This window comes from Undibacterium sp. Ji42W, assembly GCF_049340405.1.
GTDB lineage: Bacteria > Pseudomonadota > Gammaproteobacteria > Burkholderiales > Burkholderiaceae_D > Undibacterium.
Genome location: NZ_JBMPOV010000019.1, coordinates 1 through 57,671, shown reverse-complemented (window position 1 = coordinate 57,671; position 57,671 = coordinate 1). Strand labels below are relative to the sequence as shown.

Sequence of the window (57,671 nt, the reverse complement as noted above, 5' to 3'; positions counted from 1 at the left end):
TTCGGACAAGTTCTTCGGTGCCAGTCCAGTTGGAATGATCGCAAAGTGATCACTGATCTTGGTATTGTCAAAAATGCGCTTGTTCGGCTTGAGCCAGTTATTTTTCAGTATCTGCGAAGCGAACTGGTGATAATTATTGGTTTCTGAGATGTTGCCCAGGGTCTCTTTTACCGTTGGCAGATAATCTTCCGGCAAATGACGCGAGTCAGTACGCGGGTAAGTCAGTACTTTGTGTTTTTCATACAAGGCCTGGGCCAGGCCCAGGGTATTCTTGGCAGAAAAACCAAAGCGCGCATTCGCTTCGCGTTGCAAACTCGTCAAGTCAAACAAAGGTGGCGCGATTTGCGTAGCTGGTTTGGACTCTTCCGTCACATTGCCCTGGCGATTACGGCAGGCAGCGACGACTGATTCTGCAGCGGCCTTGCTCCACAGGCGTTCTGCCCTCTTCTCTGGATCGTGCTCATCTTTCTTGAACTGGTGATCTTGCCAGCGGCCTTCATAAATACCGGCGGCACAGACAAACTCTGCCTTCACTTCCCAATAATCGCGGGAAACGAATTTCTTGATCTTTTCTTCGCGCTCAACCACGATGGACAAGGTTGGCGTCTGCACGCGGCCTACCGTGGTCAGGTAAAAGCCGCCTTCCTTGGAATTGAAGGCAGTCATGGCGCGGGTACCATTGATACCAATGAGCCAGTCTGCCTCCGAGCGGCAACGCGCTGCATCAGCCAGGGGAAGCATTTCGGCATCGCTGCGCAATTTCTGGAAACCATCGCGTATCGCACCCGTGGTCATGGATTGCAGCCACAGACGGCTGACTGGCTGCTTGGCCTTGGCATGCTGGGCAATCAGGCGGAAAATCAATTCTCCTTCGCGGCCCGCGTCACATGCGTTAATCAGGCCGGTGACATCCTTGCGCTTGATCAGCTTGTTTAGTACTTTGAGACGTGACTCGGTCTTGGCAATCGGGTTCAGGGCGAAATGTGGCGGTATCATCGGCAGATGGGTGAAACTCCATTTGCCGCGTTTGACATCATATTCTTCAGGAACCGTGATTTCCAGCAAATGACCTACTGCAGAAGACAGTACATAATTGTCGGACTCAAAATAATCATCATGCTTGGTGAAGCCCCCCAGCGCTTTCGCTATGTCATTAGCGACTGAGGGTTTTTCGGCAATGATGAGCGTTTTTGTCATTTCGGGATTCTCGAATAGGGTAAAGCGTGGTTGCCAATGTCTAATAGGCAACATTTCGCAAAATAAGCGTAAGACTACCCTAAATTTGCGGGGAATGTTAAACGTGATAGACGAAAAACCGCAATCTATGCGCGATTTTTGTCATAAAAATTCCATTTAGGAAATGATTAATGCAAAAGCCTGCTTGTATTGTCGTCATCTGACAACAATAATTCATCAAACATCAGCATGTCAGGCTCGGCGCCCTGGCTCCACAGCATCATCAAGACAATAATGCGCAACTTATCCAGTGGCAGTGGTGACTCATTGACAACCAATGCCCTTTCAATCACGATTTCGCGTTGATTGGCATTAAGAAGGCCGGCAGATTCAAGAAATTGTATAAACCCCAGTGCTGGTGTACCCAAGGCAACAATTTCTTGCTCTGCATATATCCTGAAACCCTTGGAAACGGGTATGACCGTGGCAGGTTGTGCCATATTGACAGCCAGACCCGTCAGCCAATCCAGTGCTTCGGAAATTTCATCCTCAGGGAAACCAACTGCCGACAATTTTTTAGTCAACGCCGCCGTGTCAGGACAGGCATCCGGACGGTAATAGGTTTCGTAGAGGTAAACAAGAATATCAAACATGCTGCTACTGTAGCCTTTGAAGCGATTTCAAACAAGCCCCTGTCAATTTGTTATCGGTTGATTTTACAGTTACTTATCAGGCAAGCCGGCGATAATAGCCACCTGGCAAGGCTTCCAGTTGCCCGTTCAGTTCCAGGCTTAACAGTTCTGTCGCCAGACTTGCAATGTCTATACCTGTGCGGCTTGCCAGCATATCCATATGTACGGGATCAAAGCTGATTTCTTTTAAAAGGCCAACGTCAGAAGTTTCCTTAGTGACACCGCGGGACTTTGTCTGGGCAGATAAAGTGATGGACTGTAATTGCAATTCTTCTAATATATCCTGCGCAGATTCCACCAGTTTGGCACCTTGACGGATTAATTGGTGGCAACCTTTGGACAAAGGCGAATGAATAGAGCCAGGGATGGCAAATACTTCCCGCCCTTGTTCCGCCGCCATGCGGGCGGTGATCAGGGAACCAGATTGCGCTGCAGCCTCAACCACCAATACCCCCTTTGCCAAGCCCGAGATAATGCGGTTGCGACGGGGGAAATTCGGTGCCAGTGCCGGTGTACCAAGTGAGTATTCACTGACGATACAACCCCCTCCGGCAATCAGATGTGCCAGATTGCGGTTGCGTGCCGGATAGACAATATCAGCCCCGGTACCGATAACGGCAATGGTAGAACCAGGGCCAGTCAGGCCCCCCTGATGGGCAGCGGCATCAATACCGGCAGCCAGACCTGAACTGATGCACAAACCAGCGCTGCTTAAAGAAGCGGAAAATTGCTCGGCATTGCGTATGCCTTGTACGGTCGCATTGCGGCTGCCAACCACGGCGATAGTCGCTGCTCCCAGCAAGGCGGCGCGGCCTTTGACATACAACATCAAGGGAGGGTCGGGGATTTCCAGCAAAGCCCGCGGATAATCTGCATCAGCCAGCGTCAATATCCGATTATCTGGCTGCTCTTGCCAGGCAAGGGTTTTGTCGAGTTGCTGCTGAAAATCAGATGGACTGGCCAGTAAAGCCTTGGCCAGTCTTGGTGTGACGACTTCACTGAGGGCAGCATGACCGGCAGCGAAAATCTGCGCAGGCAAGCCAAAACGGGCAAGCAAACGGCGGGCAGACTCATTGCCTACGCCTGGCGTCTGCTCCAGCCTTAACCAGGCCATCAAGTCGTGGTGTGTATCTGGCGATTGCTCCATCAACAAACAGTATTATCGTGGTGATTTGGCCGCGTCGCCCACTTTGACGATATCTTTTACCTGCATGATCAGACCGTAAGATATATTGCTGAACACGCGGAAGATGAACAGATCACCGATAGGCTCATCCGGCAATTTGATCGACTTATTTGCATCTGTCTTGTCCTGTATCACTCTGCCGTAGTTATACAGCGTCAATACCGTACCCAGATTCAGACCATCATTTTTGCCACGGTTGATAGAGACAATCTGGTTTTGTCCGGCAGAACCCACGCCACCATAGACAGACACGATACGGGCATCGACCTCTTCTCTTGGAGGGTGAGGTACATAGTTCAAAATTGGGGAAGGAGGAATCGGCATCAGACGGTCACCGACTGCCATTTCCTGTTTTGAACGGACCACAGAGAAAGTATGCACATCACTTTCGTCATTGCCTTCACGCTCCAGTTTGACGGTGCCCAGATATTCCGCCTCATAGGCGATAATGGCCTTGGTGACAGGATCGTGCAATGGCTTGCCTGGACGGAAAACCTGGAAGGAAGTACCGCCATCGAGTTCGCCACGGACATAAGCCTGTTCATACAGGCCCAGGTTAACCCGGCCTTCCTTGGTAGCAATAATGCGTGGCGCGACAGCCAAATCATCATCTTCCAAGATCAAAGGCTGAGACAGGAAAGGCTCTATCACGGATGCTGGAATGGCCGGTATCGCGTTCTCCCCCAGACCCTGCACACGAGATTTTGGATTCCACTTGACTGTTGGTACACCGCCAGGATTGCCAAGTCGCAAACGGCCATTGACACGGTCAAAATAGACGATCTGGTCAGGATAAATCCAGTGCGGGTTCTTGATATCCTCCTGGTTCATGCCCCAGACCACAGGCCAGCACCAGGGGTTTTTCAGGAATATACTAGAGATTCCCCACAGTGTGTCACCCTTGACAACGACATGCTTGTCCGGCGCTTCTGGCAAGAATTCGCACTTGGTTTTGCTGGCTACGGCTTGTGCCTGTGCGGTGGTTGCCTGTCCACCAGCAGCAAGCGCCCCGGTAGAAATCAGGGGAAGACTGACAGCGAAGATGGAGGCGATTGTGCTAAACTTTTTCATGAATAATATCCGATGCAAAATACTGCAATACCGCAAGTGAAGGCGCGCAGGCAGGCGCAATCTTGCAAAACTTGCCAAATTGAATCAAATTCTGCCCATAAATCCTTGAACTAGCAAGAAAAACTGCGCAATAAGCATCAAAGCTTGTTGTGAAAAGTCTTATGACGATACTAAATATACTGCGCTACCCCGACGCGCGCCTCCATAAAGTGGCAAAACCGGTAACACAATTTGATGAACGCCTGAAAACTCTGGTGGCCGATATGGCAGCAACCATGTACGACGCTCCTGGCGTTGGACTGGCCGCTTCCCAGGTCGATGTACACGAGCAACTGGTGGTCATCGACGTGTCAGAAACCAATGACCAGCTCCAGGTCTTCATTAATCCTGAGATACTCTGGGAAAGTGAAGAACGCAAGGTGTATGACGAAGGCTGCCTGTCTGTGCCAGGCATTTATGATGGTGTAGAACGCCCGGCCGAAGTTAAAGTGCGTGCTCTGGACGTCGATGGCAAGCCTTTCGAGTTGCATGCAACCGACTTGCTGGCAGTCTGCATACAACATGAAATGGACCACCTCAAGGGCAAGGTATTTGTTGAATACCTGTCGCCCATGAAGCGTAACCGTATCAAAACCAAGATGCTCAAAGAAGAACGCGAAGAGCAACGCAGACGGGCTGAACGTTAATGCGCGTCATCTTCGCCGGTACGCCGGAATTCGCTGCCAGCGCCCTGCAAGCCATTCATGCGGCCGGTGTTGAAGTACCGCTGGTACTGACACAGCCAGACCGCCCGGCTGGCCGGGGCATGCAATTGCATGCTTCTGCCGTCAAGCAATTTGCCTTGCAACACGGCATCCCTGTGGCACAGCCACAATCGTTGCGCCTGGATGGCAAGTATCCGGATGTTGCCAAAGAAGTGCATGATTTGCTTAAGCGCACGCCACACGATGTCATGGTAGTGGCGGCCTATGGCCTGATTCTGCCGCTCTCTGTGTTAAATATACCTCGCCTGGGCTGTCTGAACATCCATGGCTCATTATTGCCGCGCTGGCGTGGCGCTGCCCCTATCCACAGGGCGATAGAAGCGGGGGATACCGAAACCGGCATTACCATCATGCAGATGGAAGAAGGCCTGGATACCGGCCCCATGTTGCTGAAGCAAAGTATTGCCATTAAAGATACAGATACCACAGGCATCCTGCATGACAAACTGGCTGCCATGGGTGGCGAAATGATTGTTGCTACATTGCAACAGTTGTGCAACGGCAAGCTCTCCCCTGTCGTTCAACCCGGGGCTGGCATCAATTACGCATCCAAAATCCGTAAAGAAGAAGCAGCGCTGGATTTCAGCTTACCTGCGGAGATACTTGCGAGAAAGATACGCGCATTCAACCCTTTTCCCGGCACCCATGCTCAATATGCTGAAACCACCATTAAAATCTGGGGTGCAAAGCTGTTTGAAACAACTGGTAACCATAAACCTGGGCAAATACTATCGGCGAATACAGAGCAAGGTGTTATTGTTGCCTGTGGTCAAGGCTCGCTCAGCTTGACCGAATTGCAAAAACCCGGCGGTAAACGACTTTCGGTAGCAGATTTCCTGCAAGGCCATGCTTTAAATGAAGGAAATTTTTTCAGTTAACTGAAAAAATGAAGCAAAAAAGCTACAACTTTCCTTAATAAACAGTGGTCTGTGCATGATATCTGCGGGAATAGTTCAATTAATTCCTTGATGCAAGCAAAATCTTTGTTGCCTGCGGCTACTTGTTGTATTCTCTTACACTGAATTATTGCCATTTTCGTTTTCGATAACAAAAACTCTGACTAAGACCTAAAAAAAGGTGAGCTCATGAAGAAATTTCTTCCCATTGCCCTGGCAGCCGCGCTGTTGGCAGGTTGTGCAACTCCATACAGTGAAACGCCATTAGCAGGCAATTTCCCGACGACCACGCAAAATAAATTGCAAGCGGCGTCGCACTGGCTCGTCATCGCAAAAGATGTAGCAGAGCAGATCAAACTCGGAACCGATAAGATAGGCGCACCGGTTTACGTCGCACCGCCAGAAAGAGACAGCCAGTTCACCCAGGCTTTCTACACCCAGATCATTACTTCCCTGGTCAATCAGGGTGTTGTCGTCAGGAAAATCAACGACGGTACAGCCCAGGTTGTCAACATCGAAACCCAGCTGGTACGTTTTTCTCCTGACCGCCATCAAAATAAGCGCTTTACCAGCGTTACTGCGATCGGTGTTGGCATTGCTGCCGTACATGGTCTGGGCATACCTGTCAGGACCGATGCAGTTCTGGGTGGCCTGGCTCTGGCGGGTGCTTACGACTGGACCAACTGGGTCAATCAGGAATATGCCAAAGGCCGTACGCCTATGCACGAACTGATAGTAACGACTTCTTTAGTGAAAAATTCACAATATATCGCCCGTCGTACTGATGCTTACTATGTCGCGGATTGGGATTGGACACTTTACAATAAAGACACTGATTTCAACTTCCGTGTTGTTGGGGGCCAATAATGATGAAAAGTGCAGCTCTCGTCATCGCTTCAGCTATTGCACTCAGTGCTTGCGCCAACCTGGGCCTGGGCAATACACCGCCGCCAGCAGCAGCGTCACCAGTGCCAACCTGGAAAGATGCTGAATCCAATGAATTCATCCCGGCTAACCAGCGTGCAGCAGATGCGCTGATCAACAATGCTGGTTTGAAGCTTGATCCTTCGCGCCCATTGATTATTGCTACTCTTGCCAATATCAACTTCCTCGAAGAGTCTTCTACATTTGGCCGCATCATTGCTGAACAGCTTTCGGGTCAGTTCACCCGTCGTGAATACAAAATGGTGGAAATGAAATTCCGCGACAAAGTGTTCATGAAACAAAATGTCGGTGAATTGCTGTTGACCCGTGAAATCAAGGATGTCGCGCAAAACCATAGCGCCCAGGCAGTGATCGTCGGTACATACGCCGAAGGTGACAAGCTGGTCTTTGTGAACCTGAAACTGGTCAGGCCTAGTGATAATACCGTGATCAGCTCTGTTGATTACGCTATTCCTATGGATAAAAACGTCAAGACACTGTTGGGTCGCCGTTAATCCGGGAAGCTTTTTCACCGCATAAAAAACGACAGCATTGCTGTCGTTTTTTTTATCTCCCCCGTATTGTCGCCAGCATGGCTATCTCATTCCTCCCCCATGGCAAACAGATCGATACGCGCCGCGCGGCTAATTGCCAGCACGGCAGGGTGGGTCAGCTTGCGCTGTACTGAAATGGCATAAAACTGTTCCCTGATTTCATCCGTCTGCCCCAGCAATTGCAGGTCATACTGGCGCATGATCATGTCCGCAACCACAGTCGGTGCGGCAAAGATCCCCGCTCCAGCCTGGCCAAAGGCACTCATGAGCGCACTATCATCAAACTCACCGGCGATGCGTGGATGTAAGCCCTGTTGATCAAACCATTGCAGCAAACGGGCACGCAAGGCCGCATCCTCACCCGGTAATAAAAATGGGGCTGCATCCAGGTTTGCAGGAAAAATCTGAGGATATTGCTGCAACAAAGCCCCGGTGGCAAAAAAACTGATTCCGCATTCGCCGAGCTGGTGGCTGTAACCGCGCACATTAGCACTGGCGGGCATGGGGCTGTCCGACATGACTACATCGAGCTTATGGGTGGCCAGGTCAGCCAGCAAGACTTCCAGCTTGCCCTCGCGGCAATTGATGCGCAGGGTTTGCTCCAGCTTCAGGGCAGGTTCGAGCAAGCGGTAAGCCAGGGTCTTGGGCAAAGCATCTGAGACCCCCACCCTTAACTGCACTGTTCGCGCGGTGGGCCTGTGATGCAAAACTTCTTCCAGTTCCTGTCCCAGTGCAAAAATATCATCGGCGTAGCTCAAGACCAGTTGTCCAGCCTCGGTCAATTCCAGATTTCGACCGCTCTTGCGGAACATGGCTTCTCCCTGGATTTCCTCAAACAGGCTCAACTGCCCGCTGATGGTTTGCGGTGTCAGGTGTAATTGCTCGCTCGCACGGGAAATACTGCCAGTCTTGGCAACCATCCAGAAATAATGCAAATGCTTGTAATTAAGTTTGGACATATCAATTCGTTCTTTATGGCAATACATCGGTTTTTACGAATATATCTTCAATTATATTCGACTTTTCTTGTTTATCAGCAAGGCCTACACTATCTCTACCTTCTGTTGAGAAGGTGCGGCCATTTTGCACATATGCATGGCTTCAACATTTCAGGAGAAAAGCATGAAAATCTTGAGTCGCTCTGCTACAGACGCACAAACCATCGCCTATAGAGACAGTAATGTCAGCTCTGGCCATAAAGTCTTGCGCAACACCTATATGTTGTTGTCCATGACGCTATTGTTTTCCGCAGTGACTGCGGGAGCAACCGTTGCCTTCAATATCCCTGGCCCTGGTTTTTTGCTGACACTGGCCGGTTATTTTGGCCTGCTGTTTGCCACGACTAAACTGCAAAACAGTAGCTGGGGTATTGCCTCTGTATTTGCCCTGACCGGTTTCATGGGTTACACCCTGGGCCCAATGCTGACACGTTACCTGGGTATGCCTGGCGGTACTGGCATCGTCATGACAGCGATGGCCATGACAGGTTTGATCTTCATGGGCTTGTCTGCTTACGTACTGATCAGCAAACGTGATTTCAGCTTCATGGCAGGCTTTTTAATGGTGGGCATGCTGGTGGCTTTTGTTGCCAGCCTGGGTGCGTTTTTCTTTCAGATCCCAGCCCTGTCGCTGACGATTTCTGCCGTCATGGTCTTGTTGATGTCGGGCATGATTTTGTTCGAGACTAGCAACATCATTCATGGTGGCGAAACCAATTACATCATGGCGACTGTCAGCCTGTACGTCACCATCTTCAACCTGTTCACCAGCCTCCTGCAATTGCTGGGCTTTATAGAGAAAGAATAAGAAATGATCCATTCCGTCGCTCAGCCCTGGATGTGGGCAGTATTTATCGCTTTTGTTCTACTAATGCTGGCAATCGACGTGTTAGCCCTGGGTGGCTCACGCGCACATAAAGTCAGCGTCAGGGAAGCGGCGGCGTGGTCATTGGTCTGGGTTAGTCTGGCACTGATATTCGATTTTGGTCTGTGGATTTATTTGTCTGACACGGTAGGACGTGAAGTGGCTACCGCCAAGGCAATGGAGTTTCTGACTGGGTATGTCATAGAAAAATCCCTGTCGGTAGATAATGTGTTTGTCTTTCTGCTAATCTTTGGCCACTTTGCCGTACCGCCGCAGTATCAGCGCAAAGTCCTGCTGTACGGCGTACTGGGTGCCATCGTCATGCGCATCATCATGATATTGGCGGGTAGCTGGGTGGTTACGCAATTCTCATGGGTGCTGTATCTGTTCGGTATTTTCTTGCTGGTTACTGGTTTTCGCATGCTGGTAGCAGCAGACAAGGAACCAGACCTGGAAGCCAACCCTGTCTTGCGCCTGGCAAAAAAACTGCTGCCATTTACCAATGAATTTCACAAAGAAAAATTCACGATCACGGAAAATGGCAAGCGCTTGTTCACGCCACTGTTCCTGGTATTGATATTGATAGAAATATCAGACGTGGTGTTTGCGGTAGATTCGATACCCGCTATTTTTGCCGTAACGACTGACCCGTTCATCGTATTTACGTCAAACATCTTTGCGATCATGGGCTTACGGGCACTTTATTTCTTGCTGGCAGACATGGCTGACCGCTTCCATCTGCTGAAGTTTGGCCTGGCTTTTGTACTGATGTTTGTCGGCATCAAGATGCTCATCGTGAAATGGATGCATGTACCGACCAGTGTTTCACTGATTGTTATCGGCCTCTTGCTCGGCAGCTCGATTGTTGCCAGCCTGCTCACCAGCCGCAAAAAAACTGACTGAACACCAAGCCATTTAACTTACTTACGATTCCCCTTGGCACATCACAGCAAGACCGTGATGTGCTTTTTTTCATGGCAATACCAGGGACGAAGTATCAAACTTGGTATGACTTCCAATAATGGAGATTTCTTGAGACAAATTCTCGTGATCCGCTGTGAAGGATGTCGATGAATAATTTGTCACAACGATGATACTTTCAATACTGCTGACGACGTGACCAGCACGATCAAAAAGCTTCACGACTGCCTTGCCACCAGACGGCACATTTGTCTGTAGAAACTTGGGGTCGTAGGCAATCAAAGGAGCAGATGTAATATCAAATGTGACCTTGGTATCTTTCATGGTGATGAAGGTATCAGTCATGACGATCTTGTTCCCTATCCATAGCTCGGCATGTCCATCTACAGCTTGTCCGGCAGTGATGGTCGCTTCAGCATAGAAGGCGACATTCGTTCCGTTAAAAACAACCTGACCCGGCCCACTTGAGGTGATGCGTCCGCCTAAAGGCGTGATCGTTAAATTACTGGGTGGATTGATCGCACCTTCAATTTTTTCCCCTTCGGTATAGAAAGCGAATAATGCGTTATCCCCCTGAGAAGTGGCATATGTTCCCTTGTCATTGGATAAAGAGATTTTGGGAATACCACCTGCGGCCAGCCATGTTTTAAGTACAAAGGGATTGCCAGCATTAATTTCAAAAACAACTTTATTATCAGTTGCCGCAATTTTCCTGCTTTCGAAAGACATGCCGGCCAGAGCCAGGGATGCCGTAGTGCCACTCGCTTCACCGGGAACTATATCTGCAGTTACGATCAAGCCTGTATTGGTGGCATTAACGGTATTCGCCATGACATTTCCACCTACCGCCATGAAAGTGATATTTTTTGCCGGAGTCAGTACTGCGTTGACACCATAACTGATCGTATTGGGAACATCTGATAACTGGAACCTGGTCACATTGCCCGCAGCATCATATTCGGATACAGAGTATCCATAAGTGCCAAACAGAGAGCTGAAATTTTGTGCGCTCACATCAAAAACCAGCTTGCTGTCTGTTGCAGAAATTGCATCGTCGATAGCGTATGGTTTTGCTTCAGGGCCCAAGACGATATATCCACCATTCATCTGACCTGCATATATGCTGATTTCTATATGGCGCATCCCATTCTGTTCCGCGCTCACAACGATGGCGAGGGGCTTCGCTGGTGGCAGCGTATCGAGCAATAAACTGACCTGTGCCCCTATTTCACCAGTATTACCAAAAATATCATTCACTTTCACGCCAAATTTTTTGATGCCATCAAAGCCCCAGAATGCATTCCCTGGCAATTCTATACGGGCGCTCATCAGGGACATATCCGTTGCCGTAACAACGTGCCTGACTGGAGAGGAAAATGATTTTCCATCCAACATCAGTTCCAGCGAATAGCCAACATTCACTGCCAGATTCTTTAAATCCAGCGTAAAACTCGTTCCTTTGGACATCTCGTCCGCATTCACGATCTTCATGGATGTGGGGAAGTCGAGTAAAGTTTTAGGCTGCAACGAGGGGAGCTCTGAAGCTGAAGTCACTTTTTTCAGAATTTCACGCATCGTGGTAAAACCATACTGCTCACTATAGCTGACAGCCTTTGCCAAGGTATCCAGGCTGGCAGTGAATTGCATGGAGAAGTTCACCTTGTTTGCAATGGTGAGACCATCTTTTGATTGTGCAGGAGCACCATTGAGGATAGCGAGTGCCGCCGTACCGATATTAACCACCTTGGTATCAATCTGTGTCGCCCAGTATTGCAAGCCATCTGCATCAGGTGCGCGGTCGAATAAATTTTGATATAAGGCGGTAATAACCTCCACCGTAGTTTTACCGCCATAGGTATTTCTATATTCAATCTGCTCGCTGAAAGATTGTGCAAGTCCTGAGATAGAAATTGCATTCGCATCAAGTTGTCCTTCCCAATAACGCAAACCGGCGACATCGGCTGGCCGACTGAAGTAAGCGATATACAGTTTTTGTATGGTGCTAGCATTGATGCCCATGAGACAGCCTTTTCGATAGAAGATAAAAATACGGACACATGCTTGTGTCATTTCCGGGGCGAGTGTTCTCTGCCTTTGCAAGGCGCGCAAAATCCCTGCCGCTTGGTGAATAGGCCAGGATGAAGGCAAAGGAAAGCCGGGCCAGGGACATCAGCCCGGATAGATAATGGTTTTGCCAAACAGGTGTGAGCAAATCCGCACTGCCTACATTTCGTTACTTACATATTGTAACAACTTTTGAAACAGTTGTAAGTAAGTACTCAGTTTTGATCTGGTGTGTATAAGCCAAGGCTGCGGGCGGCTAGCACGGCCTGGGTGCGGTTGACGACATTCAACACTCTGAATATCGAGGTCACATGCATCTTTACGGTAATTTCTGCCAGCTCCAGACGCAGGCCTATCTCTTTATTCGACAAGCCCTGGCAAAGCAGGGTCAGGGTTTCTTGCTGCCTCGGCGTTAATGCCAGCAAGGGTTCTTCCTTGTTGGCCTGCTTGCCGCGCAAAGTGATCCAGGGAGTCTCCAGTGCTTCATTGGCCAGTATCTTGCGAACCACTTCTATCATCAGGTCGGTGGACACGGCTTTGGAAATAAAGGCCTTGGCACCGGCGCGCAGGGTGGCATCAACCTCGCGCCTGTCTTCAGAAGCAGAAACCACGACGATTGCAGCTTCTGCATAATGTTTGCGTAGTGAACAAATGGCCTCTACTCCATTCATCCCTGGCAAACGCAGATCAAGCAAAATCAGGCGCAACCCCGTATGCGTGGTCGCTTGAGCCAAGGCCTCTTCTGTTGAAGTGACCGCTGCCACTTGTGCTTCCCCCAGCAGATGACGCATGAATAGCAACAAGGCATCACGATAAATCGGGTGGTCTTCAATAATCAGGGCAGAAATTTTCATCTGATTTATTGGCAGGAAGACAAAAAGTGAGCGTCGTACACAGGTATTACCTTTAATTAATAGTGCAGACAGAATATTGATGCTGTCACTGCAATTCGGCAAGTAAAAACTGTTAGTTCAGATACTGTGTGGCTTGCAGACACGCTTCAATTAGCTGTCAGCCTTGGTCTTTTTAGGATCTGGATTGTTTTTTGCCAAGTCATTTATCATGGTAAAAAATCGACAGCACAATGGCCTGCCATACCCAAGCCCTTGATTTGACGTATAATTTATGCTTTCTTGCGCCGATTTGAGATTCAGATTGCGGGCGCGTAATAAGTGCTGCTAAAAGGACGTCGCCCGATCCGCCTGCACACACAAGCTGATCGGGTTTTGTTTTATTGCGAGTAAACATCATGACTACGACCCTGCCTGTATCTGCCCTCGAAACCCGTTTGCGCGAGATTTTGCAAAAGCGCATCCTCATACTCGATGGTGCCATGGGTACCATGATACAGCGCTATAAACTGACAGAAGAAGATTATCGCGGTGAACGTTTCAAGGACTTTAGTGGCCCGGCAACCGTGCGCGAACTTTTCGTCAAGGGCAATAATGAATTGCTGTCGCTGACCCAGCCGCATGTGATTGCCGAAATTCATGAGCAATACCTGGCTGCCGGTGCCGACCTCATAGAAACCAATACCTTTGGTGCGACGACTGTCGCACAAGATGATTACCATATGGCACATCTGGCCTATGAGATGAACGTGGCCTCGGCAAAAATTGCACGGGCAGCCTGCGACAAATATTCGACGCCAGACAAACCACGCTATGTGGCAGGCGCCTTGGGGCCTACGCCAAAGACAGCATCGATTTCACCAGATGTGAATGACCCGGCAGCGCGTAACGTCACTTTCGACCAACTGGTGGCAGCCTATCTCGAACAAACCCGTGGCCTGGTCGAAGGTGGCGCTGATGTTCTGCTGGTGGAAACCATTTTCGATACACTGAACTGCAAGGCAGCGCTGTTCGCCATTGATCAGTTTTTTGAAGAAACCGGCACCCGCCTGCCCATCATGATTTCTGGCACGGTAACCGATGCGTCTGGCCGTATCCTGTCAGGCCAGACCGTGCCTGCTTTCTGGAATTCGGTACGCCATGCCAAGCCCCTGACAGTCGGCCTGAACTGCGCCCTCGGTGCCGCCCTGATGCGCCCGTATGCAGAAGAATTGTCCAAGATTGCCGACACCTTTGTCTGCATTTACCCAAATGCTGGCTTGCCCAATCCCATGAGCGATACCGGTTTTGATGAATTGCCAGCCGATACCTCAGCCCTGCTGAAAGAATTTGCCGAAGCCGGGTTCATCAATATCGCTGGTGGCTGTTGCGGTACCACGCCTGACCATATCAAGGCGATTGCCGACATCCTGCAGACCCGCACACCTCGTGAGATACCGACCGTACCAGCCGCAATGCGCCTGTCTGGCCTGGAGCCGTTCACGATTGATGAAAGCTCATTGTTCGTCAACGTCGGTGAGCGTACCAACGTCACTGGCTCAAAAGCTTTCGCCCGCCTGATCCTCAATGAGCAATACGATGAAGCGCTGGCAGTGGCCCGCCAGCAGGTAGAAAACGGCGCGCAAGTCATCGATATCAATATGGATGAAGCCATGCTGGATTCGCTGGCAGCGATGACGCGCTTCCTGAACCTGATTGCATCCGAACCTGACATAGCCCGCGTGCCTATCATGATCGACTCGTCGAAGTGGACGGTCATCGAAGCGGGTCTGAAATGCGTACAGGGCAAGGCCATTGTCAATTCGATTTCCATGAAAGAAGGCGAAGCAGAATTCCTGCGTCAGGCCACGCTGTGCAAGCGCTATGGTGCCGCTGTCATCGTCATGGCCTTTGACGAAAAAGGCCAGGCCGATACCTATGCACGCAAAATAGAAATCTGTGAGCGCGCTTACCGGCTGCTGGTGGATAGCCTGGATTTTGATCCGCAAGACATTATCTTTGACCCGAATATTTTTGCAGTCGCCACCGGCATTGAAGAACACAATAATTACGCCGTCGATTTTATCGAAGCAACGGCCTGGATACATAAAAACCTGCCTGGCGCCAAAATCAGTGGCGGTGTCTCGAACGTGAGTTTCTCGTTCCGCGGCAATGATCCTGCGCGTGAAGCGATACACACGGTATTCCTGTACCACGCCATCAAGGCGGGCATGACCATGGGTATCGTGAATGCAGGTATGGTCGGCGTATATAGCGAACTGGATGCAGAATTACGCGAGCGTGTCGAAGACGTGGTGTTGAACCGCCGTGAAGACGCGACCGAGCGCATGATAGAAATCGCCGCCACGCTAAAAGCCGGGGGCAAGAAAGAAGAAGCCACGCTGGAATGGCGTAACGAACCAGTAGAAAAACGTTTGTCGCATGCGATGGTGCATGGCATTACCAACTGGATCGTCGAAGATACCGAAGAAGCCCGCGCCGCCATCATGAACGCCGGTGGCCGCCCTATCCAGGTCATTGAGGGCCCGTTGATGGCGGGTATGAATATCGTTGGTGATTTGTTTGGCCAGGGCAAGATGTTCTTGCCGCAGGTGGTGAAATCTGCACGCGTCATGAAGCAGGCCGTGGCCCACCTGATCCCCTACATCGAAGAAGAAAAGAAGCGCAGCGGCGACCACAAGCCCAAGGGTAAGATCGTCATCGCCACCGTCAAGGGCGATGTGCATGACATCGGCAAGAACATCGTCACCGTAGTCTTGCAGTGTAATAATTTTGAAGTGGTGAACATGGGCGTGATGGTGCCCTGTTCAGAAATCCTGGCCAAGGCCAAGGCAGAAAATGCCGACATCATCGGACTGTCCGGCCTGATCACCCCTTCGCTGGAAGAAATGGCTTACGTGGCCAAAGAGATGCAGCGTGACCCGCATTTCCGCATGCTCAAAATCCCGCTGCTGATCGGCGGCGCGACCACCAGCCGTGCACATACTGCGGTGAAGATTGCGCCCAACTATGAAGGCCCGGTGGTGTATGTGGCCGATGCCTCGCGCTCGGTGTCGGTTGCACAATCACTGTTGACGCCGGAAAGCCGTGACCAGTACATCGCCGACCTCGGTAGCGATTACGACCGTATCCGTACCCAGCATGCGAATAAAAAAGCCACACCCATGGTTACCCTGGCGCAAGCGCGTGCCAACAAAATGAAAGTGGATTTCACTGGCAGCAATGCGCCGGTCAAACCCAAATTCATCGGTCGCCGACTATTCAAGAATATTGATCTGGCGACGATCGCCAATTACATAGACTGGGGCCCGTTCTTCCAGACCTGGGATCTGGCTGGTCCTTTCCCGGCGATATTGACGGATGAAGTAGTCGGCGAAGCCGCTACCAAGGTATTTGCCGAAGGCCAGGCCATGCTGAAGAAAATCATCGAAGGCCGCTGGCTGACGGCGAACGGCGTGGTCTCTTTATTGCCTGCCAATACCGTCAATGACGACGATATAGAAATCTATACAGACGACACCCGCAGCCAGGTAGCCCTGACGTATTACGGCACGCGCCAGCAAACCGAGAAGCCCATCATTGATGGCGTGCAAAGACCCAACCAGTGTCTGTCAGACTTCATCGCGCCAAAAGACAGCGGCATCAAGGACTATATAGGCATGTTCGCCGTGACCGCTGGCCTGGGCATAGAAAAGTATGAAAAGCGCTTTGAAGATGCGCATGACGACTACAGCAGCATCATGCTGAAGTCACTGGCCGACCGTCTGGCCGAAGCCTTTGCCGAATACCTGCATGAACGCGTACGTAAAGACCTGTGGGGTTATGTCGCAGATGAGGCTTTGAGCAATGCAGACCTGATCAAGGAAAACTACAAAGGCATACGTCCTGCGCCCGGCTACCCAGCCTGCCCCGAGCACACAGTCAAGACCGAGATGTTCAAGCAGATGCAGTGTGAAGAAATCGAAATGTACATCACTGAATCATGGGCCATGATACCGGGTGCGGCCGTCTCAGGCTTTTACTTTGCCCACCCTGAATCGAAGTATTTCAGTGTAGGCAAAATTGCTGATGACCAGGTCACGGATATGGCAGAACGCCGTGGTGTACCCAAGGATGAAGTGGAACGCTGGCTGGCACCGAATTTGTAATTGGCAAGGAACCCTGTAGAGAGTTCCCGCCAAGAGCCCATCCTGTTTTGCCAGCAGGATGGCTTGACTATATTGTCTTTTAGCCAGGCCTGACTTAACCCATTTCCCTGACTACTATCGTCGTCATTTCACTGGCAACGTCGGCATCAAAACCTTCTTCCAGCAAGCGCCACTTAAAGCTATTTCCCAGCTGCGCCTTTTTATAAACATTCAGACGGTGGTCGCGTTTAAATTCCAACACCTTGACCGCAACCTGCTGCATGACTTTCTGGCGCTTGATGACGGTTTTTTCCTGCTTTTTTTTGGCAATCTCTAGCGGAATTTCCTTGATGACGAATTCAGCAAGTTGCAAGCCGAACGCTTTTTCTTCTTTTGAATTAAACCAACTAAACATAGCGTGCTTTCTACTTGTATCAAAAATTCCAGTGCACCATCAGGGTGACATATCCGTGCGGATAAACTGGTTTGCCAAAGGCGGGGGTCTTCACTTGCCATGATTATACTGAATCTTCTCTGTAGCTCAAAAAAAACAGGGGCCGGAGCCCCTGTTCTTGTACCAAGTCTTACATTGCATGCAGATTATTTGAATACATAACCCACGTTCAGACGGAATGCACGGCCATAAGCATTATGCAAGCTGTCGTTGTAACCACTGGTTGTGTAGCTGGAGCTTGGATCATAAGGTGCTTTGGAATCCAGGGCATTCAATACACGCAGACCGATAGTCAGGTCTTTAAAGCCTTTGTAGGTGTAGCCCAGGTCAACTGTAGTCCAGCTGGAAACTGCGCAATCGGGCACATACGTCAGGTATTTGGCTACGCCGCCCAATGATGTTGCCGTCGCTGGCTGGCCGGAACCGTAGTTGCAATAAGACACTGGGTAAGTTTCAGCAGCATTGGTATAACGCATCAGGGATACGCCGCCAGTGAAGTTGATTGCACCATTGACTGTGTGCGCTGCCTTGGTCCAAGAAGAAGACAGGCTTGCACGCAAACGCGGGATGTCGCCAACACTGGTAGAGAAGTTGGAAACACCGCCACGCGTGCCGACCAGATTGGTTTCTGGATCACCCGGTTTTTCTGCGCGACGGAATTCTATCGTGTAGGAAGTACGGAAACGTGTGTCCAGTTTGCCATTGTCGCCGAGGTTATTGCGCAAAGCCATTTCAATATCAACACCGCTGACTACTGTACTGCCCTGATTGATGTAGTTACGCAACAGGGAGATCAGCGGGCCAGAATTAGGAACAACATTGCCGTTCTTGTCTTTGACGAAATTGATAGGATTGGTATCACGAATGACTGTGCCTGGATAAGCATCCTGGTTATTCAGGATCAGTGTGGATGACAGGGCTGCAACTTCATCTTCCTTACGGATGTTGTAGTAATCAACCAGGATGTCGAAATCACGGGTAGGCGACAGGACCATGCCCAGAGAGAAGCTACGTGAAGTTTCTGGCTTCAGGTTAGGATTCTGACGGATCAGTGTAGAAATGCTTCTGGAGCAATCGGTATTGTCGGCGCCTGTCAAAGGTGTTTTGCCATCTGGGCAACGGATAGGATCAGCCAAGCCGTTCAGGAAAGTCTGTGTACCACCTGCAGTAACTTGTACCAGCGCCGGTGCACGGAAACCTTGTGCATAAGTGGAACGGAAAGCCAGGGAATCATTGACTGTCCATTTTGCGCCAACTTTTGGTACGAAATTGGTTTTGAAGCTAGGGTATTTATCAATACGGCCAGCAAAATCCATTTCAAAGTTTTTCAGGAACGGGGTACGTACTTCAACGAAAGCGGAAGTGACGTTGCGTTGTCCCTGAATAAACTGGTTAGCCAGACCCAGAATCTGACCAGAGCTAGTCAGGTTGTCTGGAGTCAGTGTCATTTTTTCCTGACGGAATTCAACACCGGAGGCAAAACCAATTGCACCACCTGGCAAACTACCAAATTCTGTACTTGCCTTAAAATCAGCCTGGGCGATTTCAGCAACACCAACGCTCTTCAGTGGGCGGCTCAGGTTAGGTTGTTTGGCAACATCAGCCAAAGCCATGTTCTGGTCGATCAGCTTTTGCACTTCTGGCAGCAACAGGAAGCCATTGGCAATATCTGTACGCTCGGAACGGTTCCACAGAACGCCAGTTTCCCAATCCCAGCTCTTGTAACTGCCTTTCAGGCCAGAAGCGAAGCGCAGGGATTCATTGGTGGTATTGCTGCCACCCGCGATGTTTTCAAAACGGTAAACCACTGCTGCACGGCTGGTCGGGAAAGGATTGTCAGGATGACCAACCGGCAAGATAGCCTGGAATGGTGTACCTGCGCCAGACAAGGCAAATGCGGTGGATGGTGTGCGGCCATCAATAGTGCGTGAACCACCTGTGTAGTCACGGTCAGTTTTGTTGTACGCGACTTCAGCGAAAGCGGACAAAGTATCGTTGATTTGATAGATACCGCGTGACATCGCGCTGATGTCCTGGCCTGCGCCTTGTACTTCAGCGAAGTCGTCGAGGTTGTAGTTACAGAACTGACGGCCGTATAAAACACTGGTAGTAGCGATATTGTATTGCGCGCCGCCAGTAATCAGACGGGAAGGATCGCAATTGGTGCGGTTGACCACGTTGGCGTCATTAGCAGAGAAGAAAGTCTTGCTGCCTGGTGTACGTTCACGGTAGAAGAAAGGCTGGTTACTGATGCTGCTGGAGTAAGGTGACAGGCGGCTGTTGAGCACGCTGTACAGGTCTTTTTCTACATCGTTGGCATTCTTGATGGCAACGCGGTCACGCTTGGATACTTCAGCACTGAAAGTGACGTTGTAACCGTCTTGCGCATAGTTACCAAAACCGGCAAAACCACTGATGCTTTTTTTCTTGAACTGATTGTCATCATTGGCGCCGATGCTGGCGTTCATTTGCAGACCTTGATAATCGCTCTTGGTGATGAAGTTGATGACGCCGGCGATAGCATCAGAACCGTACACTGCAGATGCGCCATCCTTGAATATCTCTACGCGTTCCAGCATGGACAAAGGAATGCTGTTGATATCGTACAGTGTCGATTGACCCTGGTTAGGATTGGCATAAGCCGATGGCGTCATACGACGGCCATTCAGCAAAATCAGCGTGGAGCTGGAACCCAGGCCACGCAGGGATGCTGTCGCCACACCGCGGGAAAAACCACCATCAACTGCATCGAATGCACTGCCGCTACCCAGGGCAGGAATCGTGCGCAGCAATTCAGCAACAGAAGTTGCACCGCTTTGGCTGATATCTTTTGCTGTCAGTGTCTGGATAGGAGAAGTACCTTCTTTATCAATACGCTTGATATGGGAACCAGTGACTTCAATTTTTTGAATTTTTTCTGCTGGCTCAGTCTGCGCCTGAGCGTTGACCAACATACTGCCAGACAACATTGCCAGTGCCAGCTTGACAGCATAAGCACATTTTTTTTCTTGATAAAACATCCAGAATCTCCTTGGTGAATCATGAACAGGTACAAACTGCAAAAACGACGACAAAGCCTACTGAACCGACTTGTCTTTTTGCGGTCGAACCAAACCGGTGCTTGAACAATCTGCATATCGTTTTATGTGGGTTTATTTGTTAAACGACTGTGCTTATCCACAGTTACATCAACATTCACAATTCGATACACTTTGTTGCATTTCAGAATGATCACATTACAATTTCATTACCGTCCAATGAGAATTTTACGAAAACGTATATAATTATCGTTATGATTGATACCTTACCCATAGAAAAGTATTTCGCCAGACAGCTCAAGATCAAGCATTTGCGCTTGCTCGTGGAACTGGCTGACAAGCAGACGGTTGCTCAGGTTGCGGCGACTTTGCACGTCAGCCAACCGGCTGTTTCCAAAATGTTGGGAGAAATGGAAGAAGGCATAGGTGTCAAGTTATTTGAGCGTGCTGGCCGTGGTATAAAACCAACACCTTCCGGTGAATGTCTTATCAGACATGCCAGAGAAGTCTTGTTCAATTTACAAAAAGCACATCAGGAGATGCGTTCACTGGCGACCGGCACCGTTGGCAAGGTCACGGTAGGCATCCTGAGTGTGGTCTCGACCACCATCATTCCCAAGGCGGTCAAGATACTCAAGGCAAGCTGGCCAAATGTCACCTTATGCATCATGGATGGCACGGTCGATCAGCTCTTGCATGAACTGCGCGAAGGCAAGATAGACATGGTCATAGGCCGTGTGTTTTCTGAGCGTGCGGCAGAACATTTGCAGGAAGAAGTCTTGTATGACGATCCTCTCGTCATCGTCACTTCCAGCAAGAACCCGCTGGCAAGACGCGATAACCTGACCTGGATGGATTTGAATAACCTGCCCTGGATTTTGTCGGTGGAAGAATCACCAACGCACCAGCGCATGGTCAATCTGCTGGCCAAGAATGGCTTGAACAAACCTACCGATGTGATTGAATCGGTCTCGCGTTCGGTCAACGTGCCTTTGCTGATGGAGCCGCCACGTCTGGGCTTGTTGTCGCTGTCAGCTGCCCGCCAACTGGTCACTGAAGGTGTCTTGCAAATCCTGCCCCTGAACCTGGGCCATCTGCCCAGCCCGGTAGGCATGATATGGAACAAGACCCGGCCTTTGTCACATGCTGCCCTGACCTTCCAGGATTGCATACGCCAGGCTTCGCAATCTTACAAAAACATGCTGCTAGGCTAAGAACGTGGTTATGATCTTACTGCGCGAGCACAATCGGCGTTAATGCGGGGCGCATGTGCTGCTCACCATGCTCATGTACTCAAGTACATTCCGCTTTTTGCGCTGCGCTTTTGTTACCCTTACCCCGCTGACGCCCGTTCGCTACAGATCATAAATACGTTCTAAGCATGAACATGCTTGGCTGATTTACAATGTGTCCAGTTTCTTCGCCTGGACAGCAAATGCAAACAGATCACTTGTCGTATGGTTCAGATCAGTCGGGGCTGATTTGTGGCTATGTTTTTGCACATGAACAGCCCGGCAAGCCCTTATATACCAAAGAGGCGGTCGAATGGCTGCAATCGCGACACAGCAGCCGCGATGATTCTTTCATCTGGCTGCATTTCAATTTATCCAATGTCGCTGCCGAGAAGTGGCTGCGCGAACATGCCTCACTGCCGGACGATTTTTTTGAAACCCTGCATGAAGGCTCGCGCTCGACCCGCATAGAACACGCCGACCATAGCCTGATCGCGGTCGTCAATGATGTCTTGCATGACTTTGCTTTTGAGGCATCGGACATCGCCACCTTGTGGCTGAATGTCAGCAGCAATGTCATGATCAGCGCCAGGCGCAAACCCTTGCAATCGGTGGATAGGCTACGTAATGCAGTCAATCAGGGGGAACATTTCAGCTCGCCGACTGAATTGCTGACCCATTTATTGCGTGACCAGGCCGATGTGCTGATAGGCATAGTGCGCAATGTCATCAAGAAAATCGATGATATCGAAGACCACTTGCTGGCCGACCGTTTAAATCACAAACGGGCGAACCTCGGCGAATTGCGGCGGGTGCTGGTGCGCCTGCAAAGATTGCTGGCTCCTGAGCCTGCCGCCCTGTTCCGCCTGTTGCAAAGACCACCGGTCTGGGTCGCTGAGCGTGATGTGCAGGAACTACGTCAATCGACGGAAGAATTTGCCGTGGTCCTCAGCGATATGGCTTCTTTACAGGAACGCATCAAGCTCCTGCAGGAAGAAATTGCCGCCAGCGTCAATGAGCAGAATAACCGTTCGCTCTTCGTCCTGACGATCGTCACCGTGCTGGCCCTGCCCATCAATATCATCGCAGGCCTGCTCGGCATGAACGTTGGTGGCGTGCCTTTAGCCCAGCATGAAAATGGTTTCTGGATCGTCGTTGCCATCGTGGCGACGTTTACTGCGATTGCCGGTTGGCTGGCATTCAGGAAAAACCGTAACGATTAAAGCTGCCCTTCCCTTCCAACGGCATTGCAAGGAAAAGCCATGAGCAAACTTTCATTCAATCAGGGATCGCCACAGTTCATTCCGTTATCGACTTACCAGTCTTATCCGGAAAGCGAAATGCTGGAACGTGCGCAAAGCTTTTACGAGGATATGAAAAGGCGCAAGACCATACGCGAATTTTCTGATCGCCCCGTACCACGCGCAGTCATAGAAACCTGTTTGCTGACAGCAGGTACAGCACCATCAGGTGCCAATCACCAGCCCTGGCATTTTGCCGTGGTCACCGACTCTGCCCTGAAGCACAAGATACGCATAGAGGCAGAGATAGAAGAGCGCGAGTTTTATGACAGACGCGCCCCACAGGAGTGGAAAGATGCCTTGGCACCACTGGGTACGGACGCGGATAAACCTTTCCTGGAAACTGCCCCATATCTGATCGCCATCTTTGGACAAAAAACCACACTCATGGATGACGGCAGCGCTGTCAAAAATTATTATGTGCCTGAGTCTGTATCGATTGCGACTGGCTTTTTGATTTCAGCCCTGCATCAGGCTGGCCTGGCAACACTGACCCATACCCCCAGCCCCATGGGGTTTCTCAACCAGTTGCTGCAAAGACCAGACAATGAAAAACCTTATATCCTGCTGGTAGTCGGCTATCCAGCAGAGCATTGCCTGGTACCGAATATACAAAAGAAGCCACTGGAGCAAATTGCCAGTTTCTTTTAAATCTGTAAGCTGATGTCCACCTGAAGGGGTTTCTTATGACTGCCATTTACTCACCCCTGCTACTGGCCGCCTGCATGTTAGCTGGCATGATCATCAGCCTGCATGCCCATGCTGCTGATGACAATGCCACTCTGGTCAAACAAGTCATGCAAACTGAAGCCGCCTTCGCCAAGACCATGGAAGTGCGTGACCACAAGGCTTTCGCTGAATTCCTGGCAGATGAAACTATCTTTTTTTCGACCAAAAAAGTCTTGCACGGCAAACAGGAAGTCGCAACGGCCTGGAAACGCTTTTATGAAGGCCCTGCCGCCCCTTTTTCCTGGACACCGGAAACAGTAGAAGTGCTGGAATCGGGCAAGCTGGCACTCAGCAGCGGGCCGGTGCATGACCCGCAAGGCAAACTGGTGGCGACCTTTACTTCGATATGGCGGCAAGAAAGCCCCGGTGTCTGGCGTATCATTTTCGATAAGGGAAACGATGTCTGTGATTGTGCCAAGCCCTGAGTAAGGCAAAAAGTCCCTGTTTTGCATCAGAACCAACACAATTTGAGCATAAAACCCACATTCAGCCCGGAATTGTAGACAGACACACAAAAAGCTGATGTAACATGCAGAATAATGCTGCGCGTGACACATCGCGCTTCCAGGCAGCATTTACGCTACAAACCGAGCTCAAGCGTCACATTTCCGGACACCGGTGTCATGACTGATATTCATACACAGTTTATTGAGCTTGGCCAACTGCGCATAGGCATGTTTGTCTATCTGGACGTTGGCTGGATGGACCATCCCTTCCCGGTTTCCAATTTCAAGATCAGCAATCAGTCGCAAATCGATACCATACGCTCGCTGGGCCTGGAGCGGATACGCTATGCGCCGGATAAAAGCACGCCGGAAGCCAGTAGCGCTGCCGAACAACAGCCCGCCCAACACGAAATCAAGGCCACCGAAAGCCCTACGGCCTTTGCTGCCCGGCAAAGAAGAGAATTGCTGGCCAGCCAGCAAGCCAGCCTGCAAGTCTGTGAACGCCAGTTTGCCCATGCGGCGCAAACCTTCAAGCAGGTCACAGACCTGGTCCATTCCCAGCCAGCGCAGGCCAAAGAGCTGGCAGAACAGTTGATACAAGGCTTTCTGGGTCAGATCCTCGGTGAAGATGAAGCGGCGATACGTCTGCTGTCAGAAAAAGCCGGTGAAAAAACCTCGCTGCATTCCATCAATGTGACCGTCATTTCACTCTTGCTGGGCCGGGCTCTGCATTTGAGCAAGGCCGAGATGCTGGACCTGGGTGTCGCCACCATCCTGCATGACATAGGCAAGATGGAATTGCCCGACCGTTTGCGCTGGCAGGATGAGCATTTCAATCATGCGGAACGTGAGCTGTATCATGAGCATGTACTGCATAGTCTGGCAATGGCACGCAAGATGGGCTTGTCGGCAAATGTCATGCTGGCCATTGCCCAGCATCATGAACATGCCGATGGCACGGGATACCCCAGCCGGGTGCAGGGTGACAAGCAGAGCGCGATCAGTCGCATTGTCGCTCTGGTCAATCATTACGATAATCTTTGCAACCCGGCCAACCCGGCATTTGCAGTCACGCCGCATGAGGCGCTGTCGCAGATTTTTACTCAGCACAAGCCACGCTTTCATGCCCCCACCCTGACTGCCTTTATCCGCATGATGGGCATTTATCCGCCCGGCTCAGTCGTGCAACTGACCGATGAGCGTTATGCGATGGTGGTTTCTGTCAATTCTGCGCGGCCCATCAAACCCAAGGTGGTCATCCACAATTCTGCCGTGCCTCGTGAAGAAGCACTGGTCATCAACCTGGAACATGAAAACACGCTGTGCATACACCGCAGCCTGAAGCCGCTGCAACTGCCGAAGGCGGCTTATGATTATTTGTCGCCACGCAAACGCCTGTGCTATTTCTTTGAACGCGGGCTGGAGGCCGAAACGCGTACCGAAGATGGGGCAGCCGCATGAAAGCCCATCCCTGGCAATCACTGATAGAAGGCTTGCTGGAAGCGGTGATACTGGTTGACCCCATACAGCTACGCATCGTCGCCGCCAATAAGTCTATCCATCACTTACTGCAAGTACTGCCTGGCAGCCTGTTTGGCAAGGGCATCGTCGATCTGGCCGCCGCACCTGAAGATGTGTTTTTTTGGGAAGATGTGGCGGCAGGTCTATCAGAAAACATCCATTCCGAAACCCTGCTGAAGCGTGCCGATGGCAGCATAGTCCAGATAGAAAGAAGGGTGACCCTGCTCAGGATGGGGTTGGATAGCTCAGTCTATGTGGTTGCCATCAACGACCATTCCAGCCAGCGCCAGGTCGAAAATGAACTGGAAAAACTCATTGCAGAGCTGCGCGCCACCCTGGAATCTACGGCAGATGGCATACTGGTCACCGATCTTGATGGTGCGATACGCAGCTATAACCATTTGTTCGCTGCATTGTGGGGCTTGCCAGACGGGTTGATGACACAGCGAGATGACAAAGCCATCTATGCCTGGATGGACAAGAGCATGCTCGATGCCCGCCAGTATGAAGAAAGAATGGGCACGATCACCCGTTCGCCGCTGATGGAAGCCACCGATGTACTGACCCTGCGCTCAGGCAAGATACTGGAGAGAGTGACCTTGCCCCAGTATGCACGGGGACGCCCGATAGGCCGGGTTTATTCTTACCGTGACATCACCCAGCGTCTGGCAGACGAAGCACGCCTGCGCCTGGCTGCAAAGGTATTTGAATCGAGTACCGATGCGATTTTCATTACCGATGCAGAGCAAAAAATCGTCACCACCAACCCCAGTTTCGAGCGTCTCAGCAGTTATACCGAGCAGGAAATGCTGGGTATAACCCCGAGGGAATTTTTTGCCATGGAAGGCAATTTTGCTCAGGTAGAAAACCTGCTCAAGGAATTGGACAATCTTGGTTTCTGGGAAGGTGAATTATGGAACCGCCGCAAGAATGGTCATGCTTATCTATGCATGATTTCGCTGGTCAAGGTCGCCGATGCCAAGGGTGGTGCTTTGCACTATATAGGCTTCTTCAAGGACAGAACCGAGACCCATGCGGCAAAACAGAAGATAGAAGAACTGGCTTTCACAGATGTGCTGACCGGCCTGCCCAACCGGTTGCTGCTGGATGAGCGCATACGCCAGGCAATCACAATCTCCAGCCGCAACCATTCCAGCTTTGCCCTGCTGTTTCTCGATCTTGATCATTTCAAGCAAATCAATGATGCCCTCGGCCACCCCTTTGGTGACCGCGTGCTGTTGCAAGTCACAGAGAGGCTTAAGAAATGCATACGCCAGGTGGATACTGCCTCACGCCTGGGCGGCGATGAATTTGTGTTGCTGCTGCATGAAGCCGATGCCGAAGGCGCAGAGATTTGTGCCAGGAGGGTATTGGAAGAATTGTCAGCACCGTTTTCACTGGATGGCATGAATTTCACCGTGACTGCCAGCATAGGTATTGCGCTCTACCCGGCGGACGGACAAAGCATGGCAGACCTGATCAAGAATGCCGATAGTGCCATGTATCACGTCAAGGAACGCGGGCGTTCAGACTTCCGTTTTTACCAGCGCCAGATGAATATCGGCCTGCTGTCGCGCATGAAGCTTGACCATGCCATGCGCCAGGCACTGGAACACCAGTTGTTCAGGCTGCATTACCAGCCCCAGATAGAGCTGGCGACGGGCAAGCTGATGGGTGTAGAAGCACTGCTGCGCTGGACAGACAAAGACCTCGGCGAAGTCAGTCCGGTACAATTCATTCCCGTTGCCGAAGAGTCAGGCGTTATCGTCCCCATAGGTAACTGGGTCATGCAAACGGCGATACGCCAGGCTGCCTTGTGGAACCGTGATGGCCAGTTCATGCGGGTGGCGATCAATGTCTCTGCCCTGCAATTCCAGCAAGCCAATTTTGCTGAGAGTATTGCAGCGGCCCTGCAGGAACACGACTTGCCACCGCACTGCATAGAACTGGAATTGACTGAATCGATACTCATCAAGGATGCAGAAGATGCGCTGAGAAAGCTGGAAGCCCTGGCGACACTGGGTGTGAAGCTGGCGATTGATGACTTTGGTACTGGTTATTCCAGCCTCAGCTACCTGAAGCGCTTCCCTATCTACAAGCTAAAGATAGATCGCTCATTCATCGATGACTTGCCTGGCAATGAAAGCGACATCGCGATAGTTACCGCCATTATCAGCCTGGCCCATGCCTTGAAATTACGCGTGATTGCTGAAGGTGTGGAAACCCAGATGCAAAGAGATTTTCTGCAGCAACTGCAATGCGAGGAAATGCAGGGCTATCTGTTTGCCCACGCCATGTCCGCAGAAGAATTTGAACAGCGCTATCTGCGCTGAATATTGCCTGGGTGTTGTCTTGATATTGCCTTGATTGCTGCGTATATAAAAAAATGCCGCATAAAAATAGGCGGCATTTCTGCATGCTGTAAGCTCAGACCACTTTCAATCACAACAAATCAAAGATGTGTTTTCCAGTAGCGCGAATCATCGCGAATTTCTGCAATCTGTTCGCTCGTCAGGTCATTGCTGACCAGTTCACGGCTATCCATCGCCATGCTGCCAACCTTGACACTGGCTTTGAGCAGATAACGGTAGCCTGTCACCGTGTCACGATCTACACCATCGCCATGCAGGTAGCGCAAACCCATCTGGAACTGGGCACTCGATAAACCCTGGTCAGCGGCCAGCATTTCCCAGTGAGCAGCCTGGGCAACATTTTTCTCTATCCCGGTACCGTCTTGCAAAGCCAGCGCCAGGTAATGCTGGGCACTGGCATTGCCCTGATGGGCAGCCTGCTGGTACCAGAATACGGCTTCTTCCGGGTTTTCTTCCACACCCTTGCCGTTGGCATACATATATCCAAGGGCCAGCTGCGCCGAAGTCAACCCTTGCAGGGCAGCACGGCGGAACAGGCGGAAGGCCTGGCCTTCATCAGTTTCAACACCCTCACCTGTCAGGTACATGACGCCGAGGTTAGCCTGGGCACCGGCATGTCCCTGGTCTGCAGCCTGCTCCAGCCAGTACGCAGCTTCCTGTGCATTTTGTAGATTTTCGCTGGGTTCAAGATAGAGCAAGCCCAGCATGTTCTGCGCCTGCGTATCTCCTAGCAGGGCCCAGCGCCTGACTTGCATTTCGTCATCAAAATCATCATCCCCCAAAGCCGAAGCGCAGGTCATCATGATCATGAGCACCATCAGCAGATGCCGCCATTTTTTCATTTTTATCCTCCGCTGTTTTACTTCTTGTACAGAATGCTACGCTTGTCCCGCCTTTTTCGTGTGTCTCGACTGTTGGATTAGGTAACAAAATGTAGCCCCCTTTCAGCAAGTGCTTCACTCTGAGAGTAAACTACAGGAACAGACAATTTTCCCACCCGCCATGAAAGCAGATGCCGTGACCTCAGCAAAAAAGCTACGCATAGGATTGATTGCCAACCGTTCCCATCAGGATGCACCGAATTCGGCACTGGTGCAATTATTACATGGCGGCGGACCTGCGCTACAACATCTGCAGGCTGAGCTGGTCATCGTAGGACGTACTCTTGATGCGATTGTTTCACATGGGCTGCTGGAAAGCTGCCCTGCGGTCGAGCGTTTTCCTTATGGGCGCGAGGGTGGCTTGATGAAACTGGTATCGCGGGTCGTCGATAAAGACCCGGCCAGGGCGGTGGATGCTGTGATCTACCTGATAGACCCTGTCGATCCTTCTTCGGTTTTCCCTGAGGCCCAGGCGCTCAAGCGACAGTGCGTGATACAGCGCAAACCATTTTTGGCAACGCTGGCCAGTGCCAGGGAATGGCTGGAACTGGAAGCCACCGCCACTGGCGCGCCAATGGACAGCAAACTGAATCCGACTTTTGAATTAAAAAAAGAAGGCATTGCCCTGATCGCCCATGATGCGATGAAAGAAAGCATGCTGGTCATGGCAGAAAAACATTTTGCGCTGCTGGACAGTTTTGGGCATCGCTATGCAACTGGCACCACTGGCGGTTTATTGAACCAGATGGCACAAAGAATCAAAGGGGCAGAAGCCGGCAAGAACTGGGTTGCCCCATATCTGTCCGGCCCGCTGGGTGGGGACGCGCAACTGGCAGAGCTGGTGCTGGACAGGCAGATACGCCGCATCCTGTTTCTCGAAGACCCGCATGTGGCACGCCAGCATGAGGCCGACATACAATTGCTGGAAAGAGCGGCCCGCACCGTTTGTGACTTTTCCCAGGTCATCAGTGAAGTTAGTGGTGCTGACCGCTGGTTGACACTGCTGACCCAGAGAGTCAGCAGGCAGGCTTAGGCCGCTGTTGCGGTCTGGCTCGACAGACGCTTGAGTCTTTCCAGCGTGCTCTCGCCTGCTGTATCTGCCTGCGCCACAGATTTGCGGATGGCATCAATTTCTGCCGCCTGGTCCAGTGGTTTTTGCCCTATGTCAGCAACGATGCGTAAACCGGCAGCTTCGTTACTGACTGTCTGTGCGCGGCGCGTCAGGGCATTCAAGGCACTTGAATGACTGGCCATGCTGGACAGGCTGCTGAGTTGCTCCTGGCGATCCATGCGCAGTTGTTGCAGGTCTTTTTGTGCCTTGGCCGCGGCCAGGCCTTGCAGGGCTTTCTTCGCAGCGGCGTCGAAGTCTGCCAATTGTCTGGAGAAAGCATCGACGATCTTCTGCAATTCATCCATGTATTCTCTGGCGTCGGCTTCTTCCTGAATTTCCAGTGGCAGGCGCGCCTTGTTGGCTTCAAGTTCGTCACAGAACAAGCTGACCGTTGCTTCAGAAATCTTGCCTGCAGCAAGACGCTCTGCCAGAGTCGCTGAAGCTTTTTCGTCATTGGCGATCAGTTCACGCAAGCGCACCACATCATTATGTTCTTTGTCGAAAGAGGCACGGGCAGCGGCCAGTTTTTGTGCCGTATCGCGCAGGGCGGCTGCCAGACGGTCACGGTCAGCTTCGGTCGCTGTCTCAGGATCAAAATTGGCGATCGCTTCAGATATCTTGTTGCCTAGTGCGCCAAAGTGTTTGGAAATCAAACGTGCAGTCAGGCCCCAGCCATTCATATTGCTCATGGTAATCCTTTCAGTGTGTGATGCGGTAATGGTCAAATACAGTGTTACGGGTACTACATCAAAACGGTGCTACTGCACCAGTAGCCTTTCCGCTTCCAGGGGTAGGGCAATCATAAAATCGACATGGATGTCGCGCTTGCTACTGCCATCCCTGCTACGTAAAATCTCAGTGCTGATCAACAGTAATTCCGACTGTTCACCGGCCTCATTCAAATTTCTGCGGTAAGGCATAAAGACCACGTCCTGTTGCAAGCCCAGCTTGCCTGCGGCATCATCGATGCGGGTTTCCACACCTTTAAAGGGTGCGACAAATTCCTGTGCCGGGTCTCCCGCATCGCGCTCATATTGCAGGCTCTCGGCATCAGCAAATACACTGTCGAGGCTAGCCTCATCCCAGCCTATGCCCACCAGTTGCTCGCGCCACAGACTGTAGTTACGGTCACCCAGGCCAGCACCGTTTTCACCGAGGAAAGCTTGCTGGTCTTCGACGGTTTCAGGTATCAGGCGCGTGAGGTGGCTGCAATACAAAAGCTCTTGCAATTCACCGTTGGCATCGCAATACAACTGCAGGAATTTCTCGCCACCATTGGTACCATCGGCATCGCGGTTCAGGTAATAGCGGTACATCTTGCCGCTGATGGGCAGTTGCACGCGGCTAATGGCGACGATGCGGGTCTCGGCTTCATCCGGCATGGCGATCAGTGAGCCCTGGCCGATCGCCCGTATCAGTGGCGTCTTTTGCAGATTGACGACACTGCCTATGCGCGCACCCATTGGCAGCGCGGAGTCTTGCCTGCCACTCTCTGCATGCATGTCATCAGCGATGAGTTCGTCCTTGTTATGCTTGTTGAACAGCTTGCCTACATACTGATATGCATCTTTCCAGGCCATGGTATTAATTTCCTCCTAAACTGTAATGAACTGCGCTGTCTTGTTTGCTGCGCCTGCCACGCAGGAATTGCCAGCCCGCCCAGGCCAGCGCAGCGAATAGCAAGATGACGAGTACGGTGCGCAGCAATTTAAAACCACCGTCGTCCTGCGATTGCTTTGCTGTTGCTGCCGTTGTTGCTGTGGTTACCACCGCGTCTGAACTACTGCTCATGACCGCCGCCTTGTCGTCCACCGCAGTTGCGCTGCTGGCTATCTCATCCTTGCTACTACCTGTGCCGATATTGGCAATCGGTTCCAGTTGCTGGGACTGGCGGTTTTCTGCTGCCTGAGGGTGGCTCATCACACTACCCAGTATCACGCCGCCGACAACGGCAGGCAAAATGCCACTCCCTCTCGGCGCTACCTGCGGCTGCATCGTTACCGGTGCGGATTGCGTCACAGGCGGTGTTGTATATGTAGACTGATTGGCAGGCTGGTTGGCAGGCTGATTAGCAGCCTGTTGATTGCCGCTATTAACACCGTTGTTGCCAGCGCTATTGCCAAACCCGCGCTGGCTTTGCTGCGTTACCTGCTGGCGCGCATCCATGCTCTTTTGTGCATTTGCCTGCGCCTGGTTTTTTTCCAGATCGCGGTTCAGTGCAGAATCCGACTTCTTGCTTGCATACGCAGGCTTGCTGGTATTGAAGCTGCCAAATCCTGTCTTTGATGGCGTTGATGGTGCAGGCTTGCTGATACTTCTTTGCGAAGAGAAGCCACCACGAAAACCGCCAGAAGACCCGGATGAACGCCCGGCAGCATGCGCAAGGCTGGCCGAGAGTGGCAAGACCAGCGCCAGCATGATTGCTATTAATCTGTTATTAAAACTGTTCATGGTTCTCATCTATAGAAATATGGTGAAGCTATCTGTACAATCCCTCAACGCTTGATGGATGTCATCATAGTGAGCAAAAACACAAAGATCATCGGTAATAAATTAGGGAATTCACCATGACACGAAAATATTCAGACATGAACCAGCACGACGCCTTGTACAAGATTGCGCGCGCCTATCCTGGTGGCCTGGAGGCCCTGGCGGGCCGCATGGAAGTCTCGGTGAATGTCTTGCGCAACAAGCTGGCACCGGGCATAGAGTCACACTATCCTTCGTTTGAAGAACTCTCGCTGATCGTTGAGCTCTGTCATGACGCGGGCGTCAAGGATGCCCATCTGCCACTGCATGCGCTGTTAAGCCGCCATGGCATGGCAGCGTTTGTGATACCTGAGCCTGACCAGGTCAGTGAAGATGATTTGTCGCAAACGGTCTGCCGCGTCATGAGCCGCGTTGGCGATGTGGCAGAGGCAGTATCAACTGCCTTGATCGATGGTGTGATTACGGATGCTGAAGCCGACCTGATAGAAAAAGAATTTCAGAGTGCACTGACCGTGCTGGGTGAATGGCGTGCGCGCATACGCGCACACCATAAGCAAAGAGAATCGTGATTTTCTGGCGACTGTTCGCGAACCAGAGATTCCTTGAATCTGCTTGCAACAAGAATCCTATGCCAACAGTTAAGGCGAATTGATTGGCACAACATGCCAATTGATTTGTAAGAGCGGCTAAAGCCGCTCTTACAAAATGTAGTTAAACGTAGTTATTGGGCTCAGGCACATTACTGGTATTTGGCTCCCTAGATCAGGGCTTGTTTAGCGCACTGTTTTCCAGAAAAGCAACTATCCTCGGCCAGCCCATCTTGTGTGCCAGATCCAGTGCTGATTCGCCTTTGGGATTAAGCGCACCAGGATCGGCACCATGTTTGACCAGTAAAGTAACTTGCGCGAGATTGCCAGCCAGCGCATCCCTCTGCAGCAGGGTCCAGCCAGCTTCATCGACGCTGCGGGTAAAAGCAGGCTCATCCTGCAAACCCCTATCCATAGGCTCTGCCATGTTTTCACTTGCGGGGTGTTCTGGCAAGTCGTCTATGTTTTTTAAGACGGACTTTTCTGTCGTATCAAACAGACTGGATAAGAATCCCTGTTTTTCTTTTGCAAGTTCCAATACGACGGAGATTTTTCCTGGCTTGCCAAAATCCAAATCCCAGGCCCTGTCATGATCGTCACGCTCTGTTTCTGACATACCGCTACGTATCACATCAATGCTGTAACCACCATATACTTTGCCATCGATAGCATACATCCAGTCATCAATTTCCTCCAGCGACACGCTCACCGGGTCACCTGCTGCGATGCTGTCAAACCATTGTGGGTTATTCAACAAAATACCGGTAATGGTATCTCCATCAAACTGTATTTCATTGATCCACATGTGCTCAACTTCAGGCACGTCCCCGCTTGAACCTGTAGGAAAAGCTACTTTCACAGCGGCCAAATCCAAGGCAGGTATGATACGTCTACGCTCCCATGACAATTCACGCCAGAAATATTTAAACGTCTTGCGAGCCTGTTCAGCAGCCACCTGCATCGCCGGGCTGGCACCTTCAAACATGACTATTTTGTCTTCACTCATGATCTTGGACGATAAAATAAAAACAATATACTGCAAGCAGACTGACAATTACGCAAGTACAGCACTTCGTTTCAATTGATACAAGCCCTTACTTTTTAATCGCAATGCGCACAGTCGGCACAGCTATGCTTTGGGAAATTTGAATAGATGACATATTTGCCCAGCAGCATTTTCACTCCTGCTTTACAATGGAAGCCTGCCCTATGCCAAGCCGCCAGGCTGCCATCATCATGTCCACAGAACTTGCCAGTCAGCGCCCTACTTCCCTTGCGGATTTGTATATTTCATTTACCTTATTGGCATTGCAAGGATTTGGTGGCGTACTCGCGGTTGTGCAGCGCGAACTCGTGGAAAAGAAACGCTGGATGACGATGGAAGAATTCGTCGAAGACTGGGCCGTTGCACAGATTTTGCCGGGGCCGAATGTAGTGAATTTATCCCTCATGATAGGTCACCGCCATTTTGGTTTTGCCGGGGCCATGGCGGCACTGGCTGGCATGTTGTCTGTCCCTTTGCTGATCGTGGTGTTGCTGGCCGTGGTGTATGCGCAATTTTCCCAGTATCCACAGGTAGTCGGTGCCCTGCGAGGGATGAGTGCGGTGACTGCGGGCCTGATCATTGCGACAGCGCTTAAGCTGGTGCCGGCCCTCAAAAATAATCCTGTTGGCAGACTTACTGCGCTGATCTTTAGTGCCCTGTGTTTTGCCGGCATCGCTCTCTTGCGCCTGCCGCTGGCCTATGTCTTGTTCACCCTCGGCACCATCACCTGCACACTGGTTTACCGGAGGCTGAAATAATGCCTGATACCCTGCATGGTGCCCTGCACATCACGATGAACTGGCATGACTGGTTGCAGCTGTTCCTGCATTACATGATGCTGTCGCTATTGTCGATAGGGGGAGCGATTTCCACCCTGCCTGACATGCACCGTTACCTGGTCACGCAACAGGGCTGGCTTAGCGACGCGCAGTTCAATGCCTCTGTGTCGATTGCCCAGGCCGCCCCCGGCCCGAATGTCTTGTTCATCGCCCTCATGGGCTGGAATGTGGGCATGAATGCCGGTGGCATGTGGACAGCATTGATAGGTGTTGTCGTCGCCATGACAGGCATACTCTTGCCCAGCACCACTCTGACTTATGTGGCAGCAAGCTGGGGCCATGCCAACCGTGAACTGCGCGGCGTGCGCGCCTTTAAACTGGGCATGGCCCCTATTGTGATTGGCCTGTTACTGGCAACCGGCTGGATCATGGCCGCATCCCATGACCAGATGAGCCGGGACTGGCCATTGTGGCTGATGACAGTAGTCTGCACCATCGTCGTCTGGCGCACCCGCCTGCATTTGCTGTGGCTACTGGCGGGTGGTGCGGCACTCGGCTGGTTTGGCTTGATTTAATTTATACGAAAGCCAGGTAACGTTTGCTGGCATCGTAATACGTCAGGTTTGGCAATAAGGTCAGCATATCGCCGTCTGACACGCCCAGCCATTTACCCAGGGTGGCGGCATACTGATCGACCGAGGTGGTCGGCAACAGACGCCCCTGCCCCACATCATCATCACTGTCTGTAGCAACCAGCGGCGCGGTACCGTAGTAGCGTTTGCCATTGACTGCACCGCCCATCATGAAATGCATGCTGCCCCAGCCATGATCAGAACCATCGTTATTACCACTCAGGGTGCGGCCAAAATCGGAAGCAGTAAAACTGGTGACCTTGCTGGCCACACCCAACTCCCGGGTGGCGGCATAAAACGCAGCCATGGCCTCTGCCACACTGGCGAGCAAACCCGGGTGAGTGGATACCAGTCCATCATGAGTATCAAAACCACCCATAGAAACGAAAAACACCTGGCGTTTCGCCGCTAAGCTACCAGCACAAGAAATCATGCGCGCCACCATTTTCAATTGCATGGCCAGATTATTCTCTTCATTAAATGTAGTCGTCATTGCGGGTGCACCTGCCAGTGCTGAGGTCAGTACATCATTGGCGTCGATAGAACGTTTGCTGACACGGGTATATTCATTTTCAAACAAATGTGGCCTTGCTTGTGTGACCAGTTTTTGTAAGGCAGTAGAACAGGTAGCAGAACCAAACAAGGGTGCCTGCAAACCCGCCAGCGGTACCGAACCATTGGTGGATACCTGATACTGAACCGCCGTATTGCCTGACAGGTAAACCGCATTGCCCGACACGTTCACACAGGTAAAAGTGGCATTGCCATTCCCTGCCTGGAAAAGGTCACCCATGCGCCCGCCCCAGCCAGATGTTGCCCCTTCAGGTGCAGACGACTGCCATACTGATTGTTGGTCATTATGCGAAAACAATTTTGGCGGCAGCATGGCCGTTTTATTCGTATATTCGAGTTTGGTAGTAGGACGTATCAGGGTACCGACATTGAGCAACACTCCCATCTTGCCAGCATTGAATATAGGTAGCAGCGGTGCCAGTTCAGGTGCCAGCGCATACTGGTGGCTTATACCATTCCTGTCTATCGGCACATTCAACCCTTGTAACACCGTTGCAGTCAGTTTGTCACGCGCATAAGCCAGTGTAGGGCGCAGTTGCGAATAGGCATTGTAGTTTGCACTGTCATAGGGAACCAGCGTATTGGCATAGTCATTGCCGCCGTATAAAAACACGCAGACAATGGCTTTGTAATCATCTGCATTGGCGGCGGAAGCTTCAGCCATGGCGGCGAGGTTCAGTGCCCAGGGGGTAGCGACACCGGCGATGGACAGTGCGGAGGCGCGTTGTAGAAATGCGCGGCGTGAGGCATTCATCGTAGTAGAATTTTTCATGATGCTTTCCTGTAGTGGTGGCAGCAAATTGTTTTATGGTTTTACCAAAAGCTGAGGCTATTTGAGTACGATGAATTCAGGAGCTGCCAGCACCAGCGTAAGCGCCGCATAAATTCTTTGCTTGCGACGGTTGTCATTACCCTTGGGCATGCTGTCAACGGCATTGCTCAAATCCGACAAGGTGGCAGTGCTCAACTGCCCCGCCGCCAGCACCAGATTGATTTCGTCCAGCAAAGCGGGAGCCGAGTCAGCCAGAGGCATCAAACTGCTGTAATCAGGCGTAACATCGCTGACACCATTGCTGACTGCACGCTGCATATAATTGACATAGCCAACAACCGAGGATTCATTGGTGATCTGAAATTCCGGCGCAACCAGGCTTGCCGCTGCAATCGTCGTATTTGGTGGTACATAACCGGGACGAAAAAAATTGAACACCGAGGGCGAGCGCAAGGGGCTTTGCCCCAGCCTGGTCGCCGGGTCGCCAGTATTGCCAAGATTCCAGATATCATTTATGGCCATGGCATTGTAGGCACGGGCCCAGGCCAGAAATCGCAGCATGGGTTCGCGCAATTTGCCAAACTGGAGGTCGCTGAGGTTGGCTGGTTTGCGCGCCTCATCATCCAGCAAGATCGCCTTTAAAACCGCTTTCAAATTGCCCTTTTTGCTGGCAGTGCCACTGCCATCATCATTGAATACAGTAGCCACCCTGGAGATATATGCAGGAGATGGATTGCTGGTCACCAGCCTTTGTATCAACTGACGGCTGATAAAGGGGGCCACATTGTCATGGGCAAAAATAATGTCGAGCGCAGCTGTCAGGGCATCTGCACCGCTCAGGCCAGCGGCTACAGTCTTGCCAAGGAAAATGGATGCACCAGTTTCATGCTTGCTTGGCACCTGGATCATGGCTTTGCGCATGAAGTCTGGTTTATCGGCCTTGCCACCTGCCAGGTCAAAGTCCCAGCCAGTAAAGACGCGGGCCAGGCCAGTGATATCGTCGAGGCCGTAGGTTTCCTTGTTCTTGCCGTTTTCCAGAAGTGGGCTGCCATCCAGCTTGAGTTCCAGCAAACCTATACTGAAGAGTTGCATCAGTTCACGCGCATAGTTTTCATCTGGCATGGCCCCAGTTTGCGCATTGAATTTGGTATTGCCACGGAAAGTCAGGTATTGCCCCATGGCCGGGCTGGTAGAAACGAGTTGCAAGAGGTCACGATAATTGCCAAAGCAATTTGCTTCCAGCATGTCCAGCCAGGCTGCGGCTGCAAAGGCTTTCCAGCCACCGCCGATCAGGCCATCTATCGCCACCACAATGATTTCAGACAAGGCCAGGGTAAAGCGCTGGCGCAGCGTATCGGGGGAACTGATCAGTTTGCGCCAGGCCGTGGAATCAAAACCTGTCTGGCTATTACGGTAACTGACATCGTTGAAGCCTTTGGAGACCAGCCAATCCCAGCGGCTGCCATTGCCGGGCATGCTGAGTTGTTCATCGATCCAGCCCGCATATCCCAGTGTTTGTACCCTGGCGATCTGCGCCCGGCTAGCACCCATGCTGGCTTGCGCCAGGAAACGGGCAGCTTCACTGGCTGTGAGAGTGGCAGCATTGACGTCGGGAGCTGGCGCCGGCGGCGTACCCATCGCAGTCACGATGTTGGCCGTGTTATTTTCAGCAGTCGTGCTGCTGCCACCGCATGCAGCCAGCAAGGCTACGGAAGCGATGACTGCCGCCGCCTTCAAATCTGCTTGCTGATTGAACAAATCCTTATCCGTTGCGGTCTGAGTATCAATACCTGCAACGATGAGCTGCTCTTCCATGTCCTTCTCCCTGTTTGTATGAAGTATTTATTCTTGTTTGCCGCACTTCAACAGTAGAGTACTCATGTAAATCTCTTGTTGCCCATTTGTAAGCAGTTGTCAGTAGTTAGGCTAATTTTGTATATAGTTTGTTACTCACAAATGTAAATAGCGTTAAAGATTCAAAAACTGGGCGCGTCATTTGTTACACTTTCGTTTTTATCAGCATGTATCGATTTTGCAAATTCGCCTCCAGACAATCTTTGTTACAGGGAGAGACATAGTTTGAGGTATGCTTGCCACCTTGAAATTCTGCACACCGGTTCATATAGTCCATGAAGTTGAGCATAGAAGCGCCTGAGGATGAAGTTGCCCTGCCGGGCGAGATTCATTTGCATATCCGGTTTCGCCCTGCGAATATGTTCGGCATCTTGCTGGCTTTGCTGGTTCACGGGCTGTTGCTGTACTTCTTGCTGCACATGAATGTGCTCAAGAAAAAGCTCGACAAGAGTGGCTCAAGTGAGCCCATGGTCATGATTATGGACCAGGTAGCCAAAGCCCCCAAACAGGCGACTGCGCCGCAAAAGCAAAAAGCCGTGTCCAAACCGGTGCGGGTGCCGCCATCCAAAAACGCCATTACCCGGCCCAAGACACCACCATCGCCAGTCACCGATTCACCGGTAGCACAGCCACCGTCACCGCAGGCCAAAGAGACCCCGCCAGAATTGGATATGATGGCGCTGGCCAATGCAGCGCGTGAACGCCGCCGCCCGGCAGAGCAGGCTGCCGCACAGGAAAACGAAGGCGCGCGTCAGGCTGGCCGTGGCATGACACCGCAAGAAGTGGCTGAAGCCAATGTCAAGCGCAGCATGCAGCAAGCTGCCAACCGTGCTGGCGGCAGTGGTGTGTTTGAACTGGGAACAGTAGGTACGAGGGTAGCCAGCTTCACTTTCCGTGGCTGGAACACGCGCGTAGTGGCCTCTGGCGGCAAACAGTCTTTTGAAGTCGATGCCGGTCTTGGTGGCGACGTACGCCTGGCCTTGGTACGCCGCATGATAGAAATCATACGCATGGAATACAAGGGTGACTTCAACTGGGAATCCAGACGCCTGGGCCGCGTTGTAGTCAAGTCAGCACGGCCAGAAGATTCTGCCGAACTGGAAACCTTCTTGCTGAAGGAATTTTTCCCTTAATTTGCCTTAATGCGGCTGGTGACCGCGCCAGCACGCCCGCAATAATTGCCAGGCCTGCACCAGAGCCTGCCGCCAGTATGCAGGCTCTGGCTTTTGCAACAATACATCGCTCGTCTGCAGTGCCCGCAACTCTACCCAGCCATCATGTGGCACCTGATAAACACTGCCTGTGTCTAATACTGTGTCGGCCTGCCATGCCAGCCCTTCAATGAAGTGCGGCCAGGCGATTAAACGCAGTTTCCCTGTCTTTACATATAAAGTGCTGCCCGCCGCCAACAGGCAGTGCATGCTCTGGTCTTGCCTGATGCTGTTGCTATGCATGATGATACTCCTGAAAATAATCCAAATGTCCAAGAGAGGCTTGGATACAGGCATCAGGATAGACTTCGCCAGCACACCTGCACAGACACAGAAAATACTCATCTGTATCGCATCAGACAGCTAATTCATAATCTGTTATTGTATCGTTAGCCCTGAACTGTATCCGTGCAGGCCCTGAGCATCTTTACATCGTCACGCTATGCAAACCTTACCTCTCTACAGGCAACTGGCCGATCATTATCTGAATGCTATCCGTTGTGGCACGCTCAAACTGGGTGACCGCATGCCTTCGGTGCGCAAGCTCATGCATGTACACGGTGTCAGCCTGTCCACCGCCTTGCAGCTATGCCGCCAGCTGGAAACCGAGGGGTGGCTGGAAGCACGCCCGCGTTCTGGTTATTTTGTGCGTCAGCCAAGGCGGGTGCGCCTGATGCCCGCACAGGAACCAACCATAGGCAAAATCGTCGATCCGGCGCAGTTTGTCGGTATTCATGAAAAAGTGTCTGAAATCATTGCCCAGGGCCAGCGCCTGGTGAAATGCAACCTTGCGCGGGCAACTGGTGGCCCTGCGCTGTACCCGCACCAGCAATTGCGCAGCCTGACTGTCAGCACCTTGCGCCGCTATCCAGAACTGCTGACCAAGGCAATTACGCCGGGCGGTAACCGTGAACTCAAAGCGGCACTGGCCAAGCGCGCACTCGACTCTGGTATCAGTACCTCCGCTGACCAGGTCATCATCACCAATGGCTGTATCGAAGCCCTGAACCTGGCCTTGCGTGCAGTGGCACAGGCGGGTGATGTCATCGCCGTAGAATCACCAACTTTTTATGGTCTCTTGCAAGTGCTGGAAAGCCTGGGCATGAAGGCGCTGGAAATACCCACCAGCCCAAGTACCGGCATTTCTGTCGAAGCGCTGGAACTGGCGATGCGCACCTATGACAATATCAAGGCAGTCGTGGTCGTGCCGCATTTGCAAAATCCTCTGGGCAGCATGATGCCTGACCAGCACAAGCAAAAACTGGTGTCATTGTGTGAAAAACAAGGCATACCGCTGATCGAAGACGATTCTTACAGCGCCCTCGCCGATGGCGACAAGATACCGACTGCATTGAAGCAATGGGACCATAGCGGCAATGTGATTTACTGCGCATCGGTGCACAAGATACTCGCACCCGGCATGCGCGTAGGCTGGATACTGGCAGGTCGCTGGCAAGAACGGGTGAACATGTTGAAGTATGCGCACACGCGTTATAACGAAGAATTGTCACAGATAGTCACGGCGACTTTTTTGTTGTCGTCGGCTTACGACAGGCACCTGCGGAAACTACGTAGCAGCCTTGCCCTGCAAAGAGAAAAAATGGCCGAAGCGATTGCCACTTATTTTCCCGAAGGCACGCGCGTGACCATGCCAGCAGGAGGAGTTTCCTTATGGGTGGAGATGCCGGCAGGTACCTCGTCCCGCGCTGTTTTTGATGCGGCGCTAGAGGAGAGTATCTTGGTTTCGCCGGGTTTGATGTATTCCAATTCAAATCGTTTTGATCATTTCTTACGCCTCAATTGCGGCATGCCCTATACCCAGGATCTGGATGATGCAATGCGTTTATTGGGCCGCATCATTCAACATCAGGCTTCTTCAAAGCAACACATTGCTGCTTAAAATCCTGCGTAAATTTTAATCACTGTGGAAAGCCACAATTGTGGCTGTTCCAGCGATTTTCCATAATGCGTGCACTGAAGGGAAAAAATATCCCTCAACGTGCTCGCCACCGGATTACATGATGTGCGAGACTTTCCAGCATCCCAAGGAGACCAAGGATGAAAGCTCAAGCCTTCTACAAATCCCTGTATTTTCAAGTCATCACTGCCATCGTTCTGGGCGTATGTCTTGGCCATTTTTATCCCGAATCCGGCGCTGCCATGAAGCCTCTTGGCGACGGTTTCATCAAGCTCATCAAGATGATGATTGCACCGATTATTTTCTGTACCGTGGTGGTTGGAATCGCCGGTATGGAAGACATGAAAAAAGTCGGCAAGACGGGTGGCATGGCATTGCTGTATTTTGAAGTTGTCAGTACCCTCGCGTTGATCATCGGCCTCATCATCGTCAATGTCGTGCAACCTGGTGCAGGCATGCATATCGATGTGCATACGCTCGACACCAAGGGCATTGCAGCCTTTGCCGGTCCTGGCAAAATGCAGACCACGACAGAATTTTTGATGGCCATCATCCCAACTACGTTTACCGAGGCTTTTGCCAAGGGTGAGATACTACAGGTGTTGCTGATCTCCATCTTCTTTGGTTTTGCCCTCCATCGTTTTGGTGGTCGTGGCACGCTGGTATTTGATCTGGTAGAAAAATTCTCCCATGTCTTGTTTGTCATTGTTGGCTACATCATGAAAGTGGCGCCCATCGGTGCCTTTGGCGCGATGGCTTTCACGATCGGTAAATATGGTGTGGGTTCGCTGGTGCAGCTCGGTTACCTGATGGGCACTTTTTATGCAACTTGCCTGATTTTCATCTTCGGGGTACTTGGCACGATCGCCAAGGTACATGGTTTCAGCATCTGGAAATTCATCAAGTACATCAAGGAAGAATTGCTGATCGTACTCGGCACGTCATCTTCAGAATCGGTATTGCCACGCATGATGGCCAAGCTGGAAAACCTGGGTGTGAAAAAATCCGTGGTTGGCCTGGTAATCCCTACCGGTTACTCTTTCAATCTGGATGGCACTTCCATCTACCTGACCATGGCTGCAGTCTTCATCGCCCAGGCCACAGATACACCGATGACCTTGATGCAGCAAATCACTTTGCTGGCAGTCTTGCTGCTGACATCCAAGGGCGCGGCAGGTATCACTGGCAGTGGTTTCATCGTATTGGCAGCGACATTGTCTGCGGTTGGTGGCGTGCCTGTCGCTGGTCTGGCATTGATACTTGGTATAGACCGTTTCATGTCTGAAGCTCGTGCACTGACGAACCTGATCGGCAATGGCGTCGCCACTGTCGTCGTTGCCAAATGGGGCAATGATGTGGATACGGTCAAGATGCAAAGATGCCTGAATAATGAAACCGTAGAAGAAGCAGAAGATCCGGAACTGTTGATGGATACTGCATCCATGCATACAGCAGTGCGTCATTAAGCTGGCTACAAATAAAAGCAAAAAGCGGACTTTGAAAGTCCGCTTTTTTTATGCGTGCAAATTATTGTTGCAAACCTTCAGCCAGTTTTTCTCAAATGTCGCAACGCCAGGGTCAGCGCCATCAATTGTATGGTCGCCGCCAGAAAGAAAGGTGCGCCCAGCAAGACACTTCCTTTGGGAAAATGACTGACTTGCCCGACTATCGACGTACCGATCAGAGTGGCAAACACACTCATGATACTGGCGAGTGCTGTTAGCGAACCCATTGCCAGACCTTGCGAACGCGCATCGACTGCACGCGAAAAAAATCCCTGCAAGGCAGGCCCGGCAGCAAAAGCCAGCACATTGCACAGGATCAGCACATACATCATCCAGCCCTGGTTCGCCAAGCCATAACAGGTCAGTGCGACAGTCGATGAAGCCAGGCCGATCAGGACTGCATTCGCATCTCCCACCCGCTTGATGTAACGGCCAAGAAAAACGCCTTGCATGAGTACGCTGGAAACACCAACCATGAACAATGAAAAACCATTTTGCATGGGTGTCCAGCCAAAGCGCAATTCGGTTGATAGCACCCAGGTTGTTTGCAGGGTGAACTGGGCAAACATGGTCAGCGCATATACCCACACCAGCGCGCCGACGCCACGTAAATGCGCAAGGCCCCGCAAACCCGCAAAGGGATTCGCAGCAGAAATATGGAAGTCCTTGCGGTGATCGGCAGGCAAGGATTCTGGCAGCGAGAAATAGCCATACATCACATTACCCAGCGACACAGCAGCAGCCAGGTAAAACGGGTAATGGATATGCGCCTCACCCAGCAAGCCGCCAACGACAGGGCCACAGATAAAACCCAGGCCGAACATGGCACCTATTTTACCCAAGGCTTTGGCACGGTTTTCTGGTGTCGATACATCGGCGATATAGGCATTTGCCACCGAGAGATTGCCGGCAGTGATACCACCGATGGCACGCACCACCAGCATCCAGTAAATACTGGTGACCTGGGTCAGTAAAAGGAAGTTCAAACCAAGGCCAAATACGCACATCAACAAAACAGGGCGGCGGCCAAAACGGTCACTGAGCGCCCCTATCATGGGGGCAAAGATAAATTGCATGACGCCATAGATAGCGACAATCGCGCCATACCAGTAAGCCTGGCTGTCTGGCTGCAAGGTATAACTGGCCACCAGCCGTGGCAGGACCGGAATGATAAGACCTATGCCGAGGATGTCGAGAAATACCGTGATCAATACAAAACGCACATTGGTCGGCAGTGCTTTGGCAGCGTCAGCCTGTTCAGAACTTGTCATGAATGACAACCTTTTAGCGGAATAGACAAAGCGCAATAGTATATGATTACCGTCAAGTACATTTGCACGGGAGCCAACATGGCTTTGTTTGATCATTTTCTCATCATTGCCTTGCTGGTCGCCATCAGCGCATTTTTTTCCATGTCAGAAATTTCATTGGCGGCTGCGCGCAAGGTCAAGCTGCAGATACTGTATGCAGAGGGCGAGCAGCGTGCGGGCAAGGTGCTGGCGCTGCAGCAAGAACCGGGGCATTTTTTCACGGTTGTGCAAATCGCCCTGAATGCGGTAGCCATACTTGGCGGTATTCTCGGTGAACAAGCCTTGACTCCGTATATCCTGAAAGCCCTGGTCGCTGTGGTTGGCATGACCAGTTGGGTAGAGACTGTCAGCTTTGTCACCTCCTTTTTGTTCGTGACCTCGATTTTCATTTTGTTTGCAGACCTGATGCCCAAGAAGATTGCCATGATTTCGCCAGAAACCGTGGCGATGCTGGTGGTCAGCCCCATCCTTTTGTGCGTGCGCCTGTTCAAGCCCTTGGTCTGGGTCTTCAATGGCCTGGCCAACCTGATGTTACGTCTGTTTAATTTGCCGACGACCAGGAATGAGCAAATCACCTCAGATGAAATTTACGCCATGTTTGATGCTGGTGCCGAAGCAGGGGTGGTGTTGCAAAGCGAGCACCATATGATAGGCAATGTGTTCGAACTGGAAAGCCGCACCGTACCATCTGCCATGTCGCAACGCGACAGCATTGTCTATTTCACCCTTCAAGATACTGATGTGGTCATACGCCAGAAGATCGCCGAGCATCCGCATACCAAGTTTTTGGTATGTGATGGCAATATCGACAATGTCGTAGGCTATGTTGAATCCAAGGACATTCTGAAGCGGGTACTGACCAACCAGGCCTTTACCAAGGTGCAGGAATTATCGATACGCACTGCCCTGGCCGTGCCTGACTCACTGACCCTGTCTGAAATGCTGGAGCAATTCAAGGGCACGCGTGAAGATTTTGCCGTCATCCTCAATGAATATGCACTGGTGGTCGGCGTAATTACGCTGAATGATGTGCTGAGCACCCTGATGGGCAACCTGGTACACCCTTTCCTGGAAGACCAGATCGTCAAGCGTGATGCCAATTCATGGCTAATTGACGGTGCAACAACAATTGAGGATGTCTGCCGCGCTCTCGATATAGATGGCTTGCCTGAGCAGGGAAGCTATGAGACCATTGCCGGTTTCATGATGACGATGCTGAAAAGGATACCCAAACGCACCGATTTTGTCATGCTAGGGTCTTATAAGTTCGAAGTCGTCGATATTGATCACTATCGCATTGATCAACTGCTGGTGGTCAAACTCGATAGCGCGGAAACCAACAAATCACCGTAGTTATGATCGCTTTATTATCATAGTTACCACTAAGCTTCTTCAGTATCACGTCTTAACTCATTTTTTTAACGCATCACCGTCAACAGCAGCTCAAGCAAAGCTGCTGGCTTACCCGTTTTTATCAGGATTTTCATGTCGCACGCTTGTGGAGTAGATTTTGGCACCTCGAATTCAACCGTTGGCTGGCACAGGCCGGGCGAGCCTGCGCTGTTAGCGCTGGAAGAGGGCAAAGTCACGCTGCCATCGGTGGTGTTTTTCGATGTGGAAGATGACCAGGTCAGTTATGGCCGGGCGGCGCTGAGCAATTATCTGGCTGGCTATGAAGGCCGCCTGATGCGCTCGATGAAGAGTTTGCTGGGCACCAGCCTGATGGATGGCCAGACTGAGGTACAGGGCAAGGCCGTGCCTTTTCGCCATCTGCTGGCGCAATTTATCGGTGAACTCAAAGCGCGCGCAGAAAAATCTGCGGGCTGCAACTTTACCCAGGCTGTCATGGGCCGCCCTGTGCATTTTATCGATGATGACAGCAAGGCCGACAAACTTGCACAAGACACGCTGGAACAAATCGCCCGCGCAGCAGGGTTCAGGGAAGTGCAATTCCAGTATGAACCGATTGCTGCAGCCTTTGATTATGAATCACGCATCACCAAGGAAGAACTGGTACTGATCGCCGATATAGGCGGTGGTACTTCAGACTTTTCGCTGGTGCGCCTGTCACCGGAACGTGCCCACAGAGTAGACAGGAAAGACGATATCCTCGCCAACGGCGGTGTACATATCGGTGGCACTGACTTCGATAAATACCTGAGCCTGAACCATGTCATGCCGCTGCTGGGCCTCGGTGGCCGTCTTGGCAGCCAGATCGAAGTACCCTCCAGTTATTATTTCAACCTGGCAACCTGGCACACGATTAACCTGACCTATACCCAAAAAGTCTGGCGTGAATTACAAGAAGTTTACCGCGATATCAATACCCCGGAATTACGCCTGCGCTTTGAACGCCTGCTGAACCTGGTCGAAGAACGCGATGGTCACTGGCTGGCCATCAAGTCGGAAGAAGCCAAAATCTTATTATCTGATCAACAAACCATAGACTTGCCACTGGAACGCCTGCGTAGCAAACTGCCAGCGCCCACCTGCCATCTGGCACTGGACCAGGCTGGTTTGCAAAGCTCGATTGCTCATCTGACCAGCAATATAGGCGACACTGTCAAAACCGTGCTGAACATGGCAAACCTGAAACCTGAACAGGTCGATACCGTGTTTTTCACTGGTGGCTCTAGCGGCGTACGCGGCTTGCGACAACAAATCGCCAGCATAGTCCCAACGGCAACCAAGGTCGAAGGTGATCTTTTTGGCAGCATAGGATCAGGTCTTGGTCTGGATGCCGCACGAAGATTTGCGTGAAAACCAGGCTTGCAAGCCTCGTGTCAGTTTTGACAAATATATTTCACTTAAAGTCACAAAGTCGGCGAGCCATGGCTGCGTCCGACGCGACAACTTAAACTATACTTGTTGCATCAATTAGCAGGCTTTTCTACCCGGAGAAAGCATGTCGAACGAACAAGATGACGATGATGAGCTGTTCCTGGTTGAGGATGCGGAAGAAGAAACCGCCCCTCAGCAAGCGGGGCGCAGCTGGAAAATCGCCATCGTCGATGATGATGAAGATGTACACCGCACCACCTGCTTTGCACTGCAATATGTGCAGATCCTGAACCGCCCTCTCGAATTTATCCACACCTACTCCAAGAGTGAAACCCGCAAGGTATTCGCCAATGAAAGCGATATCGCCGTAGTCTTGCTGGACGTGGTCATGGAAACCGAACATGCAGGGCTGGAGCTGGTCAGTTTCATTCGCGATGAACTGGGCTGGACCGATACCCGCATCATCCTGCGTACCGGCCAACCCGGTTATGCACCGGAAGAAGAGGCGATACGCGACTATGACATCAACGACTATAAAACCAAGAATGAGCTGACCCGCAAAAAACTGCTGACGTCACTGACGGCAGCCGTGCGCTCGTATGAGCAGATACGCACTATCGATGCCAGCAGACGCGGCCTGCACCAGATCATCAGCTCCAGCGCGGCCTTCACCTTCGAACATGGCATACAGTCTTTTGCCAGTGGTGTGATTACCCAGATCGCCGCTTTGTGCGGTGTACCACCTGAAGGTTTGCTGTGCGCCCAGGGCGAGCTTAATGAGATGGATGAAGAAATCCCCGAGACCTTCAATGTCATCGCCTCTGCAGGGCATTACAGCAACCTGATGAATTGCCCCATTGATGATATCCATAACAGCCGCGTGCGCGACGCTTTGCGGCATGTGCTGACAAGACGGGAATCCCTGTTTACTGATCACAGCATGACACTGTATTTTTCTGGCCGTGGTAACCGCCCCCTGGCAGCCTTTATCGACCTGCCGTTTTCACTGTCGGACATCAACCAGCATTTGCTGGAAGTATTTTGTTCCAACCTTGGCGTCTGCCTTGATAACCTGAGCCTGGTCAACCAGCTCAAAAACCATGCTTACCGCGACCAGTTACTGAAACTGCCTAACCGTCTGAAGTTCATCGAACAGATTAGCACTACCCTGGCGAGTGGGCTGCAAGGGCAAATGGTGGCGCTGATAGACATTGATGATTTTGCAGAAATCAATGATGTGCTTGGCCATCATTATGGCGACCTGATTCTCAAAGCAGTGGCAGACAGGCTGCGCGAAAAACTGGGAGCTCCCATCTTTTTGGCACGCATTTCCGGCGATGTATTTGGCCTGCTGGGCAGCAAGGACTTGCTCGAACCCGAAACCCTGAGGCTGATGTTTGTTGAGCCCTTCATCATTGAAGCAACGGCGCATGCGGTGTCCATGTCGATAGGCATGGTGGCACTGGAAGGTTACATCGGTGATGGTGCGGAACCGCTGAAAGATGCCAGTATCGCTCTCAAGCGCACCAAGATACACCAGCGCGGCAGTTGCACATTGTTCACCCGATCGATGGGTATAGAGATACGCGAGCGCGCCACCCTGATGCAGCATTTGCACAAGGCCTTTGATGCCGAGCGCCTGTTCCTCATGTACCAGCCACAAATCGATCTGGAGACCGGCAAATTTACCGGGCTGGAGGCACTGATACGCTGGCGTAATGATGATGGTGTGCTGATACCACCAAATGATTTTATCCCGCTGGCAGAATATTCCGGCCTCATCATCAGCCTGGGTGCCTGGGTATTGCGCACCGCCTGCTTCATGATGGTCAGGTTGCAAAAAGCTGGTATTGCCCCGCAACGCATGGGCGTGAATGTCTCGGTCGTGCAATTCCGGCAGGACGACTTTATCGCCATTGTGGCATCCGCATTGAAAGACACTGGCTTGCAGCCAGAAAACCTGGAACTGGAAATCACGGAATCGGTCACCATGACCAGCGCCATACTGTTTGAAAGCAAACTTGCGAGTTTAAAAAAACTGGGCGTAAAAATCGCCATCGATGATTTTGGCACAGGTTTTTCTTCGCTCAGCTACCTCGATAAACTACCAGTAGACAGATTGAAAATTGACCGTGCTTTCGTCAATCAGATCGACACACCAGAAGGCCCGCGCATTGCCGAACTGATTACGCAGCTTGGTAAAAAACTGGGCTTGCAAGTGATAGCAGAAGGTGTAGAACATGAGACCCACTGGAAGACGCTGGCCGCCATGGGATGTCATGAAGGGCAGGGCTTTTATATAGGCCGCCCTATGCTCGAAGAGAATCTGGTTTCCTGGATCAATCTCAGAAAATAAAAGGCTGTCACAAAATGGGAATCAATTTCATGCCCACCTCGCAACAGCCTTCTACCACAACAATTAAAACCATCAGCCACATGCGGCTGATGGTTTTTTTACAGCTTACTTCTTGTCCATCATTGGCGGGCGGTCACCCGTCTTATGCTCCGGTCCATGCTCACCGCCTGGCCTGCCCATGCGTTCACGCATATGCGATGCCATACGTCTGTGGCTGTCATCAAAAATCTTTTGCTGTTCCGGCGTCAAAACGGCGTAGAAAGTTTTCAGAGAAGTCAGGCGCGTTTGCATTTTCGCCAGATGTTCTTTCATTTTTTCGAGGCCTTTTTCCATGCGTTCTGGCGTCGTCAGTTTTTCCATTTCCTTGCGGTCAGGGCGGGCTGGCATGGCAGTAGGATTCATGGCATCGATAAAAGTCTTCCAGGCCGGTTCCTGTGCAGCTGTGATCTTCAATTTGTCATGTAGTTCGGCCTGGTGTTTGGCCATGCGCTCTTTCATTTTTTCTACCCACTTGGCAGGGTCGCCATGTGGCTGGCCATGATCTGCATGCGCAGAAGCAGATGCTGGTGAAGGAGGCTGTGCCAACGCACTGCCTGCACTACCGATCATACTCAGGCCAACAGCCGTCACTGCGATAATGAGCTTCTTTTGGAGTTTCTTTTGTAAGGTATTCATCATTTATTTTCTCTTTCTGTTCAGAAGAATAAACTCACAGGTCTGCTGCATATACTCTGCAAATATGTGAGTCAAGCTGGCTGATTGCTTGCGGGACTTGATACAAATCCGGTGTTGCGGTCTCAGACATGTGGTGCATCTTGCAGCAAGCTTGTAACGTCGAAATGTCCATCTGCTCTCGCTTTGTATCGACGTGTAACAGTCAAGAATGATAAGGTGGTATGTTACGGTTTAAGATAATCGGGACTTACGCAAAACCGCCCCGGCTGCGTTGCAGTTCCTAGCCTTACAATGCCGTAATGTCGTCGTCGCTGACGGAGTAGTCGGGGTCAGACAATACGTTGTCTGCCGACGAAACGAACCACCCTTGCAAGGGTGGCTTACCGGGAGCGATAGCCTTGCTGGGACAATTTTGCGTAAGTCCTGATAACAAGACGATACAAAATCAGGGTTTTTATAGACTGGATCGGGCTCATAATGAAGAACATGGACACACCTAATAAAATTCTCATCGTTGACGATGACCGCGACATCCGTAATTTGCTGGCTGATTATCTCGATAATAATGGCTACAGTACAGTGACGGCCGCCGAAGGCAATGCCATGTGGGCAGCCCTGCAAAATCATCAGGTTGATCTGGTCGTACTGGATCTGAACCTGCCTGGCGATGATGGTCTGACGCTATGCCGCACGCTACGCAGCAAATCGACTTTGCCGGTCATCATGCTGACTGCGCGTGGCGAACCGCTGGACCGTATCCTGGGACTGGAAATGGGTGCAGATGATTACCTGCCCAAGCCTTTTGAACCACGCGAGTTACTGGCCCGCATACGCAGCGTGTTGCGCCGCACCCAGACCAATGTCAGCTCACATTCTGGCGAAGCATTGCAAAAACTTAAATTTGCCGGCTGGACGCTGGACCTGACCGCACGCCACCTGATCAGCCCGGATGGCATGGTGGTGTCTTTGTCGGGCGCAGAGTTCCGCATGTTGAATATCTTCCTGGAGCATCCCAACCGCGTGTTGAACCGTGACCAGTTGCTGAACATGACGCATGGCCGCGATGCAGATCCGTTTGACCGCTCCATCGATATTCAGATCAGCCGCTTGCGGCAAAAATTGCGCGAAGATGCGCGCTCGCCACAGATCATCAAGACCGTCAGGAATGGCGGCTATGTATTGGCTGTTACCGTTGTCGTGGAGCAGGACGCATGAAAATCTTATCGTCGATGTGGGGCAGAGTCTTTGCCATCCTTTTGCTCGGCGTAATCGCATCGACGGTACTGACCTGGACACTGGCTTTTGGCGAAAGACAAAAAACCATATCGCAATACCGGGATTCGCACGCGGTTGAACGTGCCGAACAACTGGTGCTGGCACTGGATGCCTTGCCAGCAGAAAACCGCGAAAAGTTTTTAGCGACCGCACCACGCCTGGGTTTGAAAGTAGCCACCCTGCCAGTTGAGACCAGCGACCAGGCCCCGCGTTCCGAATATGCTGCCGCAGTCAGCGAAAGACTGGGCAAGACTTTTCGGGTGATGTCATTGACGCAAGACCCTGAATCTTGCCCGCGCAACCCACAAAATGTACAAACCAACCGCCTGCCGTGTGAAGCCTTGGGTATCACACTGCATGACGGCACTGCCCTGCGCCTGACGGTTTTACCGCCGCGTAATCCGGCGCCGCCACTGCGCCCCGACTTTTTGCAATACCTGTTCCTGTTCCTCGCCAGCATAGCCGTACTGGCTTACCTGATCGCCCGCATGACCATGCGGCCTTTGCAGCAAATGGCCAAGGCAGCCACAGCATTGGGACAGGATATCAACCGCCCTCCTTTGCCAGAAAAAGGCGCGACTGAAATTTTGCAGGCCACCCGTGCCTTCAATGCCATGCAGGCACGCATACGCCAGCATATTGCCCAGCGCACCCACATGCTGGCGGCAATTACCCATGACTTGCAAACCCCGCTGACGCGCCTGCGTTTGCGTCTGGAAAAAGTCAAAGACGAAGAATTGCGCGACAAGCTCATCGAAGATTTATCGGGCATGCAAATGATGATACGTGAAGGCCTGGACCTGGCACGCAGCATGGACAGTAATGAAGCCTTGAAGCCGCTGGATCTTGACTCACTGCTCGATAGCGTGTGCGCCGATGCTGCCGATGCCGGACAAAATGTCAGCTTTGTGGGCAAGCCTGGCCTGACTGTCATGGCCAGACCACAAGCCCTGCGCCGCTGCCTGACTAACCTGATCGACAATGCCGTCAAATATGGCCAATACGCCACGGTCACCATGGTGGCTGGCAAGGATGCAGCCAAAGATGTCCTGCATGTGCTGATACGCGACGGCGGCCATGGTATTCCACCTGAATTCCAAAGCAAGGTGTTTGAACCTTTCTTTCGGATGGAAACTTCGCGCTCGCGGGAATCTGGTGGCACCGGCCTGGGCCTGACGATCGCCCAGAATATCGCCCAGCAACATGGCGGCCAACTGCAATTGAGCAATTTGCCTGAAGGTGGCCTGGAAGTGCGCCTTACCCTGCCCATGCAAGCGACCTGAATCTGCTGCCTGTCTGAAATCTGTTCTCCTATCCTCACTGATATACGGTGAGGATTTTTTTGTCTTTAATCCAGTCCAGAGTCAGTAAAACTTGCTCATGAAGGCAAGGCTTGTCAAAAAGTCTGCTATCCACTTGACTAATCAGGCCCCCTCCCCTGTAGAATCCGGAAAAAGCCTGAGGACTTGCACATGATTAATTTACAACTAGGCGATGTCAGCCACATTATCCAGCTGGCGATTGCACCAGTATTTTTGCTCACCGGCGTAGGCACAACGCTCTCTGTCCTGACTAGCCGCCTGGCACGCATCATCGACCGCTCAAGAGTTGTCGAAGACTTGCTGCACGGTGAAAACAGCTCTCCGGTCAGCCCACCCGGCGTCGAAGAAGAATTGCACGAACTGTATGAACGCTCACACCTGATCAACCGCGCCATCACGCTCAGCACATCTTGCGGTCTGTTCATCTGCCTGGTAATCGCCTCGCTGTTCATGGGTGATGCTACCAGCCTGAACCTGGACAAGCTGATTGCCACCCTGTTTGTTGCCGGTGTGTTTTCCCTGATAGGCAGCTTCATCTACTTCATGCGCGAAATTTTTGTCGCCACCAAGACCCTGACCCGCCAACGCCTGTTGGGCAAACGCAAAATCATTGCCCGCGAATCATAAGCACCTGGTAAATATCAGACAAGCACCAATAAAAAGCCCCGCTATCTCAAGATGCGGGGCTTTTTACTAAGCGCCAGCTTATTTCAGCGCTATTTCAAGGCTATTTCACTACAGCCGGAGCCTGTACCGTGACGATGACATCAATAGACGCTGTACCGGGATTGGCTACCGTAATCGGCTGGTAACTACCCGTGGCGCGGAAAATCAGGGTACCCGGTATGCTGGGCGCAATAAATCCGGCATTGCTTGTCCCGGCACCGGCAATCGCAACGGATGTACCGGCAACCTGCGTCCAGCTATAGTAGATGATATTGCTGGTGTTGGATGGCGCATCGACTTTCAGGGTCACTGCGCTATTGGTCAGTACTAACTGCACTGGCGTATACGACACCAGCGAGATAGGCGGCAGGGGATCGACATAAAACACCACGTCCAGTTGCACCAGCGGATCCAACGAAAAACCGCCGGGCTGAATGACGGAATTGGACGTATTGAGGGTAAATACAAAAGGGGTACGGGTATCAACAAACTTGGGCAAGGCCGCACTGGCGACACTGCTGAATGCATTGAAAATTTCTACTGAAGGACCGGATTTCTGCTTCCAGTAATAATAGATAGGTGTGCTGCTATCGACCTTGCCATTGGCATCATATTTGACCGATTTGCTGCCATCAAGCGTGATGGTGGAACCGGCTGCAACCACACCGCCGCTATAAGAGATGGGCACTACCGTTGGTTTGACGATAGGCGTCACTGTCACTGTCTGGGTGGCCGTGCCCACTTTTTGCTTGTCGTCCGTGACGCGGCATTGCACTTTCAATGCCGTCGATGCGGTCACTACAGGTGCGGTAAAGCTGGTGGCGGCAGTATCTGTCGGTGCCAGGGTGATCGTGGTGCCGGCAGCATCGCTGACTACCCATTGATAAGAATACGGCTCGCCTGTCGCAGCTGGCGTACCACCGCTACCGGCACAACTCAAATTCACCTTGTCACCAGATGCTGCGGTAGTTGTACCGCTGACTTTGGCAGTCGGGCTGGCAGTGACAGAAGCCTCCTGCTTGACCAGCAGTGTAGTCGATGCCTTGATGGTATTGCCTTTGACATCCACTGCATTCAGGGTCAGCTTGTAGGTATAGTCAGCAGTCAATAAGGTAGGAGGCGTGACTTGCAAGACACAACTGGCATCTGCGCCTGTGCTGCTCTTGGAGATGATCTTGCAATCAGCATTGCTCACCGCTGCCAGCGGATTGGCCGACAAAGTCAGGTTTTCTACCTGCCAGTACATATTGGTAATGATGCCTGCTGTGCTGCTGGCCTGACCGTTGAAGCTCAGGGGATTGCCGCTGATCACCGTCAGGGCATCCGGTACGGCGATTGCCATGGGATTGGCTGTGGGAGTGCCGGTACCCGCGGTACCACCACTACCGCCACTGCCTCCACCACAGGCAACCATAGCCAGGCTGGAAAAAACGATTAAGGCTGTTTTGATTTGCTGAACCACGCTAACTCCGATGTCTTGCTGAATAGGGGAATGCTTATCATTGTAGCTTCATGCCAGCGTTTGCAATACCTTTACGCAAAATGTTGACAAAATGTTTCAAGTTTTGGTCCGGACAAGAATGCTGCCAAAATAAAAAACAATTATTTTGCGAACGGTCGTGCAAAAAGTAATCAGGTATGGCACTCTAAACAAAAAAACATTCCAAACAGCCTGGAGACATTGATGAACACTTTGCACTATGCGCACTGGCCGCAAGGCTTGCCCCATGATCTGATCACGCCGGCAGCCAGCGTGTACACGAATTTGCAGGTATCGGCCCTGCGCTTTCCTGACAAGGCAGCAATCATCTTTTATGACACTGTCATCACTTACCGCCAATTGCATGAAGAAGTACTGGCGCTGGCGGGCTATCTGCAAGAGGTATGCGGTGTACAAAAAGGCGACCGTGTCTTGCTGAATATGCAAAACAGCCCGCAATTTGTCATCGGCTTTTACGCCATTATGCGTGCTGATGCCATGGTCGTACCCGTCAATCCCATGCTGATGACAGATGAACTGTCGCATTACATTGCAGATAGCGGTGCCAAGACCGCCTTGGTTTCGCAAGAAATTTTCTCGCGCCTGCAACCCTTGCTGGGCCACAGCATATTGCAACACGCGATAGTAGCTACTTACTCCGATCACTTAACGGCGGTAACCAGCCTGACCATTCCCGACTTTGTGAAGGCAGAACGCCAGGTGGCTGAGCAAGCTGGCGTTACCAGCTGGCACGCCGCCATTGCTGCCGGCCATCAGCCGCGCCCCCATGCCGCGGGGCCAGATGACTTGGCCTGCATGCCCTATACCTCGGGCACAACCGGCAAACCCAAGGGTTGCATACATAATCACCGCTCAGTCATGTTCAATATCGTCGGCAGCCCGACTTGGTCGGGTGCTATCGTCGCCACCCATGTGGCGTTGGCGGTGCTGCCTTTCTTCCATGTCACCGGCATGCAGTCGGTCATGAATGCCATGATTTATTGCGGCGGTACTCTGGTCATCCTGCCACGCTGGGACCGTGATGCCGCAGGACAACTGATCACCCGTTATGCCGTCAGCAACTGGACGCTGGTACCCTCCATGATGATCGATTTTTTGTCGAACCCAAGACTGGCCGAATACGATATTTCCAGACTGACCCGGGTATCTGGCGGCGGCGCGGCCATGCCAGCCGCCATCGCACAAAAACTGCTGGAACTGTCTGGACAGGTTTATATGGAAGGCTATGGCTTGTCCGAAACCATGGCACCGTCCCACCTGAACCCGCCACAGCGCATGAAGCAGCAATGCCTGGGCATGCCCTACTTCAATGTCGATTCGCGCATCGTTGATCCGACCACCCTGCAAGAAGTCAAACAGGGCGAAACTGGCGAAATCTGGATACACGGCCCGCAAGTCTTCCAGGGTTACTGGAACGACCCACAAAAAACCGCCGATGCCTTTGCCGAACTCGACGGCAAAAAATTCTTCCGCTCCGGTGACCTAGGCTATATGGACCCCGAAGGTTTCTTCTTCTTCACCGACCGCCTGAAACGCATGATCAATGCAGCTGGCTTCAAAGTCTGGCCCGCCGAAGTCGAATCCATGATGTACCAGCACCCGGCAATACAAGAATGCTGCATCATCGCCGCCCACGACACCTACCGCGGCGAAACCGTCAAAGCCGTGGTCGTTAAAAAACCGGGCAGCGATGTAACTGCCGAAGACATCATGCGCTGGGCGCATGAAAAAATGGCCGCGTACAAGGTGCCGAAGTTTGTCGAGTTTGTAGATAGTCTGCCGAAATCAGGGACGGGGAAAGTGATGTGGCGGACCTTGCAGGAGAAGGAAGCGGCGAAGGTCAAATAACATATCTGGCAGTAATGCAATGGCACTGGTTTTGCCGTTGGGTTGGTTTTGACTTTTGTAGTTCCCATGTGTCGATGCCTTTGATGCACGGCAGAAAATGGAAAAAGAAGGATCGATGTTTGAGCGCAGCGAGTTTTCGAGCCTTCCCATTTTTTGACTTGCAGCAAAGGGAACCCCCTTTAGGGCTGATCATTACCCACATCTTTCCTGACAAATTCACATTTGACAGAAATTTCTTGTAAACAGACGATAGTGATGTTAACTTTTGACTCGTGAAAATAATTAAAATCCCTGAATGGACATTGACGAAGACCAGGAGGATTGCGACTGGGCCGAAAATGAATTGGGCTTAGTGCAACTTGGCGACAAACGTCTGACATCACGCTTAGTATTGCTG

Annotated in this window: 48 protein-coding genes (1 of these 48 running past the window's edge); 28 read left to right on the top strand and 20 right to left on the bottom strand. The window is 51.6% G+C overall.

The genetic code is table 11. From position 1 onward, the window contains the following. The 4 genes from ACO0LG_RS27910 to ACO0LG_RS27895 all read right to left on the bottom strand — a co-directional run. Positions 1 to 1,197, bottom strand: the beginning of a protein-coding gene (locus ACO0LG_RS27910; protein WP_423031632.1) for a DNA topoisomerase III. It extends 1,443 nt beyond the left edge of the window; 1,197 of the gene's 2,640 nt are visible here — the first part of the coding sequence; its start codon is at positions 1,195 to 1,197; its stop codon lies beyond the left edge, outside the window. A 167-nt stretch (positions 1,198 to 1,364) separates the two neighbouring features. Beyond that, positions 1,365 to 1,829 (bottom strand): DUF494 family protein, encoded by a 465-nt coding sequence (locus ACO0LG_RS27905; RefSeq protein ID WP_423031630.1) that lies wholly within the window; start codon positions 1,827 to 1,829, stop codon positions 1,365 to 1,367. A 76-nt stretch (positions 1,830 to 1,905) separates the two neighbouring features. Then, complete coding sequence (dprA, locus tag ACO0LG_RS27900; RefSeq protein ID WP_423031628.1) at positions 1,906 to 3,015, bottom strand: DNA-processing protein DprA; 1,110 nt, start codon at positions 3,013 to 3,015, stop codon at positions 1,906 to 1,908. A 12-nt stretch (positions 3,016 to 3,027) separates the two neighbouring features. Further along, the gene (locus ACO0LG_RS27895) at positions 3,028 to 4,125 is read right to left on the bottom strand and encodes a LysM peptidoglycan-binding domain-containing protein (RefSeq protein WP_423031626.1); all 1,098 of its coding nucleotides are present in this window, start codon (positions 4,123 to 4,125) and stop codon (positions 3,028 to 3,030) included. Positions 4,126 to 4,286: 161 nt separating this feature from the next. Here ACO0LG_RS27895 and def point away from each other — a divergent pair, with 161 nt between their 5' ends. The 4 genes from def (at position 4,287) to ACO0LG_RS27875 (ending at position 7,224) form a co-directional block, all read left to right on the top strand. Next, positions 4,287 to 4,811, top strand: a complete 525-nt coding sequence (def, locus tag ACO0LG_RS27890; RefSeq protein ID WP_423031624.1) for a peptide deformylase — start codon at positions 4,287 to 4,289, stop codon at positions 4,809 to 4,811. After that, positions 4,811 to 5,767, top strand: a complete 957-nt coding sequence (gene fmt, locus ACO0LG_RS27885; protein WP_423031622.1) for a methionyl-tRNA formyltransferase — start codon at positions 4,811 to 4,813, stop codon at positions 5,765 to 5,767. Before def ends, fmt begins: the two co-directional genes overlap by 1 nt. A 207-nt stretch (positions 5,768 to 5,974) precedes the next feature. Beyond that, a complete protein-coding gene (locus ACO0LG_RS27880; RefSeq protein WP_423031620.1) occupies positions 5,975 to 6,652 on the top strand; it encodes a hypothetical protein in 678 nt (225 codons plus the stop codon). Then, positions 6,652 to 7,224 (top strand): FlgO family outer membrane protein, encoded by a 573-nt coding sequence (locus tag ACO0LG_RS27875; protein ID WP_423031618.1) that lies wholly within the window; start codon positions 6,652 to 6,654, stop codon positions 7,222 to 7,224. Before ACO0LG_RS27880 ends, ACO0LG_RS27875 begins: the two co-directional genes overlap by 1 nt. An 86-nt stretch (positions 7,225 to 7,310) precedes the next feature. On the opposite strand, the gene nhaR is transcribed toward ACO0LG_RS27875, so the two are convergent. Continuing rightward, positions 7,311 to 8,222, bottom strand: a complete 912-nt coding sequence (nhaR, locus tag ACO0LG_RS27870) for a transcriptional activator NhaR (protein ID WP_423031616.1) — start codon at positions 8,220 to 8,222, stop codon at positions 7,311 to 7,313. A 163-nt stretch (positions 8,223 to 8,385) separates the two neighbouring features. On the opposite strand from nhaR, the gene ACO0LG_RS27865 reads away from it, so the two are divergent. Both ACO0LG_RS27865 and ACO0LG_RS27860 read left to right on the top strand, forming a co-directional pair. Continuing rightward, positions 8,386 to 9,069 carry a Bax inhibitor-1/YccA family protein gene (locus tag ACO0LG_RS27865; RefSeq protein WP_423031614.1) on the top strand — a complete coding sequence of 228 codons (684 nt, stop codon included), beginning with the start codon at positions 8,386 to 8,388 and terminating at the stop codon, positions 9,067 to 9,069. Between the two features lie 3 nt (positions 9,070 to 9,072). Further along, positions 9,073 to 10,029 (top strand): TerC family protein, encoded by a 957-nt coding sequence (locus ACO0LG_RS27860; protein WP_423031612.1) that lies wholly within the window; start codon positions 9,073 to 9,075, stop codon positions 10,027 to 10,029. Between the two features lie 69 nt (positions 10,030 to 10,098). Here ACO0LG_RS27860 and ACO0LG_RS27855 read toward each other — a convergent pair whose 3' ends face one another. Both ACO0LG_RS27855 and ACO0LG_RS27850 read right to left on the bottom strand, forming a co-directional pair. Then, complete coding sequence (locus ACO0LG_RS27855) at positions 10,099 to 12,066, bottom strand: DUF4214 domain-containing protein (protein ID WP_423031610.1); 1,968 nt, start codon at positions 12,064 to 12,066, stop codon at positions 10,099 to 10,101. Positions 12,067 to 12,326: 260 nt separating this feature from the next. Then, positions 12,327 to 12,965: a response regulator gene (locus ACO0LG_RS27850; RefSeq protein ID WP_423031608.1), complete on the bottom strand. Its 639-nt coding sequence runs from the start codon at positions 12,963 to 12,965 to the stop codon at positions 12,327 to 12,329. Positions 12,966 to 13,360: 395 nt separating this feature from the next. Between ACO0LG_RS27850 and metH the strand changes: the two genes are divergently transcribed. Further along, complete coding sequence (metH, locus tag ACO0LG_RS27845) at positions 13,361 to 17,110, top strand: methionine synthase (RefSeq protein ID WP_423031606.1); 3,750 nt, start codon at positions 13,361 to 13,363, stop codon at positions 17,108 to 17,110. Between the two features lie 94 nt (positions 17,111 to 17,204). On the opposite strand, the gene ACO0LG_RS27840 is transcribed toward metH, so the two are convergent. Together ACO0LG_RS27840 and ACO0LG_RS27835 are read right to left on the bottom strand one after the other, a co-directional pair. Further along, on the bottom strand, positions 17,205 to 17,504 hold the full coding sequence (locus ACO0LG_RS27840) for a hypothetical protein (protein ID WP_423031604.1): 300 nt from the start codon (positions 17,502 to 17,504) through the stop codon (positions 17,205 to 17,207). Positions 17,505 to 17,689: 185 nt separating this feature from the next. Continuing rightward, entirely contained in the window at positions 17,690 to 20,563 is a 2,874-nt protein-coding gene (locus ACO0LG_RS27835) for a TonB-dependent receptor plug domain-containing protein (protein ID WP_423031602.1), read from the bottom strand. Positions 20,564 to 20,835: 272 nt separating this feature from the next. Between ACO0LG_RS27835 and ACO0LG_RS27830 the strand changes: the two genes are divergently transcribed. The 6 genes from ACO0LG_RS27830 (at position 20,836) to ACO0LG_RS27805 (ending at position 28,143) form a co-directional block, all read left to right on the top strand. Continuing rightward, positions 20,836 to 21,795: a LysR family transcriptional regulator gene (locus tag ACO0LG_RS27830; RefSeq protein WP_423031600.1), complete on the top strand. Its 960-nt coding sequence runs from the start codon at positions 20,836 to 20,838 to the stop codon at positions 21,793 to 21,795. A gap of 221 nt (positions 21,796 to 22,016) precedes the next feature. Then, positions 22,017 to 23,036: a transporter gene (locus tag ACO0LG_RS27825; protein WP_423031598.1), complete on the top strand. Its 1,020-nt coding sequence runs from the start codon at positions 22,017 to 22,019 to the stop codon at positions 23,034 to 23,036. Positions 23,037 to 23,075: 39 nt separating this feature from the next. After that, positions 23,076 to 23,765, top strand: coding sequence for a nitroreductase family protein (locus ACO0LG_RS27820; RefSeq protein ID WP_423031596.1), 690 nt, complete (start codon positions 23,076 to 23,078; stop codon positions 23,763 to 23,765). A gap of 35 nt (positions 23,766 to 23,800) precedes the next feature. Continuing rightward, positions 23,801 to 24,268 (top strand): YybH family protein, encoded by a 468-nt coding sequence (locus ACO0LG_RS27815; RefSeq protein WP_423031594.1) that lies wholly within the window; start codon positions 23,801 to 23,803, stop codon positions 24,266 to 24,268. A gap of 198 nt (positions 24,269 to 24,466) precedes the next feature. Then, positions 24,467 to 25,750 (top strand): HD-GYP domain-containing protein, encoded by a 1,284-nt coding sequence (locus tag ACO0LG_RS27810; RefSeq protein ID WP_423031592.1) that lies wholly within the window; start codon positions 24,467 to 24,469, stop codon positions 25,748 to 25,750. After that, positions 25,747 to 28,143: a sensor domain-containing protein gene (locus tag ACO0LG_RS27805; RefSeq protein ID WP_423031590.1), complete on the top strand. Its 2,397-nt coding sequence runs from the start codon at positions 25,747 to 25,749 to the stop codon at positions 28,141 to 28,143. Before ACO0LG_RS27810 ends, ACO0LG_RS27805 begins: the two co-directional genes overlap by 4 nt. A gap of 119 nt (positions 28,144 to 28,262) precedes the next feature. Here the strand turns inward: ACO0LG_RS27805 and ACO0LG_RS27800 are convergent, their stop codons facing one another. After that, positions 28,263 to 29,024, bottom strand: coding sequence for a tetratricopeptide repeat protein (locus ACO0LG_RS27800; RefSeq protein ID WP_423031588.1), 762 nt, complete (start codon positions 29,022 to 29,024; stop codon positions 28,263 to 28,265). A gap of 160 nt (positions 29,025 to 29,184) precedes the next feature. Here ACO0LG_RS27800 and ACO0LG_RS27795 point away from each other — a divergent pair, with 160 nt between their 5' ends. Continuing rightward, on the top strand, positions 29,185 to 30,096 hold the full coding sequence (locus ACO0LG_RS27795) for a methylglyoxal synthase (RefSeq protein ID WP_423031586.1): 912 nt from the start codon (positions 29,185 to 29,187) through the stop codon (positions 30,094 to 30,096). On the opposite strand, the gene ACO0LG_RS27790 is transcribed toward ACO0LG_RS27795, so the two are convergent. The 3 genes from ACO0LG_RS27790 to ACO0LG_RS27780 form a co-directional block, all read right to left on the bottom strand. After that, a complete protein-coding gene (locus ACO0LG_RS27790) occupies positions 30,093 to 30,863 on the bottom strand; it encodes a hypothetical protein (protein WP_423031584.1) in 771 nt (256 codons plus the stop codon). The genes ACO0LG_RS27795 and ACO0LG_RS27790 overlap by 4 nt on opposite strands. A 69-nt stretch (positions 30,864 to 30,932) precedes the next feature. After that, complete coding sequence (locus ACO0LG_RS27785; protein ID WP_423031582.1) at positions 30,933 to 31,754, bottom strand: hypothetical protein; 822 nt, start codon at positions 31,752 to 31,754, stop codon at positions 30,933 to 30,935. Between the two features lie 4 nt (positions 31,755 to 31,758). Continuing rightward, a complete protein-coding gene (locus ACO0LG_RS27780; protein WP_423031580.1) occupies positions 31,759 to 32,625 on the bottom strand; it encodes a hypothetical protein in 867 nt (288 codons plus the stop codon). 116 nt (positions 32,626 to 32,741) lie between these two features. Here ACO0LG_RS27780 and ACO0LG_RS27775 point away from each other — a divergent pair, with 116 nt between their 5' ends. Beyond that, positions 32,742 to 33,233, top strand: coding sequence for a phage regulatory CII family protein (locus ACO0LG_RS27775; RefSeq protein WP_162043959.1), 492 nt, complete (start codon positions 32,742 to 32,744; stop codon positions 33,231 to 33,233). Positions 33,234 to 33,426: 193 nt separating this feature from the next. Here ACO0LG_RS27775 and ACO0LG_RS27770 read toward each other — a convergent pair whose 3' ends face one another. Beyond that, positions 33,427 to 34,257 carry a DUF2314 domain-containing protein gene (locus ACO0LG_RS27770; protein WP_423031578.1) on the bottom strand — a complete coding sequence of 277 codons (831 nt, stop codon included), beginning with the start codon at positions 34,255 to 34,257 and terminating at the stop codon, positions 33,427 to 33,429. A gap of 230 nt (positions 34,258 to 34,487) precedes the next feature. On the opposite strand from ACO0LG_RS27770, the gene ACO0LG_RS27765 reads away from it, so the two are divergent. Both ACO0LG_RS27765 and ACO0LG_RS27760 read left to right on the top strand, forming a co-directional pair. Continuing rightward, positions 34,488 to 35,054, top strand: coding sequence for a chromate transporter (locus ACO0LG_RS27765; protein WP_423031576.1), 567 nt, complete (start codon positions 34,488 to 34,490; stop codon positions 35,052 to 35,054). Further along, complete coding sequence (locus tag ACO0LG_RS27760) at positions 35,054 to 35,650, top strand: chromate transporter (RefSeq protein WP_423031574.1); 597 nt, start codon at positions 35,054 to 35,056, stop codon at positions 35,648 to 35,650. The genes ACO0LG_RS27765 and ACO0LG_RS27760 overlap by 1 nt, the downstream gene beginning before the upstream one ends. Position 35,651: 1 nt before the next feature. On the opposite strand, the gene ACO0LG_RS27755 is transcribed toward ACO0LG_RS27760, so the two are convergent. Together ACO0LG_RS27755 and ACO0LG_RS27750 are read right to left on the bottom strand one after the other, a co-directional pair. Further along, positions 35,652 to 37,052 (bottom strand): DUF1501 domain-containing protein, encoded by a 1,401-nt coding sequence (locus tag ACO0LG_RS27755; RefSeq protein WP_423031572.1) that lies wholly within the window; start codon positions 37,050 to 37,052, stop codon positions 35,652 to 35,654. A gap of 57 nt (positions 37,053 to 37,109) precedes the next feature. Next, a complete protein-coding gene (locus ACO0LG_RS27750) occupies positions 37,110 to 38,867 on the bottom strand; it encodes a DUF1800 domain-containing protein (RefSeq protein ID WP_423031570.1) in 1,758 nt (585 codons plus the stop codon). A 314-nt stretch (positions 38,868 to 39,181) separates the two neighbouring features. Here ACO0LG_RS27750 and ACO0LG_RS27745 point away from each other — a divergent pair, with 314 nt between their 5' ends. Then, complete coding sequence (locus ACO0LG_RS27745; protein WP_423031568.1) at positions 39,182 to 40,039, top strand: hypothetical protein; 858 nt, start codon at positions 39,182 to 39,184, stop codon at positions 40,037 to 40,039. Between the two features lie 6 nt (positions 40,040 to 40,045). Here ACO0LG_RS27745 and ACO0LG_RS27740 read toward each other — a convergent pair whose 3' ends face one another. Beyond that, the gene (locus ACO0LG_RS27740) at positions 40,046 to 40,360 is read right to left on the bottom strand and encodes a hypothetical protein (protein ID WP_423031566.1); all 315 of its coding nucleotides are present in this window, start codon (positions 40,358 to 40,360) and stop codon (positions 40,046 to 40,048) included. A 199-nt stretch (positions 40,361 to 40,559) separates the two neighbouring features. On the opposite strand from ACO0LG_RS27740, the gene ACO0LG_RS27735 reads away from it, so the two are divergent. After that, positions 40,560 to 42,017: a PLP-dependent aminotransferase family protein gene (locus ACO0LG_RS27735; protein ID WP_423031564.1), complete on the top strand. Its 1,458-nt coding sequence runs from the start codon at positions 40,560 to 40,562 to the stop codon at positions 42,015 to 42,017. Between the two features lie 158 nt (positions 42,018 to 42,175). Further along, on the top strand, positions 42,176 to 43,501 hold the full coding sequence (locus ACO0LG_RS27730; protein ID WP_423031562.1) for a dicarboxylate/amino acid:cation symporter: 1,326 nt from the start codon (positions 42,176 to 42,178) through the stop codon (positions 43,499 to 43,501). A 77-nt stretch (positions 43,502 to 43,578) separates the two neighbouring features. Here ACO0LG_RS27730 and ACO0LG_RS27725 read toward each other — a convergent pair whose 3' ends face one another. After that, positions 43,579 to 44,811 carry a TCR/Tet family MFS transporter gene (locus ACO0LG_RS27725; RefSeq protein ID WP_423031560.1) on the bottom strand — a complete coding sequence of 411 codons (1,233 nt, stop codon included), beginning with the start codon at positions 44,809 to 44,811 and terminating at the stop codon, positions 43,579 to 43,581. Positions 44,812 to 44,889: 78 nt separating this feature from the next. Here ACO0LG_RS27725 and ACO0LG_RS27720 point away from each other — a divergent pair, with 78 nt between their 5' ends. The 3 genes from ACO0LG_RS27720 to ACO0LG_RS27710 all read left to right on the top strand — a co-directional run bounded on the left by ACO0LG_RS27720 (position 44,890) and on the right by ACO0LG_RS27710 (position 49,987). Beyond that, the gene (locus tag ACO0LG_RS27720) at positions 44,890 to 46,203 is read left to right on the top strand and encodes a hemolysin family protein (RefSeq protein WP_423031558.1); all 1,314 of its coding nucleotides are present in this window, start codon (positions 44,890 to 44,892) and stop codon (positions 46,201 to 46,203) included. A gap of 132 nt (positions 46,204 to 46,335) precedes the next feature. Next, positions 46,336 to 47,610 carry an Hsp70 family protein gene (locus tag ACO0LG_RS27715; protein ID WP_423031556.1) on the top strand — a complete coding sequence of 425 codons (1,275 nt, stop codon included), beginning with the start codon at positions 46,336 to 46,338 and terminating at the stop codon, positions 47,608 to 47,610. A gap of 145 nt (positions 47,611 to 47,755) precedes the next feature. Continuing rightward, positions 47,756 to 49,987: a bifunctional diguanylate cyclase/phosphodiesterase gene (locus ACO0LG_RS27710; protein ID WP_423031554.1), complete on the top strand. Its 2,232-nt coding sequence runs from the start codon at positions 47,756 to 47,758 to the stop codon at positions 49,985 to 49,987. Between the two features lie 105 nt (positions 49,988 to 50,092). Here the strand turns inward: ACO0LG_RS27710 and ACO0LG_RS27705 are convergent, their stop codons facing one another. Next, positions 50,093 to 50,665: a Spy/CpxP family protein refolding chaperone gene (locus ACO0LG_RS27705; protein ID WP_423031552.1), complete on the bottom strand. Its 573-nt coding sequence runs from the start codon at positions 50,663 to 50,665 to the stop codon at positions 50,093 to 50,095. A gap of 483 nt (positions 50,666 to 51,148) precedes the next feature. Here ACO0LG_RS27705 and ACO0LG_RS27700 point away from each other — a divergent pair, with 483 nt between their 5' ends. The 3 genes from ACO0LG_RS27700 to ACO0LG_RS27690 all read left to right on the top strand — a co-directional run bounded on the left by ACO0LG_RS27700 (position 51,149) and on the right by ACO0LG_RS27690 (position 53,886). After that, positions 51,149 to 51,877, top strand: coding sequence for a response regulator (locus ACO0LG_RS27700; RefSeq protein ID WP_423031640.1), 729 nt, complete (start codon positions 51,149 to 51,151; stop codon positions 51,875 to 51,877). Continuing rightward, entirely contained in the window at positions 51,874 to 53,220 is a 1,347-nt protein-coding gene (locus ACO0LG_RS27695; RefSeq protein WP_423031550.1) for an ATP-binding protein, read from the top strand. The genes ACO0LG_RS27700 and ACO0LG_RS27695 overlap by 4 nt, the downstream gene beginning before the upstream one ends. 192 nt (positions 53,221 to 53,412) lie before the next feature. Beyond that, positions 53,413 to 53,886, top strand: a complete 474-nt coding sequence (locus ACO0LG_RS27690; RefSeq protein WP_423031638.1) for a DUF2721 domain-containing protein — start codon at positions 53,413 to 53,415, stop codon at positions 53,884 to 53,886. Between the two features lie 100 nt (positions 53,887 to 53,986). On the opposite strand, the gene ACO0LG_RS27685 is transcribed toward ACO0LG_RS27690, so the two are convergent. Further along, positions 53,987 to 55,387, bottom strand: coding sequence for a hypothetical protein (locus ACO0LG_RS27685; RefSeq protein WP_423031548.1), 1,401 nt, complete (start codon positions 55,385 to 55,387; stop codon positions 53,987 to 53,989). A 222-nt stretch (positions 55,388 to 55,609) separates the two neighbouring features. Here ACO0LG_RS27685 and ACO0LG_RS27680 point away from each other — a divergent pair, with 222 nt between their 5' ends. Then, positions 55,610 to 57,274, top strand: coding sequence for a long-chain fatty acid--CoA ligase (locus ACO0LG_RS27680; protein ID WP_423031546.1), 1,665 nt, complete (start codon positions 55,610 to 55,612; stop codon positions 57,272 to 57,274). A gap of 295 nt (positions 57,275 to 57,569) precedes the next feature. Next, positions 57,570 to 57,671, top strand: a 102-nt coding sequence (locus tag ACO0LG_RS27675; protein ID WP_423029202.1) for a transposase DNA-binding-containing protein, incomplete at its 3' end; no start/stop codon positions are given.

Excerpts from the sequence above, each read along its gene's own strand:
- ACO0LG_RS27820 (WP_423031596.1), top strand. The coding sequence starts at position 23,076 with ATGAGCAAACTTTCATTCAATCAGGGATCGCCACAGTTCATTCCGTTA.
- ACO0LG_RS27735 (WP_423031564.1), top strand. The coding sequence starts at position 40,560 with ATGCAAACCTTACCTCTCTACAGGCAACTGGCCGATCATTATCTGAAT.
- ACO0LG_RS27830 (WP_423031600.1), top strand. The coding sequence starts at position 20,836 with ATGATTGATACCTTACCCATAGAAAAGTATTTCGCCAGACAGCTCAAG.
- ACO0LG_RS27750 (WP_423031570.1), bottom strand. The coding sequence starts at position 38,867 with ATGGAAGAGCAGCTCATCGTTGCAGGTATTGATACTCAGACCGCAACG.
- ACO0LG_RS27875 (WP_423031618.1), top strand. The coding sequence starts at position 6,652 with ATGATGAAAAGTGCAGCTCTCGTCATCGCTTCAGCTATTGCACTCAGT.
- ACO0LG_RS27695 (WP_423031550.1), top strand. The coding sequence starts at position 51,874 with ATGAAAATCTTATCGTCGATGTGGGGCAGAGTCTTTGCCATCCTTTTG.
- ACO0LG_RS27730 (WP_423031562.1), top strand. The coding sequence starts at position 42,176 with ATGAAAGCTCAAGCCTTCTACAAATCCCTGTATTTTCAAGTCATCACT.
- ACO0LG_RS27775 (WP_162043959.1), top strand. The coding sequence starts at position 32,742 with ATGACACGAAAATATTCAGACATGAACCAGCACGACGCCTTGTACAAG.
- ACO0LG_RS27780 (WP_423031580.1), bottom strand. The coding sequence starts at position 32,625 with ATGAACAGTTTTAATAACAGATTAATAGCAATCATGCTGGCGCTGGTC.
- ACO0LG_RS27710 (WP_423031554.1), top strand. The coding sequence starts at position 47,756 with ATGTCGAACGAACAAGATGACGATGATGAGCTGTTCCTGGTTGAGGAT.
- ACO0LG_RS27705 (WP_423031552.1), bottom strand. The coding sequence starts at position 50,665 with ATGATGAATACCTTACAAAAGAAACTCCAAAAGAAGCTCATTATCGCA.
- ACO0LG_RS27865 (WP_423031614.1), top strand. The coding sequence starts at position 8,386 with ATGAAAATCTTGAGTCGCTCTGCTACAGACGCACAAACCATCGCCTAT.
- ACO0LG_RS27770 (WP_423031578.1), bottom strand. The coding sequence starts at position 34,257 with ATGAGTGAAGACAAAATAGTCATGTTTGAAGGTGCCAGCCCGGCGATG.
- ACO0LG_RS27855 (WP_423031610.1), bottom strand. The coding sequence starts at position 12,066 with ATGGGCATCAATGCTAGCACCATACAAAAACTGTATATCGCTTACTTC.
- dprA (WP_423031628.1), bottom strand. The coding sequence starts at position 3,015 with ATGGAGCAATCGCCAGATACACACCACGACTTGATGGCCTGGTTAAGG.
- ACO0LG_RS27880 (WP_423031620.1), top strand. The coding sequence starts at position 5,975 with ATGAAGAAATTTCTTCCCATTGCCCTGGCAGCCGCGCTGTTGGCAGGT.
- ACO0LG_RS27800 (WP_423031588.1), bottom strand. The coding sequence starts at position 29,024 with ATGAAAAAATGGCGGCATCTGCTGATGGTGCTCATGATCATGATGACC.
- ACO0LG_RS27835 (WP_423031602.1), bottom strand. The coding sequence starts at position 20,563 with ATGTTTTATCAAGAAAAAAAATGTGCTTATGCTGTCAAGCTGGCACTG.
- def (WP_423031624.1), top strand. The coding sequence starts at position 4,287 with ATGACGATACTAAATATACTGCGCTACCCCGACGCGCGCCTCCATAAA.
- ACO0LG_RS27905 (WP_423031630.1), bottom strand. The coding sequence starts at position 1,829 with ATGTTTGATATTCTTGTTTACCTCTACGAAACCTATTACCGTCCGGAT.
- ACO0LG_RS27740 (WP_423031566.1), bottom strand. The coding sequence starts at position 40,360 with ATGCATAGCAACAGCATCAGGCAAGACCAGAGCATGCACTGCCTGTTG.
- ACO0LG_RS27850 (WP_423031608.1), bottom strand. The coding sequence starts at position 12,965 with ATGAAAATTTCTGCCCTGATTATTGAAGACCACCCGATTTATCGTGAT.
- ACO0LG_RS27785 (WP_423031582.1), bottom strand. The coding sequence starts at position 31,754 with ATGGCCTGGAAAGATGCATATCAGTATGTAGGCAAGCTGTTCAACAAG.
- ACO0LG_RS27840 (WP_423031604.1), bottom strand. The coding sequence starts at position 17,504 with ATGTTTAGTTGGTTTAATTCAAAAGAAGAAAAAGCGTTCGGCTTGCAA.
- ACO0LG_RS27765 (WP_423031576.1), top strand. The coding sequence starts at position 34,488 with ATGTCCACAGAACTTGCCAGTCAGCGCCCTACTTCCCTTGCGGATTTG.
- ACO0LG_RS27760 (WP_423031574.1), top strand. The coding sequence starts at position 35,054 with ATGCCTGATACCCTGCATGGTGCCCTGCACATCACGATGAACTGGCAT.
- ACO0LG_RS27895 (WP_423031626.1), bottom strand. The coding sequence starts at position 4,125 with ATGAAAAAGTTTAGCACAATCGCCTCCATCTTCGCTGTCAGTCTTCCC.
- ACO0LG_RS27720 (WP_423031558.1), top strand. The coding sequence starts at position 44,890 with ATGGCTTTGTTTGATCATTTTCTCATCATTGCCTTGCTGGTCGCCATC.
- ACO0LG_RS27790 (WP_423031584.1), bottom strand. The coding sequence starts at position 30,863 with ATGAGCAATATGAATGGCTGGGGCCTGACTGCACGTTTGATTTCCAAA.
- ACO0LG_RS27795 (WP_423031586.1), top strand. The coding sequence starts at position 29,185 with ATGAAAGCAGATGCCGTGACCTCAGCAAAAAAGCTACGCATAGGATTG.
- ACO0LG_RS27825 (WP_423031598.1), top strand. The coding sequence starts at position 22,017 with ATGCAAACAGATCACTTGTCGTATGGTTCAGATCAGTCGGGGCTGATT.
- ACO0LG_RS27810 (WP_423031592.1), top strand. The coding sequence starts at position 24,467 with ATGACTGATATTCATACACAGTTTATTGAGCTTGGCCAACTGCGCATA.
- ACO0LG_RS27755 (WP_423031572.1), bottom strand. The coding sequence starts at position 37,052 with ATGAAAAATTCTACTACGATGAATGCCTCACGCCGCGCATTTCTACAA.
- ACO0LG_RS27745 (WP_423031568.1), top strand. The coding sequence starts at position 39,182 with ATGAAGTTGAGCATAGAAGCGCCTGAGGATGAAGTTGCCCTGCCGGGC.
- ACO0LG_RS27725 (WP_423031560.1), bottom strand. The coding sequence starts at position 44,811 with ATGACAAGTTCTGAACAGGCTGACGCTGCCAAAGCACTGCCGACCAAT.
- ACO0LG_RS27700 (WP_423031640.1), top strand. The coding sequence starts at position 51,149 with ATGGACACACCTAATAAAATTCTCATCGTTGACGATGACCGCGACATC.
- ACO0LG_RS27805 (WP_423031590.1), top strand. The coding sequence starts at position 25,747 with ATGAAAGCCCATCCCTGGCAATCACTGATAGAAGGCTTGCTGGAAGCG.
- nhaR (WP_423031616.1), bottom strand. The coding sequence starts at position 8,222 with ATGTCCAAACTTAATTACAAGCATTTGCATTATTTCTGGATGGTTGCC.
- ACO0LG_RS27680 (WP_423031546.1), top strand. The coding sequence starts at position 55,610 with ATGAACACTTTGCACTATGCGCACTGGCCGCAAGGCTTGCCCCATGAT.
- ACO0LG_RS27815 (WP_423031594.1), top strand. The coding sequence starts at position 23,801 with ATGACTGCCATTTACTCACCCCTGCTACTGGCCGCCTGCATGTTAGCT.
- metH (WP_423031606.1), top strand. The coding sequence starts at position 13,361 with ATGACTACGACCCTGCCTGTATCTGCCCTCGAAACCCGTTTGCGCGAG.
- ACO0LG_RS27715 (WP_423031556.1), top strand. The coding sequence starts at position 46,336 with ATGTCGCACGCTTGTGGAGTAGATTTTGGCACCTCGAATTCAACCGTT.
- fmt (WP_423031622.1), top strand. The coding sequence starts at position 4,811 with ATGCGCGTCATCTTCGCCGGTACGCCGGAATTCGCTGCCAGCGCCCTG.
- ACO0LG_RS27860 (WP_423031612.1), top strand. The coding sequence starts at position 9,073 with ATGATCCATTCCGTCGCTCAGCCCTGGATGTGGGCAGTATTTATCGCT.